Below are 56,438 nucleotides of genomic sequence, written 5' to 3'. Positions count from 1 at the left end.
AAGACTGTTCTATTTCTCTAGTTGCTTTTTCGAACATAGCTGAAATTATGAATTTCAATACTGGAAAAGCACACAAACCAACAATAAAACCTGTAATTATGTCGTCACTCATGAGCGCCTACTTTTGTGTAATCTTTACTTTGTACTTCTTCTGAAAAGCTTTTAATAAGCCTTCTTCATGCGTGTTCTTTGTAAAGAAGAAGTCGGCACATTCAGTGCAATGTATGCGGCTAAAGCCCATTTCGCGACTTGATTCAATTGATAAAGCCATAAAGTCGCTACCGCATTCAGGGCATGGAACGTCTGATAAATTTTCATATTCAGTCATAGTAACCTCTACCCCAAATCCATGTGGTCGCGTTTATCGAATTCTTCAACGAACCAACTAAAAGTGTTCATTAAGCATTTAACGCCGTTGAAGAAGCCGATGAAAACTACCGCTAAAATGGCGCTTCCAATTAAAGTGGCTTCACATTGAGTTCTTTCGCTCCCTTCGATTGGTTTAATATCAAAGCCGAGCATTAAAACAACGGCAAAGGTTGCACCGAATACAAACAAAGCCATTATTGTTGTGATAATTAGTGCCGCTATTCTGTTTTTCATAATTTCTCCGTTTAAGTACGCTTAATTAACAGTATCTAAGACAACTTAGGTCTGATTTCTTGGCCGACTGCCAAGTCGACGCCGTATTGTGAACAAAAGGACTGAATTCAGCGGGTACATCAAATTCTTTCTTTTGCTCTCTCATTGCGCGACCAAGTGCTTCATCTTCACTATTCACCCCGTCACGGTCTTTAAAGTAGATGCTAGTTCTTAATCTAGTCTCAGTTGTACCAGAGCTTGTTTTTTGCCATGCAATAGAAACAATAAAGGTTAAATTCTTCTTCATATCAGCCTACTTTAAAACAGTGTCAGCAGGCATTGGAGCAACACCATCTAACGCTAGAATTTCTTTTACATGCTCTTGCATGATTTTCATATTTGAAATCAATATTTCGGGCGTTTGGTTCTTCGCGTCAACTTCAATATCGCCCAGTGAATTTCTTAGTGAAATTAGCATTCCAATTCTTTTTCGCTTATTACTCATAGTTACTCGATTTAAGTACAATTCGTTGTAGGGCAAAGCCTACTTTTGCGAAGTTTCTGCGCTAATAAATGGAACTTTGCCAGCCTCTATTGCTTCAATTATTTCTATAGCTTCACTAGCCGTTAAATTTTGGTTTACGTAAAACATTAGCGCGAAAACCGCTTTCTTTTTTTGTTCTTCGTTCACTACTGCATTCCTATTTTTAAGTACAATTCTGTAAGCCAAAAAGCCTACTTTTTCGGAGCCAAAGGCTCAGTAATCGGCTGGTATAGCGTATTCGCTAATTCAAAGTCATCGTTACATATATCTTGCCAGCAATTTTCAAAGCCACCGTATTGTTTGTAGTTATTGAATCTAGCCAGAATTACAGCATCATTAGTTGGTATATAAACCCAATACCAAAGTTTTTCGTTTTCTGGGGGTAATTCGTCAGTTTTTAACCATTTATCTTGAGCTGAATTTCCTTTGCACTCAGCTTCAACGTATTCACCCCATTTTTCAGCCAAGCTAGGTATATCTTGACGATAGTTGTCTTTGATGTGCCACGTAGCAAAATGATAAATCTCAGCCAGCGTAGGGTTGTTTTTGTCAGTAAAACCCGACTCTAAAGCCCCGATCATTGTGTCTAAAAAGCTAGTGATAGCTTCAGTTTTGGCTTGGTTTAAATCTTGTTCTGACACTTTGTTCTCCTCATTATTTTTAAGTACGCTTTGTGCTGCGTTAAAAGCGCGTTGTTTAAATTGTTCATTTGCCATTCAAGTTCTCTATAAAAGTTCCATTTCGAATTTATAGAGACAAAAAGCCTGAATTTCCCTACAAACCTTGGTTTTGTTCGTAGCGTTGATCTCTAGTTGTTTATGTAAAACATTAATTGCTGAGTTGCAGTGGCAGATGATGCTTTTTGCAGTACTTGATAGCCCAATTCAAACATTCCATTTCATTGCCTGTTTGCTCAACAACGAAAACGTTTCCGTTCAGGCGACCAAAAATTATTCCTGCTTGTAATTGTTTGGTGTATTTAAAGTGCATTTTTATTTCTCGAATTGAGTATTTTTTCTATTGTAGTTGTTTTTTTGCTCTTTTCAATAAGCAGATATATTAACGATATAATAAAATCGCAAAGAGCCTTTAATACCTAACATTTAAAAGGGATGGATGAATTTTAAAACATCATCATATGTATAAAATAACAATATTCTCCATGGACCAAATATTATGCTGAGTTATGTTAGGTGCTCGTTAGTTGTTGTATCTGAAAGAAAAACAATTAAATCAACCCGAAAGTCTAAAGGTTGTCGCACATGTGTTGCACGCGTGAAAAGTGTGTTTTTGAATGTATGGTGTTGTTATTGTTGGATATGTGTTTTTTGGCGCACTCGCCAAAATGACGCATTGCGCCGTTTTGCGACATTGGTTTTTTTAGTTGTTTTTGTTTCTCGTTTTGAGTATTTTTGTTGTTTATTTTGATGCTAGAAAGTTGTTAAGTGAGGATGTGATGAGAAATTTTATAGAAGACTGTTTTGCTTTGTTCTCAATGCTTTGTTTTGTCGCCTTTGTTGGTTTTATTGTTTATTCGGTTGATAAGAAAAATGAACTAAATGATTTAGAAATCGAAAAGACAAAATTAGCTATTGAGGTTTTGAAAGTAGAGCTTTCGGAAAAGTAGAGGCTTGTATGTCAGAAGTAAGACCTTGCGACAGTCCTTGTCCTAAATGTGGAAGCTTAGAGGTCAGTCGTCAATTTAATGCTAAAGGCGAGACTGTTAAACCCAAAGCCTATGGAAAAACATTAAATAAATATTGCAGTAACAGGTGTGGAACATGGCATAACGAAGTGATCAGAGATCACATTCAAAACCACTGTAAGTGTTGTCATTTTGAGTGGCCTTTATTGCCCATGAAAAAGGCAACGAAAAAGTAGGTAGAAATAAGTGTTTGAATTATGGCGAGATGCTAAGTGCTAGCTGTCGAGGTGGGATTTTATTTCAAGGCAGTTTCTTTGTGCGCGTCTAAGTAAGTGCGAAGCGCTGTTGTTGTTGTCTAGTGATCTGTCTAGTGCTTGCTCTGGTGGTAGTTGCTCAGATTCGTCATGTGAACTATTGATGATGTGAATCGCACCTTGAATTAATGCTCGTAGTTCTTCTAGTTGTTTCTTTTGTTCGTAACCAAATAACATAAATAAACCAATATACTCAAAATGAGTTTTTGATAATATACTCATTTTGAAGATATTTGTAGGTTTATTTTTTATATTGATTCCATAATAAAGGCCAATTGGCCGACAATAGCTAGTTTATCGTTGTTTCTAGCTGTTGTTATCTGCCCTTGGCTGCTAAATACATGTAATGCAGTTTGGCCGTGATTGTCTTTACATAAAAAGATGTTTGTGTGTGAAAACTGTATATCGCTTTTAAACATTAGCAATGTTTTAGCTTTGATCTTAAAGCCGCTTTCGTCTATCGCCTTAGGTGTTGTATATATCGAATAGTCAATATCACGGTCTAGTGCTTGGTCTTGATCTTGTATCCATACATCATCTTGTAAGTCACTAACACCTAATATTTTGTTTAGCGGAACGTTGTGTATTCTAGCTGTTGCGATAGCTATATCTATAGGCATTCTTCTTGAAGAGTCTTCATAGCCTCGATAGGTGGTTGGTGGCAAATGGCGTCCAAGAACGCTAACTAGTGCTTGGTGAAATTCTGGTACTTTGCGCTTGCCAAAGTTATCAATTCGCAATTGCTTGATGGTTTCCCTAGCTCTTTGCTGAATTATATCTGCGCTTTCTATTTTATCGTTCATGCCTTGAGGCACCTTAGTTGCGAGTGATTATTGATTTAACATTTCAAATAATAAAGATATTTACATGCTAAATATAGTGTTTTGCGTATTAATTAGTTGATTAATAATTAGCTAATAGTTGTTAATAGATAATCTAATTGTTAGTATTTACTCAAATTGAGTTTTTTCAAGTTTTTATGTTAATTGCTATCGTTGGTGTGTTCGATAAACAAAGTGTTGTTCAAGAGGTTGTAAGACAATTAAAGGAAGCAGCTAGCTATTCTGTTTGTCACTGGACAGTAGGTAATAAATGCAGAAAGGGTCGAAGAACTACACTTAAGACAATCAATCAATCCTTTCATAAACAAGTATTGCTCATTGAGCCAATTATTTTTTCAAATGAGGCCGATTTCGTTCGTCAAAAGGGCGGTTTTATTTGGCATGTGGCTGAATGTTTATCCTCTGACATTCCTATTTTAAAAGGCGATATCATGGTCTCTATAACAGATGACCATAAGGCGTTTGGCACCATAGAGAGCGGTTATCACCAATGTATGCTAAGGCAAAGTAGCAAACGAGGATTGCCAAAGCCCGGGGTAGATTATCGAGAGTAATTATTGATGCTTGATCTTAATAATATCGATGAATGGTTGGAGCGTTGGGCTGCTTGGTGTTTGGCGGGTAATATCCGCTTACCAGGTATGACGTCTAATGCATTGGTCAATAAAGATAAGGTTAAGCAAAGAAGTTTTGTTGATTGGTCGGTAGATGATGTTGAGTTTGCTATTGAGCAAGCTGTAGCTAGTTTGGCAAAGGTAGATGTTTTGGCTGCTGAAGCGCTAAGGCTTGATGTTAGATCTTCAATACGCCAGTCAGAAAGAGCTTTGATAATTAAGTGCTCACTTTCGACTTATAAACGAAAAGTTAAAAAAGCAAAACTGGTCGTAATTGACGAAGTTAACAGGAAGTGTTTTTGATGACCGGGTTGTATAAAGTTTCACCTCCTGAAAGTCAGAAGTGTGAACCTTGTAAATCAGTCAGTATGAAGGTTAGTGGCGAGCAGGTGCTTAACTATTATAGTAAGCAAGTCAGGGCGCGTTATCAGTGTGTGAAGTGCGGCCAGTATGAGTGGTTTGGTATTGGAGTGGCTGATTCTGCCCTAAAAGCATAAGCGTGACTGTCACGTTTATATGTTGTTTCATCGTGACTTGTCACGATTTTAAGGTTGTGAAAAGTATTAGTTGATAAAGGACAACGGGATTGTTTTCACTTACATGGACTGCCGATAGTTGTTAAAAGTGAAAGTTAATTTTCTTATAAAACATGTGGTTAATGAATGTTTTTAAAAATTTACTCAAAATGAGTAGTTTTTTTTGAGCTAGTTTGTTAAATTTCTTCGTAACGTAGCGAAAGTTGCGTTGAACATGTTTCCAAACATTTATTTATCCCCCAAGGATTAACTATTTGCCAGCGCTTTCGCTGGCTTTTTTTTGCCTTATGAATAATGAATCCATTTCTACATTAAGCGCGTTGCTGGTATTTGTTCAGCAAAATTCGTCTTTCTTTTTTTGTATGTTAATTGCTGTATGGGGAAGTACTGCAGCATATATCGCTCGATTGAAAAAATCAGGTAAAGACTTTTCTTTGACTGAGTTGATTGGTGAATGGTCTATTAGTGGGTTTGCTGGAATGCTGACGGTATTGGTTTGCCAAGAGTTTGGCGTTTCTTTGACATTAACCGCTTTTGCTGCAGGTATCTCTGGCCATATGGGTGGTACGGCAATTCATTTGCTTGAGCAGGCTACCCGCAAGCGTTTTCCAAACTTTTTTAAGGCTGAGTAACGATGCCGCGTTTATATGGTCTGGTCAGTGAGCGTATTGCACTAGAGCTGAGCTTGGCTGTATGTGATTGTATTGGTCATGGAGCTGAAGGTACCGCTCCAACGATGATGCTAGAAACTGGTTGTGTTGAAACTGGTCTTGGGACGTTTCGCGATAGACATCCATTGAAGCTAGGTATTGGGTGGACACAAATAGATAAAGGCACATTTGAGTGGCTTAAAAAGAAATACCAAAGTGGTGATATTGCCAGCAAGGTTTATGACAGTTTTGGTATTTCAATTGCGCATATTAAATATGTTGAGTTGGCTTATAACCCATTGTTGGCCGCGATATTTTGCCGCCTTAGATATTGGACGGTGCCTGAGGTAATACCTGGCACTAGAGAAGCTAGGGCGAGTTATTGGAAGCGTTTTTATAACACTAAATCGGGTAAGGGCAGTGTTGAACACTATTTGGCAATGGTTAATAAACATTGGCCAAGTGACTGTTTTTGATGAGAGGTGAATGATGAAGAGAATGATTGCATTGTTTTTGATCGCACTAATAGCTTTTTTAGCTGTGCGTTTTTTTGGTGTTGAACCAACTATTGAAAGTATGAGCGTTGCTGTTGTATCTGTGATTGGCACTGCGTCTTTAATTTGTCAGGTATTAGTTAAAGTAACGTCGGTTACACCGAGCACCAAAGATGACAGTTACGTCAAGGGTGCAAAAATGGTATTGGCTGAAATGCAAGGCTGGATTGATTTGATTGCCGTTAATTTGAACAGCAAGGATAGTCGATTGCCAAGTTCGTCAGATAGGCGAAGAGGTATCCGATGAAAGCGTTTTTGTTGTTGCTAACCAAGTTGTTGGAGTTGTTCACAACCTCGTTAGCAAACAAAAAACAAAGTGAATTTAAGCAGAAGGTTGATGATGCTGAGCAAGATCCTATTGATGCTTTTAAGCATAGCTTTGGTGCTAATGCTGAGCGGATGCCAGATGACTTCATTAAAGAAGTCTCAATGCGTAGCGATAAAGCCAGTGATAAATCCAAAAGTAGAAACCCTAAATAACGAAAGGGTGCTTGTACTAACAGAGCAAGATGTTGCTAAGTTAATGCGTTACATCTACGAGCTTGAGTATTGTAATAGTTAATAACTAAGAGTAAGCCAGCCCTAGCGCTGGCTTTTTTATATGGCAAATAAAAGTATTGATTGGGAAGTTGTCGAGCGCGAGTATCGCACTGGATTATATAGCAACCGGCAGTTAGCTAAACGCCACAATGTTTCTGAAGCAACAATTAGGCGCAAGCGCCGTGAAGGTAGCTGGGAGAAAGACTTAAGTGGCAAAGTTAAGTCTCGCTTAAAAGATAAAGAATCTCGCCTAGTATCTGGAAAAGTACTAACAGGTGAAGATGAGCAAATAGTTGAGCAAGCAGCCGAAGAAAAAGTTGGTGTAATCACTAATCAACGTGGTGACTTAACTAAGATGCGAAGCTTAGTGGCAGGCTTTATGGCAAAACTGCAAGCTCAGTTAAACCAAGACTATATAACAATCGAGAGTAAAGGTAAGTCTCTTGAAATTGACCTTCCTCTTGATTACACGGGTAAGAGCTTAAACCATGCTGCTAACGCTATGAAAACTATTCACGAGCTTGAGCGTAAAGTCTATCGGTTAGATGAAGATGATAAGGCCGGTAGTTATGACGAAGCACTAAACGATCTTCATCAACAGATAAAAGAAGCTTCGCTTGCTGATGCTTAATGAGCTGTCGATTAACCAAAATACTGGAGATTAGAACCGCTCCATTTTCAGCATTTGCCAAAGTTTGTTTGCGAATAAGAACAAAAGAAGGTGCGGTAAAACCACTCATTATAAATAAAGCTCAGCAACATATTCACGCTGAGTGCCAAGACCAATTAAGACGCATTGGAAAGGTAAGAAAAGTTTTACTCAAAGGGCGTCAACAAGGTGGTTCTACCTATGTTGGTGCCAGGTACTACAAAAAGGTTACTGAAGGTAAAGGTTTAGCAGCTTTTATTTTAAGTCACGAGAGTAAGACAACAGGCAAACTATATGAAATGGTTCAGCGCTATCATGAGTTTTGCCCTGATTATGTAAAGCCTGCTAAGGGGCAAGATAGCGGAAAAGGCGGGATGTCGTTTCCCGAAATTGTTGGCTCTTATGAGTTGGGTACTGCGAGAAATGCAGAGACCGGGCGTGGCTTTACCGCACAATTGTTTCATGGCTCTGAAGTGGCTTTTTGGCCTTTTGCCAGTGAAATACTTGCAGGTGTGATGCAAGCAGTACCCAACGCTGATGGTAGTGAGATTATTTTAGAATCGACTGCTAACGGCGTTGGTGGCAGCTTTTATGACTATGTAATGGATGCAGTCAAAGGCGAGGGACAATTCGAGGTTATTTTTGTCCCCTGGTATTGGCAAGATGAATACCGAGAGCGCTTGCCAGAAGGCTTTGTTAGAACAGAAGCAGAAGAGCTACTGTGCAAACAAATTAAACATCATATTAATGGTGAGAAGTACGCCTTTGAACTTGACGATGAGCAGCTTTATTGGCGCAGGCTGAAGATTAATGAGCTTAAAAGCTTAGATAAGTTTAAGCAAGAATACCCGTGCAATATTGAAGAGGCATTTTTATTTTCTGGCCGTCCTGTATTTGATACCGATGGCATGATGACTTGTTTGAGTCAGTGTATTGATCCGATTAAATGGATGCGGGTTAACTGGGCTAAAAATGCTTTAGAGCCGTTAACGAAAGCAGAAGTTGACGCCTTAGAGCGAGATGATAAAGGCGTTAAGTTTAAAGCAGCTAGTGGGTTGATTCAGGTATTTGCTGAGCCGGTAAAAAGTCAGCAATACGCTGTGGGTGCTGATGTTGCCGAGGGCTTAGAGCAAGGTGATTTTTCTAGCTTTGATGTGTTAGATCAGCTTGGGGTGCAATGTTGCCATTATCACGGTCACTTGGATGCCGATTTATTTGGTCGGTTATTAAATATTATCGGCCGACATTACAACGAGGCTTTTTTAGGGCCTGAGCGAAATAACCATGGCCATGCAGTATTGCTGCGATTAAAGGATTTGGATTATCCGAATTTGTATATCCAAGAAGATTTGGATAAGCGAATAGAGGATAGAACCAAAAAAGTGGGTTGGTTAACCACAGTTGCCAGTAAGCCTTTTATTATTGATAACTTAGCAGCGCTTATTCGCGATGAATCGAGCGGCATTTTGTGTCGCCATTCGATTGAGCAATGTTTTACGTATGTAATTGATGAAAAAGGTAGGACAAACGCCCGTGAAGGCTGTTTTGATGACAATGTAATGAGCTATGCGATAAGTCAAGAAATGCTAAGACGGATGCCGAGAGTAAAACCTAGAACCCACACTAAATCTGTTAAGAAGAATTGGAGATTGTAGTTGATGTTTGATCTTTCGGGTCGGCCACTAATTGAGGCCATTATTGAAGACATTAATCAACAACCAAGTTGGCGGGTTGAATCGGCCAGAGCTGAGGCGTATTACGATGGTAGACAATTAGAGCCTGAAGTTGTCAGTGTAATGGAGGAGCGCGGTCAGCCAGTCATTATCGTTAATTTAATGCAGCCAGCCATTAACGGTGTGTTAGGTAATGAGGCTAAAACTCGTCGTGATGCAATTGTGCAAGCCGATGACGAAAAAGGTACCGAAGTTTCAGAGGGGCTTAATGAAAAACTAAACGAACATTCTCGTTTAGCAATGGTTGATAGAGCTGTATCAGATGCTTATGGCCGACAAGTAAAAGCTGGATTGGGTTGGGTTGAAGTTAGAAGAAATACAGACCCATTTGGTGAGGACTATGTTGCTGAGGAAGTTGATTGGCGCGAAATCCATTGGGATTGGGCCAGTAAACGCCCTGACTTGAAAGATGCTCGTTGGGCTTGCCGAGAGCGTTGGTTTGATGAAGACACAGCAAAGCTAACATTTCCAAAGCATAAAGAGCTCATTGAAAACGTGTTTAGTGATTGGGAGGAGCTTAACACCAATGAAGGTATTGATGAGCTGAGCCCTGATTTGTTGGGTTGTTATAATGAGCAAGACGCGTCTAATTTAGATCGGCATGATTGGTTTAGTGATGAACGCAAACAAGTGAGAGTGGTTCACTTGTTTAAGCGAGTTTATGAACAGGGCGTTGTACTTATCAGTGATAATCTCGTGGTTAAGTTTGAACGCAACAATAGCCAGCATATGAATATGGTGCTATTTGGCGGTGCTCGCCTTGAAAAGCGCAGTTATGTTGTGATGAGAGAACTTTGGTATATCGGTATGCACATGGTGCACGATGGTTATAGCCGATACCCGCACAATGAATTTCCTTGGGTGCCTTTTTGGGGTTATCGAGAAGGTGATACTAGAAAGCCTTACGGTCTGGCAAAGGCGATGATGCCCGCACAAGACGAGTATAATTTCAGGCGCTCAGTATTAACCTGGATATTAAAAGCGCGTCGAGTAATTATGGATGATGATGCGACTGATATGAGTAACGAAGATGTTCGCGCTGAAGTTGCTAAGCCTGATGGTGTGATCATCTTAAATGCCAAGCGCCGAAACCTAGAAACACAAACATTTAAAATAGATGCTGAAACCCATATTGCATCCCAGCAGTTCACCATTATGCAAGAGGCTAAGGGGTTAATTCAGGATGTTGCCGGTGTTTATCCATCATTCTTAGGTCAAGAAGGTGATGGGGTTAAGTCAGGTATTGCTATAGCGTCATTAGTTGAACAAGGTAGCGTTACTTTAAGCGAGCTTAATGATAACTATCGGTTTGCTAGACAAAAGGTCTATGAGTTATTGCTGGCAATGATTGTTGAAGATATTGGCGATAAGCCAATGCAAGTTGTCGTTAACCGAAATGATTCAGCCCCTACTAAAACCATTAAGCTTAACGAAGTCGTTGGCGATGGAAGCAACATTAACAATCAAGTTGCGCTCACAAAATCTCATGTTGTGTTGGCTGATATTCAATCGACCGCGGGGTATCGCGCACAAGCGCAAGATAGATTAGTGGCCATAGCACAAAGCTTGCCTGAACAAGCCCAGTTAGCATTGTTGCCAGATATTATTGAGCTTAGTGATTTGCCGCGTAAACACGAACGAGTGCAAGAAATCAAGCAAGCAATGGGCTTGCCAGTGAGTTTGGATGATGTTTCTGATGAGCTAAGGCAGAAAATTGAAGCGCAGCAGAAAAAGCAAGCGGAGCTTGAACAGCTGTCAATGAAAGAGCGCCAATTAGCGATAGCTAAGCAAGAAGCTGAACTTTTGGAAAGCCAGCAGCGAGCCGGTAAATATGAAGCCGATAGTCAGTTAGCAGGGGTTAAAGCGGTTGATTTAATGACGCAAATTCAACAAAAAGAGCAACAGATGAGTTTTGCTGGTGATGATAGGGTTAAACAAGCCGCGATGGAAATTGACCAATTATTTGGTCAGATGCCCCATTAAATTTAGTTTTTACATTAAATAAAGCATGGCCGCTAAGCGGCCTTTGCTGAAATAAAAAAAGCCATTTGTGCCTAGCAGCCAAGTGGCTTTTTTTATTTTCGCAAGCCCAGCGACAGGGCAATTAGGAGTGTTTATGAGTGTTGAAAATCAAAATGTAGAGTTAGATGTTGATGCGTTGCTCGCCTCGGGTGATGAAGCTGAGTTGTTAGCGGCAATTGATAATATTAGCTCTTTAGCGGATGAATCAGGTGTAGCCGAACAGGCAAGCGTAGCGCCAAACGATGAAGCTAATGCAACCGATGAAGTGCAAACCAATAATAACGACGAACAAGGTGTAGACGAAGCGCAAACAGCGGAGTCAAACGCAGCGCCTGGCGAGATTGATATTGATGGTGTGTTGACTAAAGACGGTAAAAACTTAATTCCTTATGAGGTGCTTACGGGGACCCGTGAAGAGTTACAGAAAGTTAATGGTGTTTTAGGTGAAAGAGACCGTCAAATTTCTGAGTTACAAGCTCAGTTAGATGAACAGCAGCGCCTAAATCAACTTAACAAGCAGCAGTTTGAAAAGCATGATATTCAAGCACCGGTACTGCCAGAACACGAGCAGATTACCGATGACGTGCTGAATAACTTAGGTGAGTATGGTGAGGTCGGGGATGCGGTTAGAATTTTGGCTAACCAAAACGCGATCTTACAAAAGCAACTACAGCAGCAAAACGGTGCTCAAGCAATAGTACCTAATGAGCCAAGCCAAGCAGAAGTGGAACAGGCATTAGCGGGCAATAGCGTGCTTAATCGTTTGTTTCAGGACGAGGGGAATCGAGATAAGTTGATTGCGATTGATAATCAACTTAGAACGGCGCACCCCGATATGGCGATTGCAGACCGTTTTGATTTAGTGGTGGCTACCTATTCACAGCAACAAGTTCAACCTCAGGAAAGCGCTCCAGGTGCTGATGTTCCCAATTCTATAGCTGACGCTAACGGTTCAGGTCATGTGCCTGATTTGCCGTTAGCTGAGCGGTTAGTTGCACAAAGTGACAACCAATTAGTGCAAACTTTAGATGCTATGGGGGGAGATCAGCTTAACGATTTGTTAAATGAATTAGGATAAGCTGATGCCTGTTAATATTCCTGAAGGTAGTAAACAGAAGTTATTTAACGCGGCGCTATTTGCCGCGATTATTCGAGAGCCAAGTTTCTTGAACATGCTGACTGGTGCAGCGAAAAAAGCACCTAAAGGTATGAAAGAAATTGGCCGCGAACAAACCGATGCCGGTTCACCTGTGGTACGTGTTTCTGACTTGTCAAAAAGTCAGGGTAAAGAGGTGACGGTGGATATTATTCACCGATTAACCAAAGAGCCAACAATGGGTGATACTCGTTTAGCAGGTCGAGGTGACAACCTAACCTTTGCTAACGATACGCTGAAAATTGACCAGTATCGTCACATGGTTGACGATGGTGGTGCCATGACTCAGCAAGAGATTGCTCACAATTTAACTGAAGCGGGGCGCCAGTCGTTGATGGTGTACTACAAGCAGTTAATGGATGAAGTGGCGTTTTATCATTTCTGTGGTGCTCGTGGTACGGCGTTTGATCCGAACTACAATATTGTGCCATTAGAAGCAGCTAAGTCATTTGCCAAAATTATGGTTAATGAGTTGGTAGTGCCAAACTACGACAGTAAGTTTTACGGCGGTGATGCGACCAGTGTTGATCAATTAGATTCTGCAGATTTATTCTCGTTAGAGTCGGTTGACAATATGTGGTTACACTTACAAGAAATGGCTAACCCTATCCCTTATATTCGCCTAACTGGCGATAAGCAAGCGGATGAGTCACCAATGTATGTGCAGTTTGTTACTCCGCGTCAGTGGAATGACTTTCAAACCTCTGCCAGTGCAAAAGACTGGAACCAAATGATTGCCAATGCGCAAAAACGAAGCTCTGGCTTTAATCACCAAGTATTTAAAGGTGATTGCCTGATGTATCGCAATATCTTAGTGAAGCCTATGAATCGTCGCGTTCGTTGGAATGCTGGTGATAACGTTGATGTGGCTGCTAATGATAAGGCAGGTACAGTGAGTCAACAAACGGCAGCGGTGCCAGTGGAGCGTTCTATTTTAGTGGGCGCACAAGCCGTTGCCTCGGCTTATGGTAAGACTAAGCAAAGTAATGGTCGCCAGTTCAATATCAACAAAGAAATGGTCGATCACGATAATGCTTGTGAAACGTCGATTAACTGGGTGCAAGGTCTTAAGAAATTAAGCTTTGAAGACAGCCTGGGTTATCGTCGTGACCACGGCATTTTAACCTTAGATACAGCAGTTAAGTAGGAGGTCTTATGCCTGAATTACGTGCTCCAAGTTTATCTAAAACAAGCTTTAACGGCCATTATGGCAATAAAAGTTCCTTTCATGGCCATGCTAACTTAGCTAGTACCCCGGTTGATACTGTAGTGCAGCTAGGCGAGTTTGGCGCTGGTATTCGCGTTGATGATATCAAGGCAGTAACTAAGAACTTAGGGGCAGGCACGAGCTTGCAACTAGGGGTTCAATATCCGCAAAGTGCAACTGCAGATGAACCAAATAAGTTTACAACCATTACGACAACGTCGGATAAAACCACGCGCTATGACGGCGCGCCGGTATATATTGATGAGCCTTGTATTTTAACCGCTACGGTTAAAGGTGCTAGTGCAACAGGTGCCATTGATATTGTATTTGACTATGTTTTTGAAGGTAATTAATTACCTTTTTTTAGTTAAGTTATTCAATAAATCAAAAGCCACTTTTTGACGGAAGTGGCTTTTTTGTTGAGTGTTATAAAAATACTTAGTAGTTAGTTACTAGTTATTTAGTATTTAGATAAATAGTAATTAAGTATTTAGTAAGTGGTTGTGTGTTTTTGATAGAGGAAAGTGATAATGAGTTATTTATCTGTGGTTTATATTGGCAGCAAAGCTGTTAAGCGCGATACGGTCAGCGGTAGTGGCCTTTTGTTTAAACCGTTTGAGCCAAAACAGGTGCCGTTGGCTAACGCTGAAGTGTTATTGCGTTTCCCTGATGTTTGGTTGAAAGAAAACGAAGTAAGTGATGAGCTTAAAGCTGAATATCAGCAGTTGAAAGTTAGCGAAAGTGCTGTTGGTAATGAGCCTAAAGAAGCAGTGAGCCAAGCACCAGTTGATAACGAAGATAATGAACCAACGTTATCGGAGGTTTTAGAAGGTCTAAAAACTAACGCTGCGTTTGATGCTTGGGTGCAAGATAATGGCTTTGGCGATGTTCAATTTGAAGAAGGTGAAAAGCTTTCAGAGCGTCGTAAAAAGGTATTGGTTTACGCTAAAGAGCACTTAGGTGGTTAATTTATGCGTTGCTTAGACGAGCTTTTGCCACTTTTGAAACTTGAAGCTAATGGCGTTCCTGATTTTATTGCACGTAATATTCTGCGCCTCTCACTACAAGAGTTCTGTCAAGAGTCTGACTATTGGCGTGTAGAAGTTAGGTTAAGTGAGTTAGGTGATCAGTTATATCGGTATAGTTTGCCTGCGGGCTTAATCGTGTGTCGATTAGTACAGGTACAAACCGAAGACGGTGAGATTGTACTTAAGGCCAATGTTGATTACGAAGAGCCTGAGCGCGGTCAGCTGTTGTTACTGAACAATATTACCGACTCTAAGCCTTTAAAGGTGTTTGCCAGTGTTAAGCCAGATAGTGATGGTGATGATGTTAGTGAAAGCTTGTTTGAGAACTATCGAGAGGCGATTGTTTCTGGCGCTTTGGTGCGTCTACTAAGGCAGCCAGATAAGTCTTGGTCTAATCCGAATATGGTTCCCTATCACGAAAATAAGTTTAGTGAAGGGTATCGGGCCGCTCGTCGAGAACGTTTGAATAAGAATGCTCGGCATTCTAAAAAAACCGTGAAGCATAGATTTTATTAAAGCCGCTTAATTATAGCGGCTTTTTTATTGGGGATTTTATGGCAACCGTAAAAGTAACTGACCTTTGGTACAAGTTTGGTCGAATGACTCAAGATAACACTGGTGTTAGATGGGGTTTTCAAGAGTTTTTAAATTGGATTAATGAAGCTCATTTGCAGGTAGTAAACAAAAGGCCAGACGCTAAAGTTGTAACCGCTTCGTTTTCTTGTCAGCGGGGAACGTTGCAAGAATTACCTGCTAATGCTATTCGGTTTGGTAAAGTCATTCGAAATATGGATGGTAGAAAGCGAGCTATTACGGCTATTAATGTTGAATGGCTCGATGAGCAAGTTGAGTATTGGCATGATGATACCAATGTTGTCAGCGAAGCTCAGCACTATGTTTATGACAATACAGACCCAACCAGATTTTACTTATATCCACCAGTGGCCAACGGCACCAATGTTTTAGCTAGTTACACTGTTGCCCCTAGTAAAATTACAATATTAGATGCCGATATTGATACTTCGACACAGACAATTCACTTAGATGATACCTATGCACCGGCTATTCTTGATTGGGTGTTATATCGCGCTTATTCAAAAGACACGCAATATGCGGGGAATGGCAGTCGAGCACAAGGACACTATCAGGCATTTTATCACGGGCTAGGTATTAAGCTTGAGGGTGATTCTGGTTATTCTATGAACAGCGCGGATAAAGCCTAGTGATTACAGTTAATAGCTTTGCAGGGGCTATGCCGTTAGTTCCGGTAGAACGACTACCTGAAAGTTATGCGTCAGCTGCTGATAATCTAATCATTAAAACCGGCGAGCTAATGCCTTTATATGATGATGTTGAGATTAGCGCTGTTTTGGTGTCAGGTATCGTTAATAGCCTGTATTGGTATGAGCGCGGGCATTGGTTTTCGTTCTCTAACGATGTTGATGTTGCCCCAAGCCCAATAGCTCAAGATAACTTTGGTCGAGTGTATATTACTGGTAACGGTAAACCAAAAGTAACGAGCAATGATATTGCACTTGGGCCAAGCGCTTTGCCTGGTGCTGACTATGAGTTAGGGGTGCCAGCGCCTAAAGAAAAACTTGTGATAGCAAGTGTGACCGCCAATGACCCTGATCCAAATAATATCGATGATGATATTAGTCGTGTTTATGTGATGACGTTTGTTAATGGTTATGGTGAGGAAGGGGCAGCTAGCCCTGTAAGTGATGAGGTTACGCTTACTCAAGACGATGATAAGGTGACGTTGACGGTTCCGGTACCAACTGAAAATAGACACAATTTAGTTAGCAAGCGCATTTACAGAAGTGTAAGTACGATTAATAGTGTTGGTTTTAGGTTGGTTGCTACTATCGGCTTGTCGTTAGGTAGTTTTATTGACGATGTTGCCGACAGTGCTTTAGGTGGCGCCCTTGAAACCGATAGCTATGATTTGCCCCCGACTAATATGAAAGGCATTGTTAATTTACCTGGTGGCTTTTTAGCCGGGTTTGCTGGTAATGAAGTGTGCTTTAGCGAGCCTTTTTTAGCGTATGCTTGGCCGATTGCTAATAGAAATGTCACTGAGCACGATGTTGTTGCTATAGCTGCTACTGATAGCGCTTTGGTGGTGGCAACAGAAGGTTATCCCTATCTATTTTCAGGTGTATCCCCCGATGCTATGACACCTAGAAAACTTGAAATGCGTCTAGGTTGTGTCAGTAAGCGGTCGATGGTCGATTTGGGTGATCAGGTCATTTATGCGTGTAGCAAAGGCTTAGTTGCGGTTAGTTCTCAAGGTGTTAGCTTGTTAACTGAGGAAAGTCTTGATAAACGGCTGTGGCAACAATATAAGCCTAATACTATTCACGCTTATGTCTTCGACGGTTACTATTTTGGTTTTTACGGTGATTCATTAGGCAACGGTCAAGGCGATGGCGGTTTTATTTATGATGTGCGCGCGAATGCGTTTACAAGGTTAAATTTTTACGCGTCTGCCGGTTATAGCGATCCGCTTGATGATGCGCTTTACCTGATGGTAAATAACAAGCTGGTTAATTTTTCTCAAGGAAGTGGCCAACGACTTGATTACAGTTGGCTGAGTAAGGTTTTTGTACTTGGCGTTTATAGTTTAAGTTGCTGTTTTATTGACACCGATGAACCTGAAAAAGTTGGGTTTATTTTAATTGCCGATGGTGTTGAAGTGATGAATGTGGCCAAAGGAGGGTTAACCGACAATAGGTTTAGGTTGCCAGGTGTACTTGCCGATAAGTGGCAGTTTAAGTTAACTGGTAGCGCTCATATTCGTCGCCTGATTTTAGCTAACAGTATGGCTGAACTTTATTAATGGGCAAGACAACGTTACCTGGTATTACTCTGCCAAGAGGTGCCGATGCTAGTCAACGTTCTATCGTTGATATCTTACAGAAGTTATCTGGTCAATCAGGCAGTGGTTTAGATAGAGCTGTTTTAATACGGGACTTGGTTGATGCGAAAGGTATTAACCTTTCTAGAAACCGGGGTGTCTTGGAGTTTGAATTTGATAACTCAGGTGATTATTCATTACCAAGTGCACCTACAGGAGTTGAGGTACTACCAACATTTAATACCGTTTTTTTGCGTTGGAACGAACCTGATCCCGATGATAGGTGGTATGCGCTAACGGAAATTTTCAGATTGCGCGTCCATTTGGAGGATGATGGCACACCTTACGTAGAAAGTGGCGATGGAGCACATGTTGCTCCTGCATTTTCAATGGCTGTTAGGGTGTTAACGGTACAAGGTAATTTGATTACTGATTATGTTGATAGTGGTCAGAGCTTTGTTTACTGGATACGTCACGTTAATAAAGCCGGAGTATCAGGACCTATTCATGATACTAATGGCAGTTTAGCGACAACTTATCGAACGCCGCTAGAAGTACTAGAAGAATATAGTGCTGATATTTACCAAGGTGAAAATTATCAATGGCTCAGAAGTGAGTTAAGAGAAGTTGAAAATGTTCATCGAATCTATCACGGTGCTGACGTTTTAGGCGATTCGCCACTTTTAAGCTTAATTGAGGGTACAGATGATTTAATGGAGCTTTTAGCGCAGCAGCAATTAATGAATGCGCTAGATAGCTATCACCAGCAAGAAGCGATAAAAGTTAAGTTTGATAAAAATTACGCTAAATTAAGTGGTGGAGTACATGCCGCTGTAAATGCCGATCAAGCCTATGTTAATCGCATTGAAGTACTTGAAAGCCATTGGGAAGATAATGGCCTGGCCGAAAATACGATTGACGCCAAAATAGATGCTTACAATCTGGCATTAACAAGCCCAAGTGGTGCACTCGCTACCAGCATTAATAATATCAGAGTTAATTTTAACAGTAATAGCTCTACTATTCAGGAATTTGCTGAAGCTGTTGCTAGTGCTGACAGAACAATTAATTCATCGATTAGGACATTAAATAGTACGCTGTCAGATACATCATCAGCGTTGCAAACCTTTCAGCAAACCCAAACTGAAGAAAACCGCGCGAGAAGTACAGAAATCACTAATTTAAGTTCGGTGGTTGGGGATTATGGAGCTAATTTACAAACACTTACGCAAACAGTTGCAACTAACGAAGGTGAATATAATGCTCAATGGGGTATTAAGACAAATGTTAACGACTTGCGCGGCGGTGTTGGCTTTTACAATGATGGTACCGCAACCAGCTTTTTAGTTGATAGCCAAGCTTTTGCTGTGACTGGTGGTAATGGTTCACCGGTATTTCCGTTTGTGATCAAAGACGGAAAAACAGTTATTAAAGAGGCGTTGATAGACACCGCAGCTATTTACACGTTAATAGCTGCCAATATCGTTGCAGAAAAAATTGCCGCGAGTATACGTATTGAGTCACCAGTCATAAATGGTGGCTCGATAACAGGCACAAGCCTAAACATTAATGATCGCACCAAAATTTCCTCTACCGGCTTATTAGAAACCCTTAATGCCAGAATTCACGGTGTTATTCGAGCTACCAGTGGTGAACTTGATAACGTTGTAATCAATGAAAATTGCGATATCAAAGGCACGCTCAGCGTTAGAAATGTGGACGGTGATGTTGTTGATAGAACAGTTGTTGTTGTTCCCAAAGACCACGATGTGGGGCCAAGTCAACGGTACGTGTTGATAGAAGGTGAAATTAAGCCTGGTGTGCTTGGCAGCATAGAAAACAGGATATTGGTTGTTAGTGGAATTAGTTTAGATCACCAAGGCGGCGGCGGTAGTAGTAGTAACTTTGACGTTTACTTGTATTTAAACGGTAGTCAACGACAGCATTTTCATTCTCATAATGTTGAGGAAGAAGGTAGCGTAACCCCTCAGCTAGGTTGCTTAGTTCCTGTTTCTAATCAGGTGCAAACATTCAAAGTAGTCTTGGTTCCTCAGGTAAATGATTGGGTCAGAGTACAACAATCAGCAATAGTGGCTGATGTATTTAAACGAGGTTCTACCTTTGACAAGGTGCAAGGGCTTTATTTAGAGAGCGCCGGTGATAGCGGCGCGGTAAAAGCATTGGAGTAATAATGGCCTCAAATTGGTATAGAGCTGGAAAGATAAATGTTGCAAGTGGTAGCAAAAATGTTACTGGTGTTGGGTGCTTATGGTTAACGGCAGCGCAAAAGCCTTTACCAGGTGATGCGTTAATTGTTAACGGTGAAATCCTCGAAGTAGAAAGTATTAATTCTGACGATACATTAACTCTTTTTGATGAATATAAAGGCTCAAATTTAACTAATAGTGATTATGCGATTATGCGTAATACATCATTAAACCCCAACGCGCGTTTAATGGCGCAAGTGTCAGAGGTGTTAAACCGATTGGGTTCTCAAATGCAGGTGTCTACATCGGTGCCTAGTGCTGGTTCAACGAAGCACGGCGATATTGTGCTAGTTATTCAAGAGTAATTATGTCTGCAGTTAATCACCAAGGTGCGTTACGCAAAATAAACAGCGTTTACATCAATCAAAATGGTGTATTGAAGCAAGCACAGGTTTATGGCAATTTTGAAAATAAGCTTTATTTAATTGATTTTAACGCTGAGCCGTTAGATCCGGCTTATCATTTGTGGCGTGTATATGCCGACGATAACACCGGTACCAATGCAAGCATCACGGATAGCACCGGGAAAAAATGGATAGGCTTTGCCCCAGGTCAACGAAAAGCATTGACCGAACTTAGCCAAATAACTGATTTTAGTATTTTTGATTGGTCGAAGATACGAGGAGAGGACGGTGCTGCTGGTGCGCAAGGTCCATCTGGCCCTCAAGGGGTTCAAGGTCCATCTGGTGCAGATGGTCGTCCCAGTTATTTCCATATAGCTTACGCCGACGATTCAAGTGGTGCAGGCTTCAGTCAGAATCCTGCAGGAAAGGCATATATCGGTACTTACTCCGACTTTACGGCGGCTGACTCTAGTGACCCTAGTGATTATAACTGGATTCAAGCGCAAGGGTCACAAGGCCCAGCGGGTGACAAGGGTATACCTGGTGTTAACGGGGCCAATGGCGAGACTAGCTACTTGCACATCGCTTATGCCGACACAGCACTTGGCGTAGGTTTTAGCCAAAGCCCTGATGGTAAATCGTACATGGGCACGTATTCTGACTTTGTTCACCAAGATTCGACAGACCCGTCTCGATACACTTGGGTACTTGTTGAGGGTCCTCAAGGGCCGCAAGGACCACAGGGACCACAGGGACCACGAGGTTTACAGGGTCTGCAAGGTCCTCGTGGTGATACAGGTATACAAGGACCTGCTGGTGCCGACGGGAGGCCTAGCTATTTCCATATTGCTTATGCAGATAACGCTAGTGGGGGTGGTTTTAGCCAAAGTCCATCTGGAAAATCCTACATAGGAACCTATGTGGATAGTAGCCCCACAGACTCCACCAACCCGTCATCTTATAGTTGGCAGCTTGTGAGAGGCTCACAAGGTCCCCAAGGCAACCGAGGTATACCGGGTGCTAACGGTGCGAACGGCCAAACAACCTATTTACATATTGCTTATGCTGACGATGGTAGCGGCGGCGGGTTTAGCCAAAGTCCTGATGGCAAAGCCTACATCGGCACATACACTGATTTCAGTCAAACTGATTCTTCAAACGCTAGCCTTTATACTTGGACTCGTATACTTGGTGAAAGTGGCTACGTTAATTTGTTACGCGCTGCCGAGCACTGGGTTGTTGGTCGCTCAGGAACCCAAGGTCGTTTTTCCCAAAATGGTTTTTCAGATGAAAACAAGGTTGAACTGTTACAAGGCCCTTTAGGTACTACAGAGCCAGTTTGGCACGCAACTAAAGGCGATAACTCTTCGGATGGTGGTTGGAACGCCCATGTTTACGGTATAGATCACACTAAGAGTTATCGAACCTGTGTATGGATGAAGAGTACGGGGACGGCTTTAACTAACTATCTAGGTTGTGATGGGGCTAACACTAACAACGTTAGTGGGGGAGGGCAAAACACCAATCCATATTTCTGGTCTGGTGATTTGCCTCAAATGAATAAGTGGTACTTAGTGGTAGGCGTCATCCATGGCAGCGGCTATAGCGGTGGGAACACTGGCATTAGTGGTGTCTATGACCCTATTACTGGCTTGAAAGTTAGATCCGGTAATGATTTTCGCAACAAACCCGGAGCAACACGTCAAACTCAACGTGTGTATCGATACTATGTAACTAACCAGTCTCATGAATCATTTTTTGCTCGTCCTAGATTTGAAGAAGTTAACGGTGAAGAGGTTAGCTTAGAGGAAATCATGGGGCGAAGAGGCCAAGATGGTCCGCAAGGTCCAACAGGTCCAACAGGCCCAACAGGCCCAACAGGCCCAACAGGCCCAACAGGCCCGGGAGGTCCACAAGGTCCAACAGGCCCCAGAGGTCCAACGGGACCCAGAGGTCCAACGGGACCGGGTGGTAGTAGAGGTAGTGCTCATTTTTACAGAGTTAATAATGGTTGGTCTAACTCTGCTGCTGATGCAGCAATAACATCAGCCGGCTATTCAAAAGTGTTATTGGACAGGGTCACGCTTAGTTATCCTTCAACCGGTTTTGCTCAAACACGGTATTGGAACGGTTCGTCTTGGGTTCTGGTTACTGAAGTTATAAACGGTAACCTACTGGTTCAAGGTAGTGTGGGTGCTTTAGCTCTTGCTGCTAACAGTGTCACTACTGACAAACTTGCCGTTAATTACATTGGTTCTAACTCTAGTAACCAAGTTACGGGTATTCATTTTAACGGCTCGCCCACGTTAAGCGCTCTAGATTTTTATGCACCAAATGTTCGTTTTATTAAGCCCAGTGGTGATGCTGCCTTTAGCTGGTCGGCGAGTTTAGGCACCTTCCTCTACCGAGGGCGAGGTATATACGAACAAGGTTTATCAGCGACATATTCAAACGGGGCTTACTTAAATGTAGGTATAGATACAAGCAGTAGTGGAAATCCCATTGCCGAGTCAACGATTGGTATCAAAGGTACAGGTAGTCAAGCGGGTAAAAGCTCTTACGTCAGCACCAGAAGTGATGGCCGGATTTACTTATACGCTGCACTTTCAGGTACAACATGGAAGATAAGAGCTTGGCATAATACATATTTTAGCGGGAATGTTCACGTTCAAGGAAGTTTGACCTCGGTTACCGGCGCTCACCATGGCCTAATTGCCAAAGAGCATGTGGAGTTGGTGCCTGGTGATATCCTTTGTGATGATAGTTTGGTTTACACCAGTAGTATATCAAGCACGGTCACAGCGATGTGCCAGTCTACTAAGGTTAACCAGAAATCTGCCCGCGGTGTATTGGTAGAACGCGTCCCGTTAACAGCAGACAATGCACCTGATGCAATCATCGGCAGCGATGACGAACATATTATTGGCCTTGCGTATGATTTAGTGACCGTTAACGCAGTTGGAGAAGGTTTAGTGAATGTTATCGGGGAAAACGGTGACATAGAGATTGGCGACTTGATCACAACATCAAGTACTGCGGGCAAAGGTATGAAGCAAAGTGATGATATCGTCAGGAATTTTACAGTCGCTGAGTCCCGGCAAAACGTCTCATTCGAGTCGCCCGATGAAGTAAAGCAAATCGCTGTTATTTATAAGTGCGGTTAATGTATTTACCTGTTTTTTATTAGGTCGCTTTGGCGACCTTTTTTATTGGGAGTTTATAAAGTGAAGCGTTTGATTTTTTTTGTTCTCGTTAAAAGTGAAGCATTGTTTTGGTTATTTGTTTTCCTGGTGCTGGCACTTGTTATGTCGTTGCTTTCGGTTGTTATTAATTTGGTTGCTTTGCTGTGCGCCCTATTTGGAAAAGGCAAGGTAAAACGATGGGGTATTAACTGTTTTGAAGGGTTAGATAACTATCGTAGCGCTCAAACTGGCGGTGACCCTGACGATACGTTATCTAGTCGTTTAGGTAAAGCGAGGAAACGTGGATCAAAATGGACGTTTATTGCAAACAAAGTTGACTTAGTTGCGATCGAGATATTTAAGGACGCAAATCATTGTGAAAAAAGCATTGAGCGCGATGAAGGTAAAAAGCAAGTTACTAGGTATTAGCAATGAAAACACCTAAGCACGTTATCGTTTTTGGCGATTGGCATTTTGAAATAGTAGGTATTAGAGCAAGACGTATGTGTGATGACGGCACTTTTGATGGATCGGGTCATGTATCAGTCATCGATGGTAACCCACACGTAGAAGGGCTGCTTTGCATCAATGAATTTACTCGTCAAGACTGGCGTGCATTCGCATCACTGTTCATTAGTTTAGGCTTTGAACACGCTGATTTTAGGCGCTTTAAGAATGATAATTTTTTATATAAGAGGAAATCACATTGAACCTTTCAGATTTTCCGGATTTAGCGACGGCTAAGTCATACTCGGTTAGTAAAACTAAGCTTATCAGTGGCTCTCAAATGAAAATATTTGTGGTAGCCAATGGCCTGTACAGTTACTTTAAAAACCACTCGGGTGATTTACAAGCGGCGACTTATGACGAGTTACGAGGTGGAGAGTTCAATTTTATAGACGGTCACCCGAGCAATGTAAGCGCAATGCTTGATGCTATGATTGCACTTTCTGCCAGTGAGGGCAATGTGACGCTACTTGACGGAACTCAAGTCACAGTTAGCGCTGCCCTTACTAACCTCAAAAACGCAGCAATTGCTTTCGCCAACGGTGCACATAAACCTTTTGAATCGGCAACACAACAGCAGTTTGACCAAGCAAAAGCGTCATTGACACCTAAAACTATATTAGCGAGTACAAGCATAACAACCGGTGATGATACCCACTACTTGATCAATAACGGTGCGCGAGAAAAACACAAAGTCACCATTACGGTGTCGAACGCTTCGCAATACGATGATGTTTTTACGGTTACTGCGCTAACTAAAAACAATGACGATGACGATTACGCTGTTGATTCTCGTATCCGTGGCAGTATCGCGTTAAAGGCGAGTGAAACGGCACCTATCACGCTAACAGTGAATAACAGTGATTTACTTCGTCGCGTTAAATATCGCGTAGCAAGCAAATACGACCGCGAGTTTTCAGCAATAGCAGAATATGCAGTGAGTTAATCTTATGACTGTTTTTGCTAGCCAAGTCGCCAGTCCTATTAGCGTAAACTATGATAACCCTGCTACGGCAAATTTATTGACATGTCAATTTGATGATGGCACGACAGTAACTAATTGTATAACAGGTGAGACTGGCGAAACTTTCGATAGTGCAAATTTAATAGGTGTTGCCGCCAGTAGCGGCGAGCGAGTTAGCGCTACTTGGACAGCGGCTAAACCTAATGGAATAGACAGTGATCCATTTAGTTTGTTTCAAACAACCGAAAATTTTTACGACGATTATTGTATTACCACTGATGGTGTCGACGATAACATTACTTTTGATGCAACAACATTTGCTGGTACTGTTTCAGCGAGTAGCTATGAATATGAAGTAAGATTAAAAATTAATAGTGCGTCTCAATTTGATGTTGTTGCCCTGATGGGGTCAGGCCGTGTTATTTTTAGGAAAAGTGACAATTTATTAATTTGGAAAACAGCGTCAACAGCGGAGCTTAGATTTAACCCTACGGGAATCGAAATTGGCGAGTGGTTTACGTTAAAACTTGTTAAAGAGCCTAATTCAACAAACTACAGCTTGTATATCGACGGCGTTTTAAAACAAACAAAGTCAGTCACAGCGGGTTTAACGCTGGATAAATTAGGACAAGCAGATAGCGGGGCTACAAAGTCGTTATCGTTCGCTTATTTTAAATACCTTGATAAGTTAGACCATAGAAACTCTCGCTACTGGGAATTTAACAAAACCCGTGGTGACTCTGTTGCTTGTCATTTTAGCGGTTATATCGCAACGCTAAACAACTTTTTTACTGACTCTGGCTATAAAACACAAGCTGATCGAATTGTAGGTTATCAATTTGGCAATAACACCTTTGCAACAATAGCTACGCCTATAGTTATTGCCGATGGAGCAAAACTAAAATGTCGCTTTGACTACAAGCACAACACCATCGCAAATACATTTCAAATGCTCATTGGTGTGTACAGCAATAGCAGTGGTTTAGATTTTATATCGATTTCAACTACTAACCACAGGCTTGATTGCCGAATTGATAACCAAAGACTAAGCGGTCAAACGGTTTTACTAGAAAATCAGGATTATGATTTAACTATAGAGCGCAGCGGCACGGAGATAAGCATTCGTATCAATGGCAATTTAGAAATGTCTTGGTCTAACGTTACGCTTGACCCTATTCTCGGCTTTAACACTTCTTACTCAAACTTTCGTTTTACTGGTGCAATTTATTCGGCAAGTTATGAGACTAGTGACGGGACAGTGCTAAATAACTGGGATTTCACGACAGATGACGTTAGTAAGATCGTTGATAGTGCGGGGAATAATCATGCTGCAATAAATAATATCCCCACTACTAAGTGGCAACGGATAATTGATAAGAAAGTCTACACAATAGGCAGCGCCAAAGACTATTCAACCCCTCAAAACTTCATTAACGGTATCGGTGCAAACTTAAACGTCATTAATCATGGTGTCATTTACGAATATTTTGGTAGTGAAACGTTAGCTAAAAACGGCGCAGACGGCACTGTTATAGAACTAGTTGGTAACACAGATAAACACGCTGTTTCAGAGCAAAAGTCATACGGTTTTGGTGGTCACTGTATCATTAATAAGTCAGGTTTATTTAGCTTAAAAAATCTTACACTAGGTAGTTTTTCTGGCAATACAAACGATGGAAATTTAAGCATAGATAGTTGTGTCGTTGATACAGCCAGCACACAAGCGATAAATTGCAGCTTTATACAAAAAGCTAACATAAGCAAAACCCTTTTCAAAAGTTATACAAGGGAAGCCGTTGTAGGTAAGAACACTGACAACACTAAGCTACAGGAATGTATCTTTGATAGTTCGTCAGTAACAAGTGCGGTTGCTTTTAATGTTAACAATGCTGATCTGCATAACTGCCTTATCCCCAAGGGCGGCTGCTTCGCGGCTCTCGGCACTGTGACGGGTTCAGGTAATGTTACCGATACTCGCGATGCCCAAAATAAAGGCGTAGGCATTCAAGACTCAAATTTACTGACTTATATCACTGATAGCGGTCAAATCAACGAAGCTGGTCAAACAGCTCTAAAAGGTAAAGGCTGGAATGGCAGCGATATTGCGTCAGCGTTTTACCTTGTGTCTAGCGTCAGTTCTGTCTCGTCACTGTTAACTATTTCTAATTATGTTAACGGCTTTGTTAGTTCTAAGGTTGATATTAGAAGCGCTATTGCCAGCGCTCTTGAGTCGGTAGTTTCTCGTTTAGATGTACGAAATTACATCGCCGATCGAGTATCGAGTAACGTAGACGTAAGAAATGCTATTTATAACAAAGCTAGTAGCAGTGTTGTGTTGTCTAGCTCTATTGCTTCTGGTGTCAGCTCTCAAGCCACGATCAGTAACTCTATCGCATCTTATACAAGTTCTTTGTTAGATGTTCGCAATTCAGTGTTGCGTCACGTTGCTGCATCGATAGAGTTAACGAGTGTTGTACTGGAATCAGTAAGTGCTCAAGTTGACATTAGAAATACTATTGCTGGCTTAATTAGCTCGGTAAGTTCGCGGCTTGAAGTTAGTAATTATATCGCTGAAAGCGCAATAGGTTTACTTGATGTTCGTAGCTCTATAAATGCGGTTGTTAGCTCTCCCGTTGACGTTAGATATTCTGTCTTAGCCTTTGTCGCTAACCAGTTGGACGTTTCGAACGTTATTTGTGAACACGTTGGCAGCCCGATAGACGTATCAAGCCAGATATATTCTCATGTTTCTTCAGTTTTAGATATCCGAAGTAATTTAGACGGTATCAAGGTAGCTGGTGGTTTAAACGATGTAGTTTCATTCGATATCGACTACGACGTTTATAGCTTGCAATTAGCTGAGGACGTTTACTCATTCGATATCGACAGCACAATTATTTCATTCGACGATTAAAGGAGGTCATGTGGCCACTATTCTAGCGACGCAGTTACCCTACTATAAGACTACCAACGGTTTGGGCGGTGCAATCACATCAAACAAGTTAACATCAGCAAAACTCGGTGATTTGTTCCCCCATACAACTTCGGACGAAGCGCGTGACGGTAAAACAGAGTATGCGTGTATCTACATTAAAAATGAGCATGCAAGTGAATTAGCTCAGTTAGTCAGAAACTTTATCGTTTCTAACACACCTAGTGCAGGCACCGTTATTTCGATCGGCGCTGGTACTTCTGCTGTTAATGGTGTTGAACAGGCAATATCTGATATCAACACGGCGCCAAGTGGTGTTTCGTTTAGTACAGCTAACGGTCTTGCCAACGCTATTAACCGACCAAATTTGCCAGCCGGTCAGCACATGGCTATTTGGGTTAGAAAAGTTACTTCACCAGGTACTGCCGGTGTTTCTGTTGATAACGCAGTGATTGAAACTCGCGTTGATTATGTCCCTGATTAATTAGGAGGCATCATGCAAGTGTTTAGAAAAAAGCTAGACGTTTATATAGGTAGAAATTACCCAAGAGAAATAACCAACCTGAAACTCAATGGTGTTATTTTCGATTTTAGTGCTCAAGGAATAACTAAAGTTGGCATTGAGTTTGATGGTAAAGAATTTACCTCTGATGATGATGGTAATTATATTAGTTTTAGCGGGGCTAGCATTTTCTTGCGATTAGGGGGAATACCTAATTTAATACCAGGTAAGTTTTCGGCAAGAATTATTGTTTACTCTAATAATTTACCTGCCGGTAAACCTATTATTACCGAAAAAACCAGCTACCGACTAGATTTGAATTTTATTGCTTGACTTGATTAGTCATACATTGATGTGACTTGTTTGTTAGTGTAAATTGTACTCAATATGAGTATTTTGCATGATGAAGAAAACTTTCTTAATCGAGTTTTGAAAGGTAATACCCTTGCGGTACGTTATTGTATTGACTTGGGACAATTATGCCAGTTGCTTGATGATGTGGTTGATGGTGATAAGCCAGTTACTAAAGGCCATATTGAGAGAGCCTTTTGGTGTATGTTAATTGAACTTCCAAATAATTCATTTTTTATAAAACACAATCAAAGCCTCATGGCTGTACTGTCGACCGGCTTTAACGCTTGGTTGGACAGTAATGAATTAGAAAAAGGCAATGATCACGAACAGCAATTAGCCTTTGTTTTACGAAACAATATTGTCGAAATTGTGTGTCATTGTGCTTATTTAGTTGGCGGTTATTCTTGGATGAGAGAAATTTCACCAACAATAAGACGGCATTATTTAAGCGAAGCTTTTTCTGATTACCAAGCTAGCTTAAGGTGACTTATGTGTATTGGTGGTAGTGATACCCCTGATAGAGAAACTGAAGATGATAAGGTTGCAGCAGAAATTGCCAACGAACGTTATCAGTATTATCAAGACAGGTTGGTCCCTGTTCAAAATGAGTATATTGCAGATGTTAGATCACTGAATGACGATAGCCAGTACGAGCGTGTCGCCGGTGATACTAATGCAGAGTTTACTCAAGCATTTAGTAGCATTAATGATGAAAATCATCGTGCGTTATCCAGTCAAGGTATTGATCCTAATAGTGGCCAGGCAATCAACGTCCACTCTTCAACAGCCGCCCAGCAAGGGCAAAACCAAGCTGATGCCATAAACCGGGGCCAAGTTGATAACCAAAACAGTTATGTTGGTGGTTTGCAGAATATTGTTGCTTTGGGTGAAGGTCAAGCAACATCGGCACAACAAGGCTTACAAGATATTGCTGCAAATAGTGCAGAGGTTGCTGCCAATGCGGCGGCTAATAATAGCTATAACAGGCAGCAAAATAATGAATTAGCTTCAACTGGCTTTGGTTTTGCGGCTGAAACACTAAGATCGGGAGGTTGATATGAATCCTTTTCGTGGCAGCTTAGAGGCGTTAGATGATCGCCAAGGATTAGATGCAAATAACCCTTACTCTTTTCGATATCGCTTTAATCGTGGTGAAGATGGCTATGCTAGTCGGCTTAACGCTCAAATTCGTCGTGATCAATGGCAAGATTACCAGCAACGTTTTATGCCTATTCATGGTGAGTTATTTGACGCAACGCTAGGTCGAGATCTAGTTGATCAACAAATAGGTCGAGTCGATGACAACGTTGAGCAGTCTTTTGATGTTGCTGAAGCGAGTGTTAATAATCGTCGGCAGCGTATGGGGCTTTCAGATTTGACGGTTGACCATAGTGCTGACAAGGCCCTTGCGAAAGTTCACGCAAAAAATAACATTCGCCAGGCAAGCCAACAGAGAAAAATTAACGCTATTACTGGTGCTAGCAATGCGGTGGCAACCAATACGGGGATAAGTTAATGACTTATGGATTACTTGAATTGGGTAATGATGTTAAGCGTCAAGGTGAAGTTGGCTTGGCCAACGCTGCCCGTAGAGAACATCAGCGAGAAATGGTGAACCAAAATGCTGAAAATGCAAACCGCCAAAGCCGCAAAGCTGGGTATTCTACTGTTGCAGGTTATGCTGGAAAGCATGGTTACGATTATTACAAAGATACTACCAATGCTGCAAAAGATGTTGTTGATGCAGGTAATCAAGCGAGCCCTGGTGATATTGCTAATGCTCTTGAAGGTGGTGAACAGGTTGCAGCTAATGCCGGTGAATTGGCAAATGGCCAAGAAATTGCCAGCGCTTTAGATGCGGGTGAAGCTGTCGAAGCTGCTAATCAAGTAAAAGAGGCTGCAGAAGTCGCAGAGACGGCTCAAACAGCAGCAGAAGTTGCTGAAGCAGCGCAAACTGCTAAAGACGTTGCTCAAGTCGCGGAGACTGCGCAGACGGCGGCAGAAGTTGCTGAAGCTGCCGAGGCAACAACAACAGCGGTAGAGTTAGCAAATACAGTGAGTACGGCAGGAACGGCGGCAGAGGCCGCAAGCGCTGGTGCTGCAGCTGGGCCTTGGGGAGCATTAGCTAGTGTCGCCGTTTCAGTTTTAGCAAGAGAATTATTTGGGTAGGTGCAAAAATGTTAGATGCAAATGGTTTTATTAATGGTGTGCGCTTGGCCAGTGATAACAGAAGGGATGATCGGCAAGCAGAGCAACAAAAAGTAATCAATCAAATGAGTCGTGATCTGCACAGTCGGCGTATGGGGCTAGCTGATATTAACCAGCAGATGGCAGAGCAAAATCTAGCTAAATTGCAATATCAAAACTCTGATGAAGTTCGTGCTCAGCAAGCGCAGCGTAACGCTCGCGCTGACGAGTTGCAGCAACTGCAGATAAATAGTTTAAGGGGTGAGCAAGCTCACTTAGCAAACCAGCGAAACAAGGCTGAATTACAAGAGAGATTACAACAAGGCTTACAAGCATTGTCGTTAAAAGAACAAGCTGGTCAACAAGTTACGTTAGATGATTTTAAAGCGTTTGACGGTACCGTGTTAGATGTGAATCGGTACATGGATGCTAATCATTTAGCTGACTTGCAGTTGTTGGATAAATACTTAAACCCTAGTGAAACTAATTACCCTCCTAACAACCCAGAATTGCTCGCGCTGATGAATCGGGTTTTTCCTAATGAAATTGGTGCTGGTGAAGGTGTTAACCCTGAAACTGGTGCCAACGCGGTTGCTAAGCAAATAGAAGCTGTTAGAAATGTTGGTAATGGTAAGTATGTGCCGAGTCTAAAAATTGATTATGAAGATGGTACTAGTCGACGCGATGTGCCAATGACCGTCGGTCGTGATCACCTAGGTGATGAGGTGATGCAAGTATCTTTAACTGATTTAATCGATCAGGTTCAAGTGCGTAAGCGTTATGGCGAAATGCTACAGCCACTTTTAAATGTTGCCCGTGGTTACGGTAAGCAGCCTAAAGCAAATAACCCTAAAGGTAGCTTTGATGCTTTAGGTCAGAAGGGTTTAGATATGGAAACCTTTCAGCAGCTTTACGAACAAAACTTTATGGCAACAGATCCGTTAACTGGTGGTGCGCAACCAACGGTAAGTTTTCAGGATGTTATGAATGCGGGAAATGATTCAAATGCCTTAAGTGCGTTGCGAGAACTTGACCAAATTAATCGAGTGGTAATCTCTGATAATGCGTTAGTGGATCAAGATGAACAAAAACCATTGTTGAGTTATCGCCAGTATATGCAAATGAAGAGTGCGGATGAACAGGGTAATAGTGGTGCTGGTTTAGGTGATTTATTAGCGGCAGTTAATCAGAAAGAGAAGCAACAAACAGCCAAACAGCAAGAGTTAATTAATGAAGCTTATGATATTACAACATCTAGCACCGACAAAATTGTTGACGGAGGAAAAGCTGTTTTAGATGCCATTTTGCCTGAGCCGGAGCAATTAACAAATAAACAAATTGGAAACGCACTGTCTGGCTCTTTAGGTTTGGGCTTGCCTAAAAAGCGGTTTGTAATGACGCCTGAGCTACAGGCTATTGCCGATTTGCGAGCTAAAATCGCCGGTGGTGAACGTAGTGAAGAAAATTTTAAGCAGTTGGCAAAACTCATCGAAGCGAGTAAGGCAAGTAACTAAATGAACGATCAATTTGATAATGATTATTATCGTAATGTTCAAGCGCGTTTGAACAATACTAGCACGAGTAGTTTGCAAAGTAATGACCAAGGTATTATTGGTGATACTGTCGATATGTTGCAACATGGAGCATACAAAGGCGTAGCCGGTATTGGTGAAACGTTTGGTCTTGATAGTGTTAGAGACTGGGGTTCGCAAGGTGCTCAAGAGCAAATTGAAAGTTTAAGTGTTGAAGGTAGAAAGTCATTAGGTAAAGAATTTGTCAGTAGAGCTGATGATGGCAGTTTGACTTTGGGGGATGGTGCAAAGGATTGGCGTACTTGGTTACTTACGACAGCGGACATGGTCGGCATGAATGCCGATTTAGTTATTGGTGGTGGATTGGTTAAAGGCGGAACTTTAGCATTAACTAAAGTTGCTGGTTTTGCCAGAAATAAGGCTTTACAACGTGGGGCAAGCAAAGAAGTTGCTAATGAATTAGCAATCAAGGCAAGTGAGAGTTACGCGCGTAAGCACGGTAAAATGACAGGTGATGTATTGTCATACGGCGGTGCCGCTCATGCTCAATACGGTGGGATGCAAGCAATAGATATGCGCGAAGAGGTGCTTGCTATGGATTGGCCTGAGTTAATTGAAGTTGAACCCTTTAGAAAGCGAGTGCTTACACTGAAAGCGCAAAATCCTAATGCCAGTGACTTAGAATTAGCCGAAGCCGCTAAAACGGATATTGCCAATATGGCAGCAAACGAGACTTTATCTAGCCCGGAGCTAATAGCATCAAATGTTCTACTTGGTGGGTTAGGAGGTAAAGCGCTTGAAAGCTTATTAAAAGGAGGTAAGCAAGCCCTTGGTAAAATTGCTATTGAAGGGGTGACAGAGGGTAGTCAAGGTGCTATTGAGCAACGGACTCAAAACCGGGTTGGCCAAGAGTTTATCGATGAAAATATTGAGCTTAACCAAGATATTGATAAAGCGTTTTTCAATGAAGCAATCGCGGGTGCTGGGGCGGGTGCTGCTTTTTCTGGTGTTGGAAAGGTTGTTGATAAAGTTAGAAAAACAACACCACTAGCAAGTGGTCAAGCATTTGAACAGGATAATTTGCCTGAAGCAGAACTAATACAAGCCCCTGTAAATGAAAATGGTGACTTTGTTCAAGACAAAGATACTAGTGATTTGCAGTGGACGGCTTACAACAAAAGGTATCGTCCTGAAGAGCAAGTAAACCAAGAAACCGGTGAGGTTAACTTGGCGTTATCACCTTTTGTACTGACCAAAGATGGCAATCAGTTCAGCAGTAAAATTGCCGCGACAACAGCTGCTAGCAAATTAGGTATTAGTGAGCAGTACGATGTGGTTGAAAGTGATAATGGTCAAGCTTATTTGCAACTTAAGCCTGAATTTGAAAACAACACGTTAAAAGCCATTGATGATGCTCAGGGTAATTATCAGCAGCATGGTAGTGAGTTGATTGACCGGTTGTTGAAAGAGAAAGCCAAACGCGAGCAAAGCGGAGAATTTTTTAATCCGAAAGATTTTGGAAGGTTACTCAAAACTATTGCCGAGGGTGGGGATAAAAACACGGTTAAGCAGCTATCACACAGTGTATTGGTTGATCCAGTTAAGGCACATATGGCAAAAAGCTATGCGGATAAGGTTAAGCAGCGTCAAGCCTTGCAAGCCCAAGCGGAACATTCTGTGCGAGTGCAAGAAGGTAATGCACGAGTTGAAGAAGCTTGGCAGCAAAATATAGAAAACGAACAAGCGATTAATACCTTACCAGAGCCAACGCTAGCTAATAATGATGCCGAAACTGATGTTGTAGCGGAGAATGATGTTGAGGTAGAGGACTTAACTAACGTTGCTGTAAGCGAGGTCGACAATCAGGCCGATATCCAGATCGAGAATGTTGCTAATGAAGTTAATGGCGCCAACGAACAAGAGGCTATTTCTCAGGTAGAAACTGAACAAAGTGCTGAAGATTTGCAGATTTCAGACAGCGAGAATAGTTCGAGTCAGTTGTTTGAACACTTACCTAAATTTGAGCCAAGCCATACCAATGAAAATGGTCGCCCATTAATGGCTGTGAATGACTTGGGGCCAACTAAATATGTAGATGAGTTTGGTGAGCACTATGGCGCTGGTGAAGTGGTTACACCTATAAACCTTGAAGCAGATAGCGAACCCGTTGTCACTCTCGATAATAAGGTTGATAGAAAAGCCCATGAGGCGGCGACAAGCCCGTTAAATGAGTTACCTGAGCCAAGCGACAAACAAAAGCAAGTAAATAATTATCGGCTAGGTCGATCTGAGCACAGTGGCTTTAAAGTAGGTGTTGAAAATCCTCAAGGCAGTGTTCGCAAAGGTGTTGACGCCGATGGAACGCCTTGGCAGCGCACCATGCAACATCATTATGGCGATATTACTGGCACCAAAGGGGCTGATGGTGATGCGGTAGATGTGTTTATTAAGCCCGGCACCGACGATGGTGATTTAGTGTTTGTGGTCGACCAAATCAACCCCCATTCAGCTGACTTTGATGAGCACAAGGTGATGCTTGGTTTTGATTCAATTGAAGAAGCGGAGCAAGCTTACCTGGCAAATTATGATGATGGTTGGCAAGGTTTAGGCGCCATTAGTGCGATTAGTAAAGATGCGTTTAAGCTTTGGCTTAAATCGGACAAAACCAATAAACCTTTTACTGATAAGTCTTTGAGAAAGCCAAAAGCTAACCGTAAAAAAAACGCTAAGACTAACGAAGCAGAAAAACCGACAGGGGAAAAATCATCCACAGAAACGGTTGATAAGGCTGTTGATAAAACGGCCAACGCTAAGGTTGATAATACCTTGGCGAATGATGCCGTGAACAAGGAAAATATTGAGCAACCGATTGAGGATTATGGAGAAAAAATTGGCGGTGCTCGTAAAGATGTGTGGCAGGGGTTTAGTGAGCAAGTGGCTGCAGATGTTGATGTTAAAACGGTGCCATTGTCACAGTCGTTTCCTCAGCCTGATTATGAAAAATTAGCGGCACAAGGGGTAGATAAAGAAAATTTGGCTTTGATCGCATTGATACGTGCAACCATTTCGAATAAGCCTCGAAGAAAATCAACTCTTGAGCGTTGGAGTGTTGAGGTTGATGTTATTCGCAAGGATATTGCTAAATTTCTTGCTGGTAAATTGACTATTGATGAGTTAGTGAAGCAAATGGCATTGATTGATCACCATCATCAAGAGTTGCCTTTAATGTTGCCAGTGATGGCAGATTTACCACTGAGTCAGTATAAGGATGCGGCAAAATACAAAATTGGTTGGGGCCGTTATGGGATGTTTAAAGGAGAAACTTATAATCCGCCAAAAGTTTTTTATCATGTGTTAAATGGCAAAACGACTTTGTACTCGATGGCGAGTGATGATTTGGGTGAAGTTCAAGCCCGGTTGAAATCGGAATTACAACACCAAGCCCATTTGCCGAGTAAAAAATTTAGCAAAGTAAGTGTTTATATTGATCGAGCAACGAAAACGCCTTATTTGGGGTGGAAAAGTAGCGCTGGTGTTTTGCGAATTAAAGACTTTGATGATCCAAAATCGGCGCGCGCGTTTTTAAATGAAAACCCTGAGCAAGTTGAGGCGTTGTTGACGAAGTTAAAAGCAACGCCAAGTATGCGCAAGGCTGAGAATGCTGCTCGGGTAGGTCCTGCTCGTAGTACTAACAATATAACGAGCGCTGAATTTGCAGATACTTTTGGTTTTAGAGGTATAGAGTTTGGTAATTGGGTTGAACAAGGCAAACGTCAACAAGATTTAAACCAAGCGTATGATGCGTTGATGGATTTAGCTGAGGTGCTAGAGTTACCACCGAAAGCACTGAGTTTGCACGGCGAGTTGGGGCTTGCCTTTGGCGCTCGTGGGCGCGGAGGAAAAACCGCCGCTGCAGCACATTATGAACCTGGTAAGGTGGTGATTAATTTAACCAAAAAAACTGGTGCTGGTAGTTTAGCGCATGAATGGTTTCACGCGTTAGATAATTACTTTGGTAAGTATAAGAAAAAGGGCTCTGATTTTGTTACTGAGCACCCGTATGCCATAGGACGGGTGATTCGGCCAAAAGTGGCTGATGCTTTTGCTGAGTTGTTGACGGCGATAAGTCGCAGTAATATTCCAACACGCGCGTTAGCGTTGGATAAACGACGCTCTAGTGCTTATTGGTCTCAGATGGTGGAAATGACTGCCCGATCGTTTGAGCGTTATGTAATTGATAAGTTAAAAGGTCGTGAATGGTCGAATGAGTATTTGGCCAATATCGTTAGCGATAAAGGGTGGAATGATGTTGATGCGCAAGGTAATTCGACTTATCCATATCCGACTGATGCTGAAGCAGCTAAAATTAACCCTGCTTTTGACAGTTTGTTTAAAGCGATTGAGCACAAGCCAACTGACAAAGGTGTAGAGCTTTATAATGTCAACGATACTTTACCTGATGACTTCAAGGGTGCTACAGTTAGCCAGGTAGAAAATGTTTTAGATAGGTTTTTAAAGCGTTACAAAGGTTTAGATTCTTTAAATGGAGTCAAAGTATATGAGTCACCAGAGCAATATCACAGTGCCGAAGAGCTTGCAAGCGAGCCTAGGCTCAAAAGACGAAGCGGGGCATATAATGTCAGAGATAACACGCTTTTACTCTTCGCCAAGAACCTGCCAGCAAATTATATTGAAGAAACCCTTAGACACGAGTTATTCGTTCACAAAGGGCTTGGTGTCTTTGATAAAGAGACTCAAGCCAAGCTGTTAAAACGGCTTTCTGAAACACGCCTTTCTAAAAACGAGTTGTTGCAAGAAATATGGCAACACGTTGATCGCAATTACGGGCATGAACCTGAAGCTATTAAAGCTGAAGAGTTTTTTGCTAATTTAGCTGGCATGGTGCGTAAGCACGGCCATCACAAAACCCTTTATAATCAACTTAAGCGATTGTTCGCGCAAATAGGTCGTGCTATTTGGGATTGGGCGCATGATGTTGGGTTGGTGAAATCTAAACGTATTCCAAGCCAAAATGAGTTGGTTGAGTTGGTTTATTCTATGGCTGATGCTTTTGAGGCTGGCCATATCCCTAATAATCGAGCTTGGGTTGTTGAGGCGCGCAACAAAGACGCTAATCTTTTAAGTAATATACCGATGGCTCGCGCGAGCCAAAACGCGTTGAAGTTGTTAGGAGAACAAAGCCCAAGCTTTAACTTGAATGCCATAACTAAGGCGTTAGGGAACAAGTTGAGTGATATGCGCAAGCATTGGTTAGGGCTGTTGCCTCGGCGCTATCTCGCTGATTTAGCCGGTAAGAAATTACCAAGTATGGCGCGTTATATGGGGTTGGCTCAGCAGCTTGATGCTGATAGAACGGAATTGATTAATGATAGTGCCGCGGTGGTGGATAAGTGGCGAGAACTTAATGGTAAGTACCCAGATAAAGCGCGTGAGCTAGCTGATTTAATGCACGAGTCAACTCAGTTGGGGGTTGACCCAAGTAAGGAATATCAGCCATTAACAGATGACAAGGTATGGGATCATAATAGTAAATCGTTTGTTGATGCGGTTAATCCTGGGGCAGTTATTGATGCTCAGTATGTAAAGGAAAAAATTAAGGTTATTAATGAGCAGGCCCGAGGTCGCAGCGGTGAAGCAACTAATAAGTTTATGCAACGCATTAGTGAGCTGAAAAAGCGTTTAGCGTTTGAGCAAAACCGCAAGAAGGATTACCCAAGTGTTCGCGAAAAATTTTTAGCCTTGCCAAATGAAATGCAGCAGCTGTTTAGTGAGGTAAGTGGTCATTATGAGAAGCAGCGTGATGATGAGCGTGAAGCATTGTTGGCTAGAATTGAGAGCTTGCAGGTAAATAAGAAGCAAAAGGCGGCTTTGCGCGATCAAATTAGGGCTCATTTTGAAAATAACAAAGTTGAATTTTACTTTCCTTTGCAGCGCTTTGGCGACTATTGGGTGAGAATTACTGACGGAGCAGAGGAAGATCCAGAAACCTTGGTTTTTGAAATGTTTGAAAGCCAAGCTGAACAGCAGAAGTTTTTAGCTGAGCAGCAAGGTAAATACGATGATAATCAGGTTTTTGCTGGCAAGAAGTTTGACAATATGAAAGCACTTGATGGTGTTAGTAGTGGGTTTTTAACGGATGTGGTGGCAAGTTTAAGCGAGCTTGGTAGTATTGGCCAAGAGGTGGCTGACCAAGTTTATCAAATGTATTTACAACGCTTACCTGACCTTTCAGCACGTAAACATAAAATACACCGCAAAGGTGTCAAGGGGTTTCATGAGGATGCGTTGCGCGCGTTTGCTCATAACAGTTTTCATAGCGCTTATCAGATTAGCAAGTTACGCCACAGTGAAGAGATGTTAAATACCTTAGAGGTTATGAAGACTGAAGCTGAGAAGCTAGATAGCACTGAACGCAACCAGGCTACTGATTTAGTGAATGAAATGTTTAAGCGCCATGATTGGGTGATGAATCCGCAGGGCAGTGCTTGGTCAAATCAGCTAACTAGTTTAGGTTTTGCTTGGTACCTTGGTATAACACCTGCAGCAGCTATGACCAACTTAATGCAAACGCCTATGGTGGCGTTGCCGGTTATTGGTTCCCGTTATGGTTATGGTAAAACCGCCAAAGCATTACTTGAATATTCTAAAATGTTTGTTAAAGGTGGCCACGTTGATAAGCACTTGGTTGGTGATGATTTAAAAGCGTTTGAAGCGTTTAAGGCAACAGGCGTTATTGATAAAACCCAAACTTATGATTTAGCCGGTGTTGGCGAGGGCGGTTTAGAATATAACTCGACTGGTTATAAGGTGATGAAAGGAATTGGGTATTTATTCCATCACGCGGAGCGCTATAACCGAGAAGTTACCGCGATGGCAGCTTATAAGCTAGCAAGATCTAAAGGCGTAAAGTATGAGGATGCTGTTCAACAAGCGATTGATTTAACCTATGAGGCCCATTTTGATTACAGTAGTTCTAACAAAGCGCGGTTTATGCAAAATGACTTTGCGAAAGTGGCCCTTATTTTTAGACAGCATAGCGTTAATATGACATACCGTTTATGGCGTGATTTTCATCAGATGTTTAAGGGGGAAACGGCTGAAGTTCGAGGACAAGCACAGCGTCAGTTTGCGGGCATTATGGGAATAACCGCATTGTTTGCCGGTGCTACTGGCCTGCCATTGTATTCGGCGCTAGGTAATTTACTTGAGTTGGTGATGGATGATGAGGATGATCCATTTGAGTTTGAAGTGGAATTTAGAAACTTTTTAGCGGACCATTTGGGTGTAGCTGGTGGCCAGTTAGCGAGTAATGGTATTTTGGACTATATGACTGGTGCGACAATTTCTAGTCGTATTGGTTTGAATAATTTGTGGTTAAGAGAGCCTAATAGAGAAATGGAGGGGCGAGATACCGTACAGTATTATGCTGAGCAGGTGCTTGGTGCGGTATTTGGAATAGCGCTTAGTGCCGGTACCGCTTATGATTTTATTAGGCAAGGTCAAATTGAGCGTGGTATTGAGTCGGCATTGCCTAAGGCTGCCCGCGACATATTGAAAGGCGTTCGATACTCTGCTAATGGCGTTGAAACGCTCAACGGTGATAACATTATTGAAGAGCTTGGCCATGCTGATATCTTTAAGCAGATGATTGGTTACACGCCATTTGAAGTGAGTGAGCAATATGAGCGCAATAGTGCGGTTAAAGGCCACGAGCAGAGATTGAAGCGCAGACGTTCAGTGCTTTTAAATAAGTATGCGTTAGCGGTTCGTTTAAGGGATAGAGAATTTATTGGCGAAGTGCAAAAGGATATTAACCGATTTAATAAAATCAACCCGGAATTGGCTATTACTGCTCAAGCTAAGGAGCGATCGCTCACTCGACGCAGAAAGAACAGTGAGCAAGCGGTTAATGGTCTGGTGCTAGATAAAAGAATGAAAAATTTAGATACCGTTGTGCGGTTTTAATGTGATATAAAAGCCTATTGGCTAGTATTGGGGATCTAATGCTAGCTAATACTTTTATTTTTGATCTTTTTTCTATATACTCATTTTGAGTTTTTCGCTGATAAAAAAATAAAAAAGTAGCGTTAATCTTGTGGGTAAAAGAATAAATATAGTTTGGAAAAAAATTATTGAAGTTTAGATAAACAAAAGCCAGCGGTGAAGCTGGCTAGACAAATAAAACAAGAACAAAGTTCAAGTTATTATATTCAGTGTCAATTGCTTTGGCGAACAATTGACAACGAGTATAAGCCTCTTGCACTCTAAAAACAAGAGAATTTTATGCTTATTGGTAAGTTTTTCAGCATTTCTTTCTGTTTACGCTTAACGTCCCTGGTGGTTCATTAGCGTGAGCAAGCTTCATATTAGTTATGAAAATGGCACTGATCGGCCCAAAGTCGGTCGAAAAATATCGTGTCATCGTCATTACCCACCTATATATAAAAAACCTATGGTTGATTTGGCTGTTGTGCAGCGAATACAGGGTATTTTAAAAAAATTCAACTGGCACAAAAGTGACGCGATGATGGATCTGCGAAGAAATGGCGGCTCTATTGTTATGAGAACGTATCAGGATGGTAGTAAGCGTTTCAAAAGCTTACCTCCTAGAAGGTTAAGCATTAGATCTGAGAGAGAAGAAACCCTAAATGAATTGTTAAAAGCAATTTTCAATACGGTGGAATATTCTAGTGAAGCTAACCATGTTCTTGAATGTATGGCCAGTGTTGAAGAGTTGGCAAAAATGATCGGGCAACTACATCAATATGAGCCTGGTTATGATGGTGAAAACGGACAATATAGACACGGTAGAAAGAGTTATGACCCGGTACTGGGTGCTTTGCATGACTTAGAAGCGGCTAAACTTATTCTTGTTGTTAGAGAGTTTGATAAGGAAGCTAAGCAATATAAAGCTAGTCGTGTTTTTTTATGCCCTCTATTATTTAAAGAGCTTGGGCTATCAGGTTCTGACACCAAGAAGCTTGTTAGCACAAAACAGCGGTATGACGCTAAAAGAAAGAAAGTATACAAACGCTCTCGACCACTAACTGACAATATGGCCAATATTAATAATAGCGCTTTGGAAAGTGTGCTTCACTTACACAAGCGTTGGTATAATGGTGAACTGGAAGCTGAAGCTATTGAAGCTAAAAAGCAAGCAATGAAATGGTCTGATCAAAAATTGTCGCCTGAGTCGATAGAACATATAGCTGCTGATTTATTTAACCAGTTAGAAGGTGCTTCAGCATTAGAAATTGCTAAACGCGATTATTATTCATGGTGCCAGCAATATCCTAGATATATGATCTTAAGTGCAGAACAAAGCGTTAAGCAAGATTCCCCTGACATATCCCCGCCTGAGTTTTACGACTTAGTTAAATCTAAAATAAAACAAACCTCTCACTAGTTATTTGAAGCGTATTCAAAAGCTTCTGATGCTCGCAATATCATTCTGCTCAATAATTAATCGTATCTATACTGTTATCGCAATTCTAAGCGGTTGAAAATCTACAGTAGACTCCAACTTTTGACTAATAGTCGGGTAATTACATTCTTTCTCTATATATAATCTCGAAACTAATCTCTGAACTTACCGCTTTTAAAATAAAAGGATACAAGACGCTGAAGCGTCTATGTCTCGGTTAAATTAAAATTTAACTATATAAATGCCTGGCCTTGGTTTTTTTGCGCAAGCGCAAAAGGCCAGAATAATGTTTATTGGTTCTTTCTTTTGTCATTCGACCAGAAAGTTAGAAGCAGTTTGAAAGGATATTTACCCTACGGGGTAGTCGCTGCGCTCCAGTTCAGCAGGGGATAGTTGGCAAGATTTGTACCTTGTTGCAGGTTAAAGTTGTTCTTTCTCTAATCTCTTTTTAACTCGAATGACTGTGCTTTTACTTACTCCAACTGCAGCTGCTGTCTCATTTAAACTAAATTTAGCATTTAAAAATGAAGCAATACGCTGATGTTTTTCTGTATCTGGTTGCCTACCTTTGTATTGACCGGCTTTTTTAGCTTTTTGAATACCTTCCTTTTGTTTACGCTCACGTTCTCGATAATCCTTGTACGCACCGGCAGCAAGTATATCTAACAACATATTGTTAATTGCTTGAAGTATTGAGCGCATAAAATCATCACTAGGGAACGTTTTAAATACCATGATACTGGTGGGTAAATCCATACTGACAACATTGATCCCTTTTTGGTTGATGGTGTTATACAGTGTTTTCCAATCATCGTGGGCCAACCGAGTTAGTCGGTCGATTGACTCTACTAGTAATACGTCACCTGGTTCAGATTCATCGAGTAAACGCATGAGTTCTGGCCGTTCTAAAGAGTTACCAGATTTATTTTCAATGTAGAACGATGATATTTTTTTGTGAAATGGGACCACGAAGGTTTTTAATGTGGTTTTTGCTCTGCTAGCGTCTTGCTCATTTGTTGATGCCCGTAAATAAGCTCGGATAAACATTTTTTGACCTTGTTGGTGTCATTTAAGTGGTGTCATAAAAGGTAGTGTCATTTAAGTGGTGTCATAAGTCAATATGAATATTGTTTTGCTTGGTGTTATTTGGGTATACCTTAATAACACCATTAACTTTATTGCGTGACATGTCACGAAATATTGTTAAATGCCGTTGGACTTAGTACAACTCTTCCAACGATTCCAATATCGTCACCATATACAGCCCTGTAGCTTGATTATGTAAATTTATCAGATATTCTATGTTGCATATCTTCACACAAAAGAAATGCAACACAATGTTGATTCAGGTATTTAAAGATAATGATATAGCGGCTATCTATAAAAATAGCTGTTATGGAGCATCAAAAGTAAAGGATAGCTACTTAGTTTCTCAACTGACTAGTCTGACTTTGACGCTATTAGAGCATAATTTTTTGAAATGGCATGATGTGATCAATGAAAAGGGCATCCCCTACCGAAGGTGGGTTTTACCAGCGGCTTACAGTCGCAACGACAAAGAGCGCGTAATTGAATCACCTGAAAGTTACATTGAAGTATTAGAGGGCTATTTGGAGTGGTATGTAAATCAAGATTTGCCAAATAAGTATCGCCATAATCTAAACACATATAGAGGATTAAGCGATCAAGCCCCTCTATTGCTGAACGACAAACTTAACGCTTATTCAATGAATAAGCGAGAGGTAAACAGTGGTATTCGTTACCAGCCTACAAATCTAAGAAACAAAGTTAAAACGCTATTAAACAAAGCTGGATTAGATTGGGCTACTGCTAAAACATTTGAAGATTCATTAGTTATAAAGTTAGCTAGTTCGGTAGACCATAACAGCGTTAAAAAGGCTTTTGGCTATAGTTCTAAGCAAATTGTAACCGATAAATTTAATGGAAATTTAGAAACGCTCGAAGCAGCGTTAAACAAAGTTTATTCGGGTATTAAAGTAACTGGGCATTAAATAGAAAATAAATGTAATAACATTGTTGCAACTTCGAATAGGTGTGTTATAGTTATTACTATGTTATTACAAAGGTGGTTCTGTTATGGAAACTACAATTAGAAAATTTGGTAATTCTAAGGGGGCGATTATCCCCGCTGTATTGTTAAAAGAGCTAGAGCTTGACGTTAACCACAAGGTTGATGCAAAAGTTGAATCTGGTCGCCTTGTGATTGAACCAATCATTGAAAAGCCAGAGTATACGCTTGATCAATTGCTCGCTCAGTCATCGCCTGAAAGCGTAACCTTAAATGATGAAGATAAAGCGTGGTTGAATGACGCGCCAGTAGGTAGAGAAAAAGTTAATGGTTAAGAAGTATATCCCGAAGCGTGGTGACATTGTTTTCACTGATTTTGACCCGTCTGCTGGTCACGAACAAGCACATAAACGCCCCGCGTTAGTGTTATCACCAGAGCCTTTTAACAATCAAATTCAGCTTGCTTTGGTTGCGCCAATTACCTCAACTGTTCGAGGTCATGGTTTTGAAGTGAAGCTTGATAGCGGCACTCAAACACAAGGCGTTGTGCTTTGCCAACAAGTGAAAACTATCGATTTTGAGTATCGAGGTATTGAGTTCATCGAGAAAGCGCCAAAGCGAGTTGTTGATGAAGCATTAGCGCGAGTGCGCGTTTTAGTTAGTTAAGTTGGATTACAGGGAATTTTTTATGAAAACGACAGATTATTGCGAGAAGTGCCAAAAAGACACACCTCATAATATAGAAGAAATAGGCAGCGCTAATAACGGCGGTGGATTTCCACATAACGATGACATCATTTTTGAAAAAGAATGCTTAGAGTGTGGTCATACTGAAGAAACAATTTAGATATTGGAATGCAGGGAGCAAGCGGAATGACCTCTTTACCAAACGTTAAAAAGCCTTGCGCTCAATGTCCTTTTAGAAAAGACACTTTGAAAGGCTGGTTAGGTTCTGAACGTATGACTGAGATATTAGAACAACAATCATTTGTTTGCCATAAAAAGCAGCATTTGCAATGTGCTGGTCACATGCTTATTAATGGCGATAAAAATGACTTTGTTAGGCTTGCTGGTCGATTGAATATTGAACTTGAATTAACCGGCAAAGAGTTAGTGTTTGACACTCAAAAAGAGTGCATCGAACATCACGAATTTTAATATTGGATTACAGGGACTAAATGCCATGAGTAGAAATGCTAAACAGATAATGGACAATATGCCTATGGACACAATAGCTGTTGTCGATACTGATAATTACCGATTACCTGTAACTCATTTTAGCGAAAGCTTGAATAGTTACATGGTGAGAGATAAAGAAAGCGGTCAATGGTTTTCATACGATGAAGAAATGGGTTTTTTATACGACGAATTGCCTCAAGAAGATATGCGGTTGTTATCTGATATTGAGAAGCTTGTTGAACTTCAAGGCTTAACGGATATGGCTGCAAAATTTGTTGATGATGTAATGCCTCAAGTTGGCAAAATTTGCATTCAAGATTTTGCTAACTTAAACGAGCTTTGTATGGCTATTTCAGCCAATCGAATTTAGTTGGAATACAGGAATAATCGTGGAAAATACTAAAAGAGTAACATTTGATTTAGACGCTCAAACTTTTGCCTGGTTAGAAGTGCTCGTTGTAGGTTTGGCCCGTGAAAATTATGCAGAAATTAGCCAAGAGGCTTACCAGGAACGAGTTAATGAAATTGCGCGCAGAGATAAAAACGATTTTGGTAAAGGCGTCAATGAGCTATTAAAAGAAATTGCCATTTCTTTAGCAGATGGCACTAGGCGCCCTGGTTCATGGGAAAGAGGCAGTTTAGAGTCTTTAACTGGTTATCAAGGCGCTTATGTGCCTGAAATGTTTGCTGACTGTATAAAACAACAAGCGATAGATCATGGTTTTGAACTTGAGTGATACTCTGTAAAATACCTCTAATATTGAATAACTAGGCATAAATATTGCTTTTGGTGTGTTGAATGTTTTTTTGACACAACTAAAGGTAATAGTATGTTAAGTGCAGTTATGGCGTTGTTTTTCAGTGTATCAGATGTAAACGCAGAGCAAGAAATGGCCGCAGAGCGCGTCGGTAAAAAAGGTAAAATTAGAATTAGCCAGCAAGCAGATGATTTTCACATGAATCTGTCAGCGGGTAAAAAAGGCAAGATTCGCGTCGGTGGTAAAAAAGGAAAAATTCGCATCTAAAGCGGCAAATTATTGCCGCCCTTGCGTGGATAAATTATTATGTAACTCAATAATATTTTTGAGTTACTATCTTGCTTCAAGGAAATTCCCTTTTTCATCAACGTTTTGAAGAAAATACATTAGGAAATGATTACGTTGTTGGTGATATTCACGGTCATTATGACTTGCTTCTAGCTCAGTTAGAGCGTTTAAAATTCAACCACAAAATCGATAGATTGTTTGCGCTAGGTGATTTGATTAATCGCGGCCCTCGATCGCTAGACTGTCTCAATTTGCTATTAAAACCCTGGTTCTTTTCGGTGATCGGTAATCACGAAGCTTATTTTAAGCAATGCGTAAACCAAGGATTTGATAAGCAACTTTTTTATAAAATGGGCGGTCAATGGATTGATGATGTAACGTACCCTGACGGCTTAACCAAGCTTGCCGCACTGGTTCATTATCGAATGCCGCTGGCTATCGAGATAAGTATTCAAGGCTATAACATCGGCTTGATACACGCTCAATCTCCCGATGATTGGGAAGATATCCATAATAAAAACTTTTTAGATGATTGCGAAAGTGACTGTTTATGGTCGCTCGACAAATTTAATCGAAGCCAGGACGAAACTAAAAGCGTGAAAAATATTGATATGGTTGTCCATGGTCATGCTAACTGTGACCAAATCGTCGTTAAAGCTAATCAAGCCTGGATTGATACCGTTCGAGTAACCGACAAACTAACTATTTTATCATTAAGTGAGCTGTTAAATTGGCGAGCATAGTAGAGCAAATCAAAGCCCTGAGTGCGTATTTTGAGGGCTGGAATAATAACCAAACTAGTGCGCGTGATCGCATTGTTAGCTTATCTGTACCTGTTGTTAAGCGCTTTGCCGAGCAAGAGTTTAGTCGTAATAAAGTGGTTAATACCCCTATCAAGCTATTTTCCCCTGACGATATCGCACAGGAAGTTGCGATCAGGTTAATCAAAAGGCAATCCAGTATCCATATTGACGGGCCAAATGATTTTGTCAGTTTGCTTAGGCGTATAATTTATTCAGTTATCGCTGAGCACATTAAGCGCCTAACATCGACGCGTCATGGACTCGGCAATAGGGTAAGGTTTAACGAGAGTGAAGCCAATCAAAGCATGGTGAACGAGCATCATGAGTCTGAAAAAATATTAACATTAATGTCTTTGTATGATCAGCTTGAGCGGCTTCACCGACCACAAGCATTAGCCCTTAACTTTCACCAGGTCATGGGGCTATCTTTGTCCGACACAGCCGAGGTTTTAGGTGTCAGTGAGCGCACAGCAAGGCGGTATATTGAATTTTCAGAGGCTTGGTTAAAAGCTGAATTTCGCAAGGTATTAGCGGCATGAGCGAGTTTACCGATGCGTTTGAACTCTATAACATTATTGTTGATTTGCCCCCTAGAATAAGGGAGCAGCAACTTTATCGTTTATGTGACGACGCTGAGCTTATCGAAAGTGTAAAAGGCTTGCTCGCAGTACAAGAAGATAGCAACACTCTGAGCGATTTGTTTAGTCAGGAGCTTGGCGCGATTAGACAAGGCGACTTTAACCACGAAACGCTTACCGGCATTGTTATTGGTCAATACCGAATACAATATCTAATCGACCAGGGCGCGATGGGGTATGTTTTTTATGCCGTTAGGGATGATAACCGTCTTGAGCACCAGGCGGTTGCGATAAAGGTAATAAAACCACATTTAGCGGATATTTATAATTATGATCTGCTCGACCGTGAGGCCAACATTATGGCTAAGCTGTCAAAGCATCAATATATTGCGCACATACTCGATGCCGGTGTGTTTGACTTTGACGGGTATAAACTGCCGTTCTATGTCATGGAGTATATCGACGGCCGCGATATTGTCAGTTATTTTGATAGCCCGTTTCTCTCGATTAAATCTCGCATCGAAGCCGTGGTTAAAATTTGCCAGGCGTTAAGCTTTAGCTATCAGCAAGGCATTATTCACAACGATATCAAGCCACAAAATGTGTTAATCAACTCGCTTAGCGAGCCAAAAATTTTAGATTTTGGCTTTTCAAGACAGCTTAAAAATGATGATTCAGTCAGTGATATTAGAAAAAAATACGCTGAATTTTTTCAATCTGATTATTTCCCGCCAGAGCTAACGACAAAGCCGAGTCCTAAGCATGATGTTTACGCTTTGGGGACGTTACTGTATGCGTTATTAACGGGTATAACCCCGCCTTTTGATATTCAAAACAAGCCTGCTAGCAAACACTTGACGCATACGCTAGGTAAAAATCCTTACAAAATGTGGTTGCCAGAGTTAGATAAAATATTGTTTAAAGCTACCAACAAAGCCCCTGAAAACCGTTATTCAGACGTTTTATCATTAGCTGATGATCTCAATAAGTTTCTTGAGTTTGATGTTGCTAGCGTGGCACCAAGCCGATGTTATCGTTGGTTCAAGTATGCTTTCGTGCATCCTATCCACGCATCAATGGCAACCATGGGCGCGGTCTTAAGTTGTTTCTTTGTTTTTGCCTTTAGTTATCTTGTGCTTTGGTATCAAAACCAAAGCGCTGATATGGTTTTAGAGCGCGATTTGGTCAACATCTACCAAAGCCACAACCTTGGTCATCGTCAGGCAATAGAACAAGCATTTAGTGAAGTGAAAGCCAGTGATAAAGCCTCTGATGATGTTCGTTATCAAGCGCTGAATTACATAGGCCGGCAAGCGTTTAAGGACAGACATTATCGTTTAGCGCGTGAGACCTTTTCGTTTATACAAAAAAATCAGCTCGGTGATATCTTAGATGATGCGCTTTTGATCAAAGCCATTGCATTGGACGGTGATACCGCTTTGGCTGATAAGCTCGCCGAACAATACCGTAACGATATTACTCAGCAGTGGTTTTTATCTCGACAGGGCGCAAAAGCGTTTTTAGAGCTGTTAAGCGTCAATGTTAGGCAGTTGGTTGATACATCTGTCATCGACTTTTTGTCTGACATTAAAGAAACGCACCAATTAACCGGCTACTATGCGGCGTTGTTAGATTATCATTTGGCAAACGAGCTTTATTATCACTATGTTGGTGACAATGTCAGCCCAAGCACGGGCTATCCTGATGATTATTACCAGCGTCATTTGCGGCCAATGTTTAGAAAGGCGCTTGACCTGGTCAATGATACCCGCAATATTCGTTTTGAAGATGCCGACCTAAGTTTGCTGTTGAGCGGTCTACATGGTCGGCTAATGTATGAAATAGGATTGTTTGAACAAGGGCGAGACACATTGAATTACGCCATTGCTGAGGCTAATCGCCTTTGGCCGCAAGGTGATAATATTAATCAGACGCTTTACCGAGGTTTGTATTCTGTCACTCGATTTCATGATTTGCCCGGTGCCATTTCCGCAATAAATGGTGCAAACCGTCATAAAGCCCCATTCGGTCACAATGGCTATTTTGACGATAACTATTTTATTAACGCTTACTTGCTGGTTGATAGTTATATCTATGCCGGCAATCAGCCATTAGCACAACAAACCCTTAGCGATATGCTGCGTTTATACAAACAAAAGGATATTAGGTCGAGGTTAAGTGTCGCTGGCTTAGACTCGCTTTATGTCGCTATCATCCGTTACATGGAGTTCACCGGCTTCGAGCGCAGCGACCGCTTTATTGCGCAGCATATCAATACTTTTATCGATGTCACCAAGGATATTAGTAAGGCTAACAGCGAGTTTTTTGACGACTATGAGCTCGCACTCATTGATTTATATGTTAGTTACTACAAGGAGCAAAACAACATCAAGCAATTGACTAAATCGCTCATGGAACAAAAGTTAGCAGCAAGCGATATGTCAAACAGCGATACAGACTATAGTGTGTTAATCAATTGCGCGTTGATCTTGTTTAATTTAGGCGATAGTGAATATGCCAGCTTTTTAGCTCAAAGAGCTGAGTCGTTAATCACGGTTAGCCAACGTGAAAAAGCCCTGTCGCCTGTGTATATGCAAAACCATTTCTTCCTAGCAAAGATATACCACAGTAATGGCTTAATTGAACAAGCGAAAAGCTCGTTTAACACTGCTCGCCTGGTCTATGAAAAACACGAAACTCATTATCAATCAAGTTATTATTATTATCAGTTAGTGGAACTAAATACACTTTTATTTAGTTAAAAATTACTACTGTTGTCAAAAATTAGGAATAAATTTCGGGCATTGTTATTTTAGCTTGCATTTGTATGATGTGGCTTTAATTACTTACTGATAGATTTGGAGTTGTAGTGAGTCACCCGAACAAGGAGCAGCAAGGTAGGCTGTTGGTAGCAAAATTAAGAGCGCTTAGTTATAACGTTAATCCGATACGAGATAGTATTGAAAAAGGCTTAAACACCCCTGAATTAATTGATAACGTGGAGCAAGCCACTCTTGATATAGAGCTTTTGTCTGAAGATATTTTACAGGATATGATTAGGTTCTTAGACCTTGACACTGCTCATTGTTTAACTGAATAAAAGCAGTAAGTAGAGATTTACTTACTGACGTTTCTGGTGTTTCTTGGCTTTCCATATATCGAACAAATGCCTTTTTCATGTTTTCTCGGTTGAGTGCTATTTGACATAGCGCTCCACCACCGAGTGCTACAGAGGTAATGAATTTTGGTGTTTGTTCTAAAATTTTATCTATTTCTTTATTGTTTTCATTTGCCTGGCTAAGCAGATGTTTAATCGTTTCTTTACTGCCTTGGTTTAACCCTGCTTTTAACCCTGATATATAGCTTTGAATAATGAGATCGCAGCTATTGTTGTTGCTTTTGCAAAGTTTATATAAAGCAGTGCTGCCATCACTTGCATGTGCTACATTAACAAATATGAAGAGTATTGTTATTGCTAGTAATTTATTCATCGTATGAAAACCATTCCCGTCTTGTTAAGCGCTAGTGTAATTAAAAAATACGCTGGTGAAAATGTCCAACTTAAAGACCAAAATCAAGCCTTATACTTTAGATACAGCAATAAAAATCCAAGTTCAGGGGTGTTTTATTACAGGCATTATGAAGCAAGAAAAGGCTTTTATATCCGACTAGGTAAATACCCTACTCTTTCGGTGAGTGATGCAAAAAAATCACTAAAAGCTAAAGCTAGAATCGTTAGTTTACACGGTTTAGATGCAAAACATGGGGTTGAGTGCAAGTTTGCCGATGTTGCAGCGTTACTAATGTGGTGGTTTGAAAGGTTAAAGGATGATCCTGATAAAAAGCCGAAAAATTTATCTAATATTAAAAGTTTGATTAAACTGCATTTGGTTACTCGTTTGAAAGGTTATGCGGTTAGTGATGTTGATGAATTTGTTTTTGATGAGCATGTTTTTAGACCGATGCGACGAGAGGGGTATTCACTAGGGACGATTGAGCAAGTTATTTTGAAGTTGAAGGCCGCTTATAGTCAAGCTGAAAGCTTAAAAGCGATACCGAACAACCCGTTAAAGGACTTTTCTTTAGCTTTGTTTACGCCTGATAAGGTGCTTAGCAAAACTAAGCGTATGAACTACACTGATTTGCCGGTGGCAGCACATTTGTTAGCAAAGGCTTTGCCTGAAACGAGAATGTTAGGTTATTTAGTTGCTGGTCATGCTGTAAGAATTTGTGAAGCTAGTGGCGCCGCTTGGAGAGAATTCGATTTTGATAATAAGACTTGGACAATCCCTGCAAGTAGAGTTAAGAATAAGCGCCCTTTTGAAGTTAAGCTAACTGATAGAATGATAGCTGTACTTAAACAGTATCGTGCTGAACGGCGCAAAGCAGGTAGAGCTAGTTGGTACTTATTTCCATTACAGACGAAAAAACGTAAGCCAATATCTGCTAACTCGGCTAGTCGTAAATTGGGTAAGTTATTTGATCATAAGTATGGCGCACATGATTTTCGTAAGTTGGCTCGTAGTTGGTGGACAGATAATAAAGTCGATTTTGTGATTGGTGAGTTTTTACTTAATCACAAACTAGATGATGTTGTTGAAACTTATGTACAAACTACTGCTCAGCATTTGTTATTAGAGTCGTTGGATAATTGGCAAGCGTATTTAGAAATGCGAGGTTTTTTCACGATGGATGTTAACCGGCTAAAAGTGGCTTAACTATTTACTAGTTAAATGTATAGTATGTAAATAAATAGTAATTACCTAAGTAGTATATAGGTAATTACTATTTAGGTTTTATTGTTGCTTTAGTTTGTAGCCGTATTTTTCAAATAATAGGTTTAGCGCTTCTTCTCCTAGGTGGGTTGATTTTTTGCCGCCAGGAGTATTTTTTTGATCAAAACACAATTGTTCAAATGTTTTGATATAAGGCTCGCTTAGGTAAAATGGTTTTTGGCGCCTTGGTGGCTCGCGAGTTACTTTGACTAATCGAGGTGCTGCGGCATTGGTTGTTTGTGGTGAGTTTGCGAGTTCGTCTGCTCTTTTTTCTTCGTCTTGCATCCAGCTTGGTTTTTCGCTCATGGGTTTGAACCTCTTTCTTAATTTGGTTGTTGTTCTAGTAATAGTCGACCAAGTATTTTTGACACAGCTAGGCGTGTTTGTCTGACTTTGTAGGCTTTGTTTAGTTTTTGGTCGAAGATAGTACGGTATTCGGTGTCTGCCCTGCTGAATACACCGCTCGATGGAATATCAAAGGCCCCCTCCTGCACTAAAGCTTTCCTTGTGGCGACTTGGTAGGGACGTTGGTGGTTGGTGTTGGTAACAACGGTAATGATGTTGTTTTTGCCCGCTTCTTCGGCTTTCTTCTTAGCCTCAATATAAGTGCCGTACTGGCTTCGGTCGGGAAGTAAGGGCATGACTATTTTTGGTGTGCTTGGTATTTCCCAGTCTCCCGCTTGGTGATCGAAGAGTATTAAATCAGCATCAGGCTTTTGTGAGGGAATTTGCCCTATAACCTGAAAAGGTAAATTACCGTTTTGATAAAATTTGGTTGATGTTCCCTGTGGGTCTTGGTCGATTATTATTGGAGTTAACCCTAGCTCTATGGCTGCACCTGCTAAGTTTATTGATAGCATAGATTTGCCTTGTCCGCCTTTAGGGTTCCATACACTGATTATATTCATTGTTGCATTCCTGCTTTGTTATTGTCCTTGTGTAGTATATAAATAGATACTAGATAAGTAAATACTATATAGTATTTACTATATAGTATTTACTTATCTAGTGTTTGGGTCGCCAATGTTGGTAGGTATTTATGTAATTAGTAGTTACTTAAATACTGTTTGGTTGAGTGTTTCGACCTTGTTGACGGGAAAACTGCGAGTTGTTTTGATTGTTATTTACTGACTGCGCTTGCGGTTGACTATTTGAGGCGCTGTTCAGCATTTGCATGGTGCCTTGGTAGCCTTGCACTATGATTTCGGTAGTGTATTGGTCTTGACCTTGTTGGTTTTGCCATTTTCGAGTTTGTAGTTTACCTTCAATATAAATTTTACTGCCTTTTTTAAGGTGCTTGGCTGCTATGTCGGCTAAGGCGCCATAAATGACTATTCGGTGCCATTCTGTTTTTTCTTTTGTTTGGCCTGTTTGTTTGTCGCGCCATATATCTGATGTAGCTAGTGATAAATTTGCTACGGCACCACTGTTCGGCATGTAGCGTATTTCTGGATCTTGTCCCAGTGAGCCGATAAGAATAACTTTGTTTATACCACGTTGCATAAATTGCCTTTTAATGATCTGTTTTTACTAACGTTATTTCGTTAATGCGAAAGCCATCATAAGCGGTTTGAAAGTCGTCTATTTGGCCATCGTCGTTGATTCCTATGTTGATTTCATCACCGTCAAACGAAAGTGATGTAACCATGAATATGCCATTGTTAAAGTCATCATGATCGCATTCTTCTGTAGTTTTTACCATGATACCGAGTTGTAGTGGTTCACCGTGGCAGCGTTCCCAGCATTCTAGTTGTTCGTGATAAGCTTTTGAGTAGGGCATTTTGTTTTGTTTCCATGCTGCTTATTTTTTATATCAAAGTTGATATGTTATGATTATATCATCTTTGATATTTTTTAAATCATTTTTGATATATTTTTCAAAAATATTTATAGTGCGCAGGTATTTTATGAAACCAGACACTCAAGTGCCGAAAAAGAAAGAAGCTAATCATCATTCAAAAGCTGCTTGTAAAAGCATAAAAGGCCAACTAAAGGGGAAGGAGCTGTTTCGCTTGGTGTATGGCCGAGAGGGAAGTGATGATGAGGTACAAGGGTTACTAAATAGGCTTAACCATAAACGAGCTAATCCAGGTGTTGATTTTGTTGGGGAATTGGTTGTTAAGTTGCCTCATTTACACGATATGACCCTAGCCGAGTTTTTTGGTATTGAACAGTAATACCTTGTTATTGCATTTTTTCTTTTATACGCGCTGTTTTTACGTCGATTTTAGCCATTAGTATTATGGTTTCTCTGTGTTGTTGAGGCTGTTTGTTGAGGTGGTAGCGCTGGTTGAGTAGGGCGTGTTCTCTATTATCTATCAGGACTAAATTTTCTATTGATAAGTTTTGGTTGTTGCCATCTTTAAATCTTATGTTGTGCCCTGGTGGTATGGGACCATGTTCTTGTTGGTATATTATTCGGTGCTTGAGCTGCCAGGTGTTTGGTTCAGCTGTTTTAACTTCAATATAACCATCATTATTTTTCCGTTCTGAGCCTAATGGTTTTGTGTTTTCGGGGCGATGACCTTTTTTAAAGCTAGTTTTATTAGTGCTAGTTAAGCCTTTTGTATTTTTATTCCAAGCTTGTTGGCCTTTTTTAAATCGAGTATCTCGGCCGGACTTTATGTCGTTATTTTTTAGGTACCCAACTATTCTGTTGTAACTATAGTCAGTATTAAATTGGTTGTTGAATGCTATTACTAATTCTTTTCTGGTTAATGGGCCATAGTTTTCTTTTAAGAAGTTTTCTTGTTCTGTGGTGAATATTTTTGAGACACCTTTGTTTAGTTGACCTTTGGGACGTCCGCAGGTGAATTTATGATTGCTTATTGCAGCCTTTATTTGGTTAAAGGTTTTGTTGTCGTGAAATTCCTGATTAAATTTATCTGTTACATGCTGTATCCCCATTTTTTGGTAATTAGACTGGATAAATTCAAGCTGTTGAGGAGAGTACATTTTTGCCATTATTTTATATCTAGCATAGCTGGTATGCGGCTTTTATCTGCTAATTGATTGGTTTCTTTGTGAGCTTCTAGTGCTAGAGTGGCATTGTTTATGATGTTTTTCGCGACCCCGTTAATTGCCTGTGCGCGACTAATTTCTTCTTTTAGTTGTTCGCCGGTGATTTGTTCGTCTGACAGGCGTTCAAGCTGCATGAATAGGTGGTCGTTTAAGTCGATAAGTTTGTTTTTCATTTATGTCTCCTATCTTACATTTAAGTGCGCTAATTAATTTGTTGTCTGGACGCCGCCGAAGCCACTTACTTCTGCTGCCATGCTTTGTGTGCAACCTAGATGGTTACCTTTGATGTCAACTCTAGGTGTTAGCCCCCCTCGCGCGCTTTCTAAGTATTGGCAGCCAGTTTGATGGTCAACTCTCACTACCATATTGCTACGCTGATTAGGCCCGTCAGTCGAGTTCATGCCAAACCCAAAAAAGTTGTAACCAAATTGAAATGCAAGAAGAGCTAAGAAAATCCAGCTAAAAAACAGTATGTGTCGATTAAGCCCTTTGTGGACTCCTTTTTGTATCAAGTCGATAGCCTGTTCTTGGTTCATTCGATTTCTCATAAAGTACAATTTCGAGCAGACCAAAGCCTACTTAAATAGATTGACTACTTTGCCAATCTTTCATTTCTAAAAATGCGATACAGATAGCCAGCCCCATATCTGATCTGATCATAGATACGGGCTTACAGTCTGCAAAATAGCTAGCTACATGAACTTGGCAAGTATCAAACTTAATATCGAGGCTAAACTCTCTAATCAATTCACCCCAACTTTCAGCATCATTTGTGAAACAGAACTGCTCCCATGCGTCTTGCGGCTTGTGCGCCCAAACTGTATCTGGGTATCTTTCGTTATAGTTGCGACTCAACGTGTTGGCTGGCAGGTCATCTTTGTTCGTGTTCATGCCTAGTCGCTGAGCAACAAGCCTGTTAATCTTGAACTTACTGAGATTTCTGTAGTTCATTCTCATATTCCTTAAAAGTACGCTTATTTCTCGACTTCGATTTCAGGTTTCCAAGTCCAACCTAAAACATCTTCAAAATCCAACAGTTCACCATCATGCCGATAATAATCTTGTTCGCCTAAATCCCACCAACCAGAAACGAATTCGTGAGCACCATTAACTTCTACAGCAATCAAAAGTTCATCTTCATTTTCTGGTGCTAATGTTGCTCTAGTTAAAATTAATGACATAGTTAAATTCCTCTTTTTAAGTACGCTTTAATTAATCTTGATCTTTGTATTCAGCGGCCTCGCCAAAAGACTGTTCTATTTCTCTAGTTGCTTTTTCGAACATAGCTGAAATTATGAATTTCAATACTGGAAAA

66 protein-coding genes (1 of these 66 running past the window's edge) are annotated in these 56,438 nt (G+C 41.0%); 46 read left to right on the top strand and 20 right to left on the bottom strand.

Annotated features, from left to right (window positions below; all coding sequences use genetic code 11):
* The 7 genes from J7384_RS17960 to J7384_RS17930 all read right to left on the bottom strand — a co-directional run.
* Positions 1–112, bottom strand: partial view of a hypothetical protein gene (locus tag J7384_RS17960; RefSeq protein ID WP_209115926.1) — the 5' portion only. The gene continues 35 nt to the left of window position 1, outside the view; the window shows 112 of its 147 coding nt (coding positions 1–112); its start codon is at positions 110–112; its stop codon lies off the left edge, out of view.
* Positions 113–118: 6 nt separating this feature from the next.
* Positions 119–328, bottom strand: a complete 210-nt coding sequence (locus J7384_RS17955) for a hypothetical protein (RefSeq protein WP_209115925.1) — start codon at positions 326–328, stop codon at positions 119–121.
* An 8-nt stretch (positions 329–336) separates the two neighbouring features.
* Positions 337–603, bottom strand: coding sequence for a hypothetical protein (locus J7384_RS17950; RefSeq protein WP_209115924.1), 267 nt, complete (start codon positions 601–603; stop codon positions 337–339).
* A 25-nt stretch (positions 604–628) separates the two neighbouring features.
* The gene (locus J7384_RS17945; protein WP_209115775.1) at positions 629–889 is read right to left on the bottom strand and encodes a hypothetical protein; all 261 of its coding nucleotides are present in this window, start codon (positions 887–889) and stop codon (positions 629–631) included.
* Positions 890–895: 6 nt separating this feature from the next.
* Complete coding sequence (locus J7384_RS17940) at positions 896–1,060, bottom strand: hypothetical protein (protein WP_209115923.1); 165 nt, start codon at positions 1,058–1,060, stop codon at positions 896–898.
* Between the two features lie 66 nt (positions 1,061–1,126).
* Positions 1,127–1,273 (bottom strand): hypothetical protein, encoded by a 147-nt coding sequence (locus tag J7384_RS17935; RefSeq protein WP_209115922.1) that lies wholly within the window; start codon positions 1,271–1,273, stop codon positions 1,127–1,129.
* Positions 1,274–1,317: 44 nt separating this feature from the next.
* Positions 1,318–1,842 carry a hypothetical protein gene (locus J7384_RS17930; RefSeq protein WP_209115921.1) on the bottom strand — a complete coding sequence of 175 codons (525 nt, stop codon included), beginning with the start codon at positions 1,840–1,842 and terminating at the stop codon, positions 1,318–1,320.
* A 686-nt stretch (positions 1,843–2,528) separates the two neighbouring features.
* Here J7384_RS17930 and J7384_RS17925 point away from each other — a divergent pair.
* Positions 2,529–2,753 (top strand): hypothetical protein, encoded by a 225-nt coding sequence (locus J7384_RS17925; RefSeq protein ID WP_209115920.1) that lies wholly within the window; start codon positions 2,529–2,531, stop codon positions 2,751–2,753.
* A 293-nt stretch (positions 2,754–3,046) separates the two neighbouring features.
* Here J7384_RS17925 and J7384_RS17920 read toward each other — a convergent pair whose 3' ends face one another.
* Both J7384_RS17920 and J7384_RS17915 read right to left on the bottom strand, forming a co-directional pair.
* The gene (locus tag J7384_RS17920; RefSeq protein ID WP_209115919.1) at positions 3,047–3,307 is read right to left on the bottom strand and encodes a hypothetical protein; all 261 of its coding nucleotides are present in this window, start codon (positions 3,305–3,307) and stop codon (positions 3,047–3,049) included.
* Between the two features lie 26 nt (positions 3,308–3,333).
* The gene (locus J7384_RS17915) at positions 3,334–3,888 is read right to left on the bottom strand and encodes a hypothetical protein (RefSeq protein WP_209115918.1); all 555 of its coding nucleotides are present in this window, start codon (positions 3,886–3,888) and stop codon (positions 3,334–3,336) included.
* Positions 3,889–4,025: 137 nt separating this feature from the next.
* Here J7384_RS17915 and J7384_RS17910 point away from each other — a divergent pair, with 137 nt between their 5' ends.
* The 32 genes from J7384_RS17910 to J7384_RS17755 all read left to right on the top strand — a co-directional run bounded on the left by J7384_RS17910 (position 4,026) and on the right by J7384_RS17755 (position 41,674).
* Positions 4,026–4,481, top strand: a complete 456-nt coding sequence (locus J7384_RS17910; RefSeq protein WP_209115917.1) for a hypothetical protein — start codon at positions 4,026–4,028, stop codon at positions 4,479–4,481.
* A gap of 6 nt (positions 4,482–4,487) precedes the next feature.
* Complete coding sequence (locus J7384_RS17905) at positions 4,488–4,844, top strand: hypothetical protein (protein ID WP_209115916.1); 357 nt, start codon at positions 4,488–4,490, stop codon at positions 4,842–4,844.
* Between the two features lie 520 nt (positions 4,845–5,364).
* On the top strand, positions 5,365–5,709 hold the full coding sequence (locus J7384_RS17900) for a phage holin family protein (RefSeq protein ID WP_209115915.1): 345 nt from the start codon (positions 5,365–5,367) through the stop codon (positions 5,707–5,709).
* 2 nt (positions 5,710–5,711) lie between these two features.
* The gene (locus tag J7384_RS17895) at positions 5,712–6,203 is read left to right on the top strand and encodes a hypothetical protein (RefSeq protein WP_209115914.1); all 492 of its coding nucleotides are present in this window, start codon (positions 5,712–5,714) and stop codon (positions 6,201–6,203) included.
* Between the two features lie 10 nt (positions 6,204–6,213).
* A complete protein-coding gene (locus J7384_RS17890) occupies positions 6,214–6,528 on the top strand; it encodes a hypothetical protein (RefSeq protein ID WP_209115913.1) in 315 nt (104 codons plus the stop codon).
* Positions 6,525–6,761: a hypothetical protein gene (locus tag J7384_RS17885; protein WP_209115912.1), complete on the top strand. Its 237-nt coding sequence runs from the start codon at positions 6,525–6,527 to the stop codon at positions 6,759–6,761. The genes J7384_RS17890 and J7384_RS17885 overlap by 4 nt, the downstream gene beginning before the upstream one ends.
* Before the next feature lie 121 nt (positions 6,762–6,882).
* Positions 6,883–7,452, top strand: a complete 570-nt coding sequence (locus J7384_RS17880; protein WP_209115911.1) for a hypothetical protein — start codon at positions 6,883–6,885, stop codon at positions 7,450–7,452.
* The gene (locus J7384_RS17875; protein WP_209115910.1) at positions 7,452–9,125 is read left to right on the top strand and encodes a hypothetical protein; all 1,674 of its coding nucleotides are present in this window, start codon (positions 7,452–7,454) and stop codon (positions 9,123–9,125) included. Before J7384_RS17880 ends, J7384_RS17875 begins: the two co-directional genes overlap by 1 nt.
* Before the next feature lie 3 nt (positions 9,126–9,128).
* Positions 9,129–11,186 carry a hypothetical protein gene (locus J7384_RS17870; protein ID WP_209115909.1) on the top strand — a complete coding sequence of 686 codons (2,058 nt, stop codon included), beginning with the start codon at positions 9,129–9,131 and terminating at the stop codon, positions 11,184–11,186.
* Between the two features lie 133 nt (positions 11,187–11,319).
* Entirely contained in the window at positions 11,320–12,303 is a 984-nt protein-coding gene (locus J7384_RS17865; RefSeq protein WP_209115908.1) for a hypothetical protein, read from the top strand.
* A gap of 4 nt (positions 12,304–12,307) precedes the next feature.
* On the top strand, positions 12,308–13,528 hold the full coding sequence (locus tag J7384_RS17860; protein WP_209115907.1) for a N4-gp56 family major capsid protein: 1,221 nt from the start codon (positions 12,308–12,310) through the stop codon (positions 13,526–13,528).
* Between the two features lie 8 nt (positions 13,529–13,536).
* Positions 13,537–13,941 (top strand): hypothetical protein, encoded by a 405-nt coding sequence (locus tag J7384_RS17855; RefSeq protein WP_209115906.1) that lies wholly within the window; start codon positions 13,537–13,539, stop codon positions 13,939–13,941.
* Positions 13,942–14,118: 177 nt separating this feature from the next.
* On the top strand, positions 14,119–14,556 hold the full coding sequence (locus J7384_RS17850) for a hypothetical protein (protein ID WP_209115905.1): 438 nt from the start codon (positions 14,119–14,121) through the stop codon (positions 14,554–14,556).
* A 3-nt stretch (positions 14,557–14,559) separates the two neighbouring features.
* A complete protein-coding gene (locus J7384_RS17845; protein ID WP_209115904.1) occupies positions 14,560–15,132 on the top strand; it encodes a hypothetical protein in 573 nt (190 codons plus the stop codon).
* A 38-nt stretch (positions 15,133–15,170) separates the two neighbouring features.
* Entirely contained in the window at positions 15,171–15,839 is a 669-nt protein-coding gene (locus tag J7384_RS17840) for a DUF6682 family protein (protein WP_209115903.1), read from the top strand.
* The gene (locus tag J7384_RS17835; protein ID WP_209115902.1) at positions 15,839–17,458 is read left to right on the top strand and encodes a hypothetical protein; all 1,620 of its coding nucleotides are present in this window, start codon (positions 15,839–15,841) and stop codon (positions 17,456–17,458) included. The genes J7384_RS17840 and J7384_RS17835 overlap by 1 nt, the downstream gene beginning before the upstream one ends.
* Positions 17,458–19,665, top strand: a complete 2,208-nt coding sequence (locus J7384_RS17830; protein WP_209115901.1) for a DUF1983 domain-containing protein — start codon at positions 17,458–17,460, stop codon at positions 19,663–19,665. The genes J7384_RS17835 and J7384_RS17830 overlap by 1 nt, the downstream gene beginning before the upstream one ends.
* A 2-nt stretch (positions 19,666–19,667) precedes the next feature.
* Positions 19,668–20,048, top strand: coding sequence for a hypothetical protein (locus tag J7384_RS17825; protein WP_209115900.1), 381 nt, complete (start codon positions 19,668–19,670; stop codon positions 20,046–20,048).
* Between the two features lie 2 nt (positions 20,049–20,050).
* A complete protein-coding gene (locus tag J7384_RS19470) occupies positions 20,051–23,251 on the top strand; it encodes a collagen-like protein (protein WP_247741853.1) in 3,201 nt (1,066 codons plus the stop codon).
* 60 nt (positions 23,252–23,311) lie between these two features.
* Positions 23,312–23,698, top strand: a complete 387-nt coding sequence (locus tag J7384_RS17815; RefSeq protein WP_209115899.1) for a hypothetical protein — start codon at positions 23,312–23,314, stop codon at positions 23,696–23,698.
* 2 nt (positions 23,699–23,700) lie between these two features.
* A complete protein-coding gene (locus J7384_RS17810; RefSeq protein ID WP_209115898.1) occupies positions 23,701–23,979 on the top strand; it encodes a hypothetical protein in 279 nt (92 codons plus the stop codon).
* Positions 23,976–24,722, top strand: a complete 747-nt coding sequence (locus J7384_RS17805) for a hypothetical protein (RefSeq protein WP_209115897.1) — start codon at positions 23,976–23,978, stop codon at positions 24,720–24,722. The genes J7384_RS17810 and J7384_RS17805 overlap by 4 nt, the downstream gene beginning before the upstream one ends.
* 4 nt (positions 24,723–24,726) lie before the next feature.
* On the top strand, positions 24,727–27,654 hold the full coding sequence (locus J7384_RS17800; RefSeq protein ID WP_209115896.1) for a hypothetical protein: 2,928 nt from the start codon (positions 24,727–24,729) through the stop codon (positions 27,652–27,654).
* Between the two features lie 10 nt (positions 27,655–27,664).
* Complete coding sequence (locus J7384_RS17795; protein WP_209115895.1) at positions 27,665–28,156, top strand: hypothetical protein; 492 nt, start codon at positions 27,665–27,667, stop codon at positions 28,154–28,156.
* A 12-nt stretch (positions 28,157–28,168) separates the two neighbouring features.
* Positions 28,169–28,507, top strand: a complete 339-nt coding sequence (locus J7384_RS17790) for a hypothetical protein (RefSeq protein WP_209115894.1) — start codon at positions 28,169–28,171, stop codon at positions 28,505–28,507.
* Between the two features lie 54 nt (positions 28,508–28,561).
* On the top strand, positions 28,562–29,014 hold the full coding sequence (locus tag J7384_RS17785) for a hypothetical protein (RefSeq protein ID WP_209115893.1): 453 nt from the start codon (positions 28,562–28,564) through the stop codon (positions 29,012–29,014).
* 3 nt (positions 29,015–29,017) lie between these two features.
* Entirely contained in the window at positions 29,018–29,584 is a 567-nt protein-coding gene (locus J7384_RS17780) for a hypothetical protein (RefSeq protein WP_209115892.1), read from the top strand.
* Position 29,585: 1 nt separating this feature from the next.
* Positions 29,586–30,044 carry a hypothetical protein gene (locus tag J7384_RS17775; RefSeq protein ID WP_209115891.1) on the top strand — a complete coding sequence of 153 codons (459 nt, stop codon included), beginning with the start codon at positions 29,586–29,588 and terminating at the stop codon, positions 30,042–30,044.
* Positions 30,044–30,697 (top strand): hypothetical protein, encoded by a 654-nt coding sequence (locus J7384_RS17770; protein WP_209115890.1) that lies wholly within the window; start codon positions 30,044–30,046, stop codon positions 30,695–30,697. The genes J7384_RS17775 and J7384_RS17770 overlap by 1 nt, the downstream gene beginning before the upstream one ends.
* Positions 30,698–30,705: 8 nt before the next feature.
* Positions 30,706–32,229: a hypothetical protein gene (locus J7384_RS17765; protein WP_209115889.1), complete on the top strand. Its 1,524-nt coding sequence runs from the start codon at positions 30,706–30,708 to the stop codon at positions 32,227–32,229.
* Entirely contained in the window at positions 32,230–40,233 is an 8,004-nt protein-coding gene (locus J7384_RS17760; RefSeq protein ID WP_209115888.1) for a PLxRFG domain-containing protein, read from the top strand.
* 385 nt (positions 40,234–40,618) lie between these two features.
* Positions 40,619–41,674, top strand: a complete 1,056-nt coding sequence (locus J7384_RS17755) for a hypothetical protein (protein WP_209115887.1) — start codon at positions 40,619–40,621, stop codon at positions 41,672–41,674.
* Positions 41,675–42,112: 438 nt separating this feature from the next.
* Here the strand turns inward: J7384_RS17755 and J7384_RS17750 are convergent, their stop codons facing one another.
* Positions 42,113–42,739, bottom strand: a complete 627-nt coding sequence (locus J7384_RS17750) for a recombinase family protein (protein ID WP_209115886.1) — start codon at positions 42,737–42,739, stop codon at positions 42,113–42,115.
* A 290-nt stretch (positions 42,740–43,029) separates the two neighbouring features.
* Here J7384_RS17750 and J7384_RS17745 point away from each other — a divergent pair, with 290 nt between their 5' ends.
* From J7384_RS17745 to J7384_RS17695, 11 genes are all read left to right on the top strand, one after another.
* Positions 43,030–43,704 carry a hypothetical protein gene (locus J7384_RS17745; protein WP_209115885.1) on the top strand — a complete coding sequence of 225 codons (675 nt, stop codon included), beginning with the start codon at positions 43,030–43,032 and terminating at the stop codon, positions 43,702–43,704.
* Between the two features lie 85 nt (positions 43,705–43,789).
* Positions 43,790–44,056: a hypothetical protein gene (locus J7384_RS17740; protein WP_209115884.1), complete on the top strand. Its 267-nt coding sequence runs from the start codon at positions 43,790–43,792 to the stop codon at positions 44,054–44,056.
* Complete coding sequence (locus tag J7384_RS17735) at positions 44,049–44,387, top strand: type II toxin-antitoxin system PemK/MazF family toxin (RefSeq protein ID WP_209115883.1); 339 nt, start codon at positions 44,049–44,051, stop codon at positions 44,385–44,387. The genes J7384_RS17740 and J7384_RS17735 overlap by 8 nt, the downstream gene beginning before the upstream one ends.
* Before the next feature lie 22 nt (positions 44,388–44,409).
* A complete protein-coding gene (locus J7384_RS17730; RefSeq protein ID WP_209115882.1) occupies positions 44,410–44,568 on the top strand; it encodes a hypothetical protein in 159 nt (52 codons plus the stop codon).
* 26 nt (positions 44,569–44,594) lie between these two features.
* Entirely contained in the window at positions 44,595–44,879 is a 285-nt protein-coding gene (locus J7384_RS17725; RefSeq protein ID WP_209115881.1) for a DUF6283 family protein, read from the top strand.
* A 25-nt stretch (positions 44,880–44,904) separates the two neighbouring features.
* Positions 44,905–45,270: a hypothetical protein gene (locus tag J7384_RS17720; protein ID WP_209115880.1), complete on the top strand. Its 366-nt coding sequence runs from the start codon at positions 44,905–44,907 to the stop codon at positions 45,268–45,270.
* Between the two features lie 19 nt (positions 45,271–45,289).
* Positions 45,290–45,637, top strand: a complete 348-nt coding sequence (locus J7384_RS17715) for a hypothetical protein (RefSeq protein ID WP_209115879.1) — start codon at positions 45,290–45,292, stop codon at positions 45,635–45,637.
* Positions 45,638–45,730: 93 nt separating this feature from the next.
* Positions 45,731–45,925, top strand: coding sequence for a hypothetical protein (locus J7384_RS17710; protein WP_209115878.1), 195 nt, complete (start codon positions 45,731–45,733; stop codon positions 45,923–45,925).
* 71 nt (positions 45,926–45,996) lie between these two features.
* Positions 45,997–46,689, top strand: a complete 693-nt coding sequence (locus J7384_RS17705; RefSeq protein ID WP_209115877.1) for a metallophosphoesterase — start codon at positions 45,997–45,999, stop codon at positions 46,687–46,689.
* Entirely contained in the window at positions 46,677–47,288 is a 612-nt protein-coding gene (locus J7384_RS17700; protein ID WP_209115876.1) for a sigma-70 family RNA polymerase sigma factor, read from the top strand. Before J7384_RS17705 ends, J7384_RS17700 begins: the two co-directional genes overlap by 13 nt.
* Positions 47,285–50,089 carry a serine/threonine-protein kinase gene (locus J7384_RS17695; protein ID WP_209115875.1) on the top strand — a complete coding sequence of 935 codons (2,805 nt, stop codon included), beginning with the start codon at positions 47,285–47,287 and terminating at the stop codon, positions 50,087–50,089. The genes J7384_RS17700 and J7384_RS17695 overlap by 4 nt, the downstream gene beginning before the upstream one ends.
* A gap of 294 nt (positions 50,090–50,383) precedes the next feature.
* Here J7384_RS17695 and J7384_RS17690 read toward each other — a convergent pair whose 3' ends face one another.
* Positions 50,384–50,818: a hypothetical protein gene (locus J7384_RS17690; protein ID WP_209115874.1), complete on the bottom strand. Its 435-nt coding sequence runs from the start codon at positions 50,816–50,818 to the stop codon at positions 50,384–50,386.
* 3 nt (positions 50,819–50,821) lie between these two features.
* On the opposite strand from J7384_RS17690, the gene J7384_RS17685 reads away from it, so the two are divergent.
* Positions 50,822–52,045 carry a site-specific integrase gene (locus J7384_RS17685; RefSeq protein WP_209115873.1) on the top strand — a complete coding sequence of 408 codons (1,224 nt, stop codon included), beginning with the start codon at positions 50,822–50,824 and terminating at the stop codon, positions 52,043–52,045.
* A 78-nt stretch (positions 52,046–52,123) separates the two neighbouring features.
* On the opposite strand, the gene J7384_RS17680 is transcribed toward J7384_RS17685, so the two are convergent.
* The 4 genes from J7384_RS17680 to J7384_RS17665 form a co-directional block, all read right to left on the bottom strand.
* Positions 52,124–52,408 (bottom strand): hypothetical protein, encoded by a 285-nt coding sequence (locus J7384_RS17680; RefSeq protein ID WP_209115872.1) that lies wholly within the window; start codon positions 52,406–52,408, stop codon positions 52,124–52,126.
* A 17-nt stretch (positions 52,409–52,425) separates the two neighbouring features.
* Complete coding sequence (locus J7384_RS17675; RefSeq protein ID WP_209115871.1) at positions 52,426–53,010, bottom strand: ParA family protein; 585 nt, start codon at positions 53,008–53,010, stop codon at positions 52,426–52,428.
* 148 nt (positions 53,011–53,158) lie between these two features.
* Positions 53,159–53,605 (bottom strand): single-stranded DNA-binding protein, encoded by a 447-nt coding sequence (gene ssb / locus J7384_RS17670; protein ID WP_209115870.1) that lies wholly within the window; start codon positions 53,603–53,605, stop codon positions 53,159–53,161.
* A 10-nt stretch (positions 53,606–53,615) separates the two neighbouring features.
* Complete coding sequence (locus tag J7384_RS17665; protein WP_209115869.1) at positions 53,616–53,882, bottom strand: hypothetical protein; 267 nt, start codon at positions 53,880–53,882, stop codon at positions 53,616–53,618.
* Positions 53,883–54,009: 127 nt separating this feature from the next.
* Here J7384_RS17665 and J7384_RS17660 point away from each other — a divergent pair, with 127 nt between their 5' ends.
* Complete coding sequence (locus J7384_RS17660) at positions 54,010–54,279, top strand: hypothetical protein (protein WP_209115868.1); 270 nt, start codon at positions 54,010–54,012, stop codon at positions 54,277–54,279.
* A 7-nt stretch (positions 54,280–54,286) separates the two neighbouring features.
* Here the strand turns inward: J7384_RS17660 and J7384_RS17655 are convergent, their stop codons facing one another.
* From J7384_RS17655 to J7384_RS17635, 5 genes are read right to left on the bottom strand one after another with little or no spacing between them, the layout of a single operon-like run.
* Complete coding sequence (locus tag J7384_RS17655; RefSeq protein WP_209115867.1) at positions 54,287–55,066, bottom strand: HNH endonuclease signature motif containing protein; 780 nt, start codon at positions 55,064–55,066, stop codon at positions 54,287–54,289.
* Positions 55,066–55,296, bottom strand: a complete 231-nt coding sequence (locus J7384_RS17650; RefSeq protein ID WP_209115866.1) for a hypothetical protein — start codon at positions 55,294–55,296, stop codon at positions 55,066–55,068. The genes J7384_RS17655 and J7384_RS17650 overlap by 1 nt, the downstream gene beginning before the upstream one ends.
* A gap of 33 nt (positions 55,297–55,329) precedes the next feature.
* Complete coding sequence (locus tag J7384_RS17645; RefSeq protein ID WP_209115865.1) at positions 55,330–55,659, bottom strand: DUF6440 family protein; 330 nt, start codon at positions 55,657–55,659, stop codon at positions 55,330–55,332.
* A gap of 43 nt (positions 55,660–55,702) precedes the next feature.
* Positions 55,703–56,074, bottom strand: a complete 372-nt coding sequence (locus tag J7384_RS17640) for a hypothetical protein (protein ID WP_209115864.1) — start codon at positions 56,072–56,074, stop codon at positions 55,703–55,705.
* Between the two features lie 23 nt (positions 56,075–56,097).
* Complete coding sequence (locus tag J7384_RS17635; RefSeq protein ID WP_209115863.1) at positions 56,098–56,304, bottom strand: hypothetical protein; 207 nt, start codon at positions 56,302–56,304, stop codon at positions 56,098–56,100.
* Positions 56,305–56,438 lie beyond the last annotated feature (134 nt).

It is taken from the genome of Endozoicomonas sp. G2_1 (genome assembly GCF_017744155.1).
Taxonomy (GTDB): Bacteria; Pseudomonadota; Gammaproteobacteria; order Enterobacterales; family Alteromonadaceae; genus JAGHQT01.
This window is presented reverse-complemented; position numbering and strand designations above follow the sequence as displayed.

Bases quoted from the DNA above. Each gene is read 5' to 3' on its own strand.
- J7384_RS17955 (WP_209115925.1), bottom strand. From the start codon at position 328: ATGACTGAATATGAAAATTTATCAGACGTTCCATGCCCTGAATGCGGT.
- J7384_RS17830 (WP_209115901.1), top strand. From the start codon at position 17,458: ATGGGCAAGACAACGTTACCTGGTATTACTCTGCCAAGAGGTGCCGAT.
- J7384_RS17950 (WP_209115924.1), bottom strand. From the start codon at position 603: ATGAAAAACAGAATAGCGGCACTAATTATCACAACAATAATGGCTTTG.
- J7384_RS17775 (WP_209115891.1), top strand. From the start codon at position 29,586: ATGAATCCTTTTCGTGGCAGCTTAGAGGCGTTAGATGATCGCCAAGGA.
- J7384_RS17725 (WP_209115881.1), top strand. From the start codon at position 44,595: ATGACCTCTTTACCAAACGTTAAAAAGCCTTGCGCTCAATGTCCTTTT.
- J7384_RS17665 (WP_209115869.1), bottom strand. From the start codon at position 53,882: ATGCCCTACTCAAAAGCTTATCACGAACAACTAGAATGCTGGGAACGC.
- J7384_RS17880 (WP_209115911.1), top strand. From the start codon at position 6,883: ATGGCAAATAAAAGTATTGATTGGGAAGTTGTCGAGCGCGAGTATCGC.
- J7384_RS17915 (WP_209115918.1), bottom strand. From the start codon at position 3,888: ATGAACGATAAAATAGAAAGCGCAGATATAATTCAGCAAAGAGCTAGG.
- J7384_RS17855 (WP_209115906.1), top strand. From the start codon at position 13,537: ATGCCTGAATTACGTGCTCCAAGTTTATCTAAAACAAGCTTTAACGGC.
- J7384_RS19470 (WP_247741853.1), top strand. From the start codon at position 20,051: ATGTCTGCAGTTAATCACCAAGGTGCGTTACGCAAAATAAACAGCGTT.
- J7384_RS17825 (WP_209115900.1), top strand. From the start codon at position 19,668: ATGGCCTCAAATTGGTATAGAGCTGGAAAGATAAATGTTGCAAGTGGT.
- J7384_RS17695 (WP_209115875.1), top strand. From the start codon at position 47,285: ATGAGCGAGTTTACCGATGCGTTTGAACTCTATAACATTATTGTTGAT.
- J7384_RS17865 (WP_209115908.1), top strand. From the start codon at position 11,320: ATGAGTGTTGAAAATCAAAATGTAGAGTTAGATGTTGATGCGTTGCTC.
- J7384_RS17900 (WP_209115915.1), top strand. From the start codon at position 5,365: ATGAATAATGAATCCATTTCTACATTAAGCGCGTTGCTGGTATTTGTT.
- J7384_RS17675 (WP_209115871.1), bottom strand. From the start codon at position 53,010: ATGAATATAATCAGTGTATGGAACCCTAAAGGCGGACAAGGCAAATCT.
- J7384_RS17735 (WP_209115883.1), top strand. From the start codon at position 44,049: ATGGTTAAGAAGTATATCCCGAAGCGTGGTGACATTGTTTTCACTGAT.
- J7384_RS17745 (WP_209115885.1), top strand. From the start codon at position 43,030: ATGTTGATTCAGGTATTTAAAGATAATGATATAGCGGCTATCTATAAA.
- J7384_RS17940 (WP_209115923.1), bottom strand. From the start codon at position 1,060: ATGCTAATTTCACTAAGAAATTCACTGGGCGATATTGAAGTTGACGCG.
- J7384_RS17945 (WP_209115775.1), bottom strand. From the start codon at position 889: ATGAAGAAGAATTTAACCTTTATTGTTTCTATTGCATGGCAAAAAACA.
- J7384_RS17640 (WP_209115864.1), bottom strand. From the start codon at position 56,074: ATGAACTACAGAAATCTCAGTAAGTTCAAGATTAACAGGCTTGTTGCT.
- J7384_RS17860 (WP_209115907.1), top strand. From the start codon at position 12,308: ATGCCTGTTAATATTCCTGAAGGTAGTAAACAGAAGTTATTTAACGCG.
- J7384_RS17740 (WP_209115884.1), top strand. From the start codon at position 43,790: ATGGAAACTACAATTAGAAAATTTGGTAATTCTAAGGGGGCGATTATC.
- J7384_RS17710 (WP_209115878.1), top strand. From the start codon at position 45,731: ATGTTAAGTGCAGTTATGGCGTTGTTTTTCAGTGTATCAGATGTAAAC.
- J7384_RS17655 (WP_209115867.1), bottom strand. From the start codon at position 55,066: ATGGCAAAAATGTACTCTCCTCAACAGCTTGAATTTATCCAGTCTAAT.
- J7384_RS17890 (WP_209115913.1), top strand. From the start codon at position 6,214: ATGATGAAGAGAATGATTGCATTGTTTTTGATCGCACTAATAGCTTTT.
- J7384_RS17845 (WP_209115904.1), top strand. From the start codon at position 14,560: ATGCGTTGCTTAGACGAGCTTTTGCCACTTTTGAAACTTGAAGCTAAT.
- J7384_RS17895 (WP_209115914.1), top strand. From the start codon at position 5,712: ATGCCGCGTTTATATGGTCTGGTCAGTGAGCGTATTGCACTAGAGCTG.
- J7384_RS17850 (WP_209115905.1), top strand. From the start codon at position 14,119: ATGAGTTATTTATCTGTGGTTTATATTGGCAGCAAAGCTGTTAAGCGC.
- J7384_RS17920 (WP_209115919.1), bottom strand. From the start codon at position 3,307: ATGAGTATATTATCAAAAACTCATTTTGAGTATATTGGTTTATTTATG.
- J7384_RS17685 (WP_209115873.1), top strand. From the start codon at position 50,822: ATGAAAACCATTCCCGTCTTGTTAAGCGCTAGTGTAATTAAAAAATAC.
- J7384_RS17635 (WP_209115863.1), bottom strand. From the start codon at position 56,304: ATGTCATTAATTTTAACTAGAGCAACATTAGCACCAGAAAATGAAGAT.
- J7384_RS17690 (WP_209115874.1), bottom strand. From the start codon at position 50,818: ATGAATAAATTACTAGCAATAACAATACTCTTCATATTTGTTAATGTA.
- J7384_RS17905 (WP_209115916.1), top strand. From the start codon at position 4,488: ATGCTTGATCTTAATAATATCGATGAATGGTTGGAGCGTTGGGCTGCT.
- ssb (WP_209115870.1), bottom strand. From the start codon at position 53,605: ATGCAACGTGGTATAAACAAAGTTATTCTTATCGGCTCACTGGGACAA.
- J7384_RS17840 (WP_209115903.1), top strand. From the start codon at position 15,171: ATGGCAACCGTAAAAGTAACTGACCTTTGGTACAAGTTTGGTCGAATG.
- J7384_RS17720 (WP_209115880.1), top strand. From the start codon at position 44,905: ATGAGTAGAAATGCTAAACAGATAATGGACAATATGCCTATGGACACA.
- J7384_RS17770 (WP_209115890.1), top strand. From the start codon at position 30,044: ATGACTTATGGATTACTTGAATTGGGTAATGATGTTAAGCGTCAAGGT.
- J7384_RS17750 (WP_209115886.1), bottom strand. From the start codon at position 42,739: ATGTTTATCCGAGCTTATTTACGGGCATCAACAAATGAGCAAGACGCT.
- J7384_RS17765 (WP_209115889.1), top strand. From the start codon at position 30,706: ATGTTAGATGCAAATGGTTTTATTAATGGTGTGCGCTTGGCCAGTGAT.
- J7384_RS17875 (WP_209115910.1), top strand. From the start codon at position 7,452: ATGAGCTGTCGATTAACCAAAATACTGGAGATTAGAACCGCTCCATTT.
- J7384_RS17730 (WP_209115882.1), top strand. From the start codon at position 44,410: ATGAAAACGACAGATTATTGCGAGAAGTGCCAAAAAGACACACCTCAT.
- J7384_RS17885 (WP_209115912.1), top strand. From the start codon at position 6,525: ATGAAAGCGTTTTTGTTGTTGCTAACCAAGTTGTTGGAGTTGTTCACA.
- J7384_RS17645 (WP_209115865.1), bottom strand. From the start codon at position 55,659: ATGAACCAAGAACAGGCTATCGACTTGATACAAAAAGGAGTCCACAAA.
- J7384_RS17810 (WP_209115898.1), top strand. From the start codon at position 23,701: ATGAAAACACCTAAGCACGTTATCGTTTTTGGCGATTGGCATTTTGAA.
- J7384_RS17870 (WP_209115909.1), top strand. From the start codon at position 9,129: ATGTTTGATCTTTCGGGTCGGCCACTAATTGAGGCCATTATTGAAGAC.
- J7384_RS17780 (WP_209115892.1), top strand. From the start codon at position 29,018: ATGTGTATTGGTGGTAGTGATACCCCTGATAGAGAAACTGAAGATGAT.
- J7384_RS17680 (WP_209115872.1), bottom strand. From the start codon at position 52,408: ATGAGCGAAAAACCAAGCTGGATGCAAGACGAAGAAAAAAGAGCAGAC.
- J7384_RS17760 (WP_209115888.1), top strand. From the start codon at position 32,230: ATGAACGATCAATTTGATAATGATTATTATCGTAATGTTCAAGCGCGT.
- J7384_RS17930 (WP_209115921.1), bottom strand. From the start codon at position 1,842: ATGGCAAATGAACAATTTAAACAACGCGCTTTTAACGCAGCACAAAGC.
- J7384_RS17660 (WP_209115868.1), top strand. From the start codon at position 54,010: ATGAAACCAGACACTCAAGTGCCGAAAAAGAAAGAAGCTAATCATCAT.
- J7384_RS17800 (WP_209115896.1), top strand. From the start codon at position 24,727: ATGACTGTTTTTGCTAGCCAAGTCGCCAGTCCTATTAGCGTAAACTAT.
- J7384_RS17790 (WP_209115894.1), top strand. From the start codon at position 28,169: ATGCAAGTGTTTAGAAAAAAGCTAGACGTTTATATAGGTAGAAATTAC.
- J7384_RS17785 (WP_209115893.1), top strand. From the start codon at position 28,562: ATGAGTATTTTGCATGATGAAGAAAACTTTCTTAATCGAGTTTTGAAA.
- J7384_RS17650 (WP_209115866.1), bottom strand. From the start codon at position 55,296: ATGAAAAACAAACTTATCGACTTAAACGACCACCTATTCATGCAGCTT.